This is a genomic window from Actinoplanes sp. NPDC051411, assembly GCF_040682075.1.
Taxonomy (GTDB): domain Bacteria; phylum Actinomycetota; class Actinomycetes; order Mycobacteriales; family Micromonosporaceae; genus Actinoplanes.
On record NZ_JBFBAD010000059.1, the window covers coordinates 1 to 56,447 of the forward strand.

Consider the following 56,447-nt stretch of genomic DNA (forward strand, 5'->3'; position numbering starts at 1 on the left):
ACGGGGCCGCGACAAACCCCCCCCGCCCCTCCCCCTGCGGGTCTTCTCAGCTGAACGCGTCGCGGACGTCCTGACCGGCGTCCTTCACGTGCTCGCCGGCCTTCTTCGCCTGGGCGGCGGTCTCCTGGGCCTCGCCCTTGGCGACCAGGCTCTCGTTGTCGGTGGCGCGGCCGACGGCCTGCTTCGCCTTGCCGGTCAGCTCTTCCGCCTCGTTCTTGACCTTGTCGGTGAAGCTCATCGCTATCCTCCGCGTTTGGTGTCGCTTGGTGCTTATCGGATTCCCGCGGCCGCGGTAACCCAAACCGCAACGCGCACAGCGTCCTAGGATGTTGCCGGTTAAGATCGCCGGTGTGACCGATCACGCCGCGCACGCGAACTCCTTCGGGCCCGTCGCCGACCTCTACGACCGCGCGCGGCCCACCTACCCCGCGGTGGCGCTGGACTGGCTGCTGGAGTGGCCGGCTCCCGGCTCTTCGTCGGCCGGTGTCCTTCCGCGGGTGATCGACCTGGGCGCCGGGACCGGAAAGCTCACGCGGCTGATCCGCGATCGCGGGCTGCCGGTGACCGCGGTCGAGCCCTCCCCCGGCATGCGCGCCCAGCTGGCGGCGTCGGTGCCGGGCGTGCCGGTCGTGGACGGGTCGGCCGAGTCGATGCCGCTGCCGTCCGGATCGGCCGACGTCGTGCTGGTCGCGCAAGCCTGGCACTGGATGGATCCGGCACGGGCGGTCCCCGAGGTCGCCCGGGTGCTCGCACCGGGCGGCCGGCTCGGGCTGCTGTGGAACGTCCGCGACGACCGGGCCGACTGGGTGCGCCGGCTCGACGAGATCATCGGGAACCGCGACTGCGCGTCGGACGAGGCGGCGGTGATCGGAGCGCCGTTCGAGCCGGTCGAGCGCAGGTCGTTCCCCTGGGTCCACACGATCGGGCCGTCGCTGCTGCAGGACCTGGTCGCGTCGCGCAGCGCGGTGATCCTGCTCCCGGCGGACGAGCGGGCGGCACTGCTGCGCGAGGTGCGGCAGCTGGTGGCCACCCACCCGGACCTGGTCGGGCGGACCGACTTCTCGCTGCCCTACGTCACCTATTGCACCCGGGCGAGCTTGCCGAGCAACTCCCGCAGCTGATCCCCTTCCGCGGGCGAGAAAGCGGACGTCAGGCGCTGGTTGGCGGCCCGCCCCAGCTCCTCGGTGCGCGTCAGCTTGTCGCGACCCGCCGGCGAGAGGGTGACGGCGTTGCGGCGGCGGTCGCGGGAGTCGCGGACACGGTCGATCAGGCCGTCGCGGAGAAGGCCGGCGGTGCGGGCGACGATCTCCTTCGGGTCGACGTTCAGGACACGGCCCAGTTCGGCCTGCGAGATCGGGCCCAGCTCGGCGACCGCGGCCAGCACGGTTCACACGCGCTGGTGCCCGCTGCCCTGGCCTCGCGAGTGCCGTCGTGGGCGCCGGACACCCTCGCGGTCGCCCTCCTGCGCAGCGGGCAGGTCGCGTCGGGAGTGCCCGGGGCGGCCGGGACGGGGACGTCGGTGCTGATCACCGGGGCGGCCGGCGGGGTCGGCCACCTGCTCGTGCAGCTGGCGCGGCAGGCCGGCTTCGCGACCGTGATCGGGGCGGTCGGGTCGGCCGGCAAGACCGGGTTCGTGCGCTCGCTCGGGGCGTCCTCGGCCGTGACCTACGCGTCGCTCCCGGGCGTCGCCCGAGGCCTACGCCGCGCAATCCGCGCGTCTGTGGGAGCTGGCGCGGTCCGGGGCGGCGCGGGCGGTGGTGGATTCGACGTTCCCGCTGGCCCGGGCGGCCGACGCGCACCGGCACATCGAGGCTCGCCGGAACCGCGGAAAGGTCGTGCTGCTGCCGTGAGGGTTGTGCCGCGCTCAAGATCCGGCCCGCACACCCGCTATGTCATCCTAGGAAGCTAGGCTGACAGCTGGATGCCGGCCGCGCAAGGCTGCGCTACTGCTCCGCTTCGGCCGCCACGGGGGCCGACGGCGCGATGCGGGGCGGGCGGTTCTCGTACGGCGTGGACAGCACCACCGTCGTCCGGGTGGTCACGTTGGCCGCCGTGCGGATCTCCTGCAGGAGGCGCTCGAGGTCGGCCGGGCTGGCGACCCGGACCAGGAGCATGTAGAAGTCCTCGCCCGCGACCGAATAGCACGAGTCGATCTCGGACAGGTGGGCCAGTCGCTCGGGGGCGTCGTCCGGCTGCGACGGGTCGAACGGGCGGATCGCCACGAACGCGGTCAGCGGCAGGTCGAGGGCCTCGTAGGAGACCCTCGCCGCGTACCCCGAGATCACGCCCCGCTGCTCGAGCCGGCGCACCCGCTGGTGCACCGCCGACACGCTGAGCCCCACCCGTTCCGCGAGGTCGGTGTAGGACAGCCGGCCGTCCGCGGTGAGGGCGCCCACGATCGCCCGGTCGATCTCTTCCACGGGCGACACCCTACCCGAGGAGGTGATCAGTCCCGGGTGAGCGAGCGGCTGATGACCAGTCGCTGGATCTGGTTGGTGCCCTCCACGATCTGCAGCATCTTGGCCTCGCGGAACCAGCGCTCGACCGGGTGGTCCTGCACGTAGCCGTACCCGCCCAGCACCTGCACCGCGTCGGTCGTCACCCTCATCGCGGCGTCGGTCGCGAACAGCTTCGCCTTCGCCGCCTCGATCGAGAACGGGCGGCCGGCGTCCTTGAGCCGGGCCGCCGCGAGCAGCAGCGCCCGCGCCGCCGACACCTGGGTCGCCATGTCGGCGAGCATGAAACCCACCCCCTGGAAGGAGGCGATGGGCTTCCCGAACTGCTCACGCTCTTTGGCGTACGCGCACGCGTAGTCGACAGCCGCCTGGGCGAGCCCGACCGCACACGCGGCGATGCCGAGCCGCCCCGCGTCGAGCGCCTCCATCGCGATCGCGAAGCCGCTGCCCTCCGCGCCGACCAGCCGGTCGGACGGGACCCGGGCGCCGTCGAACACGATCTGGGCCGGGGTCGACGAGCGCAGGCCCATCGTCCGTTCCGGCTTCTGCGGGATCAGTCCGGGCGTGTCGGCGTCGGCCAGCAGGCACGAGATGCCCTTGGCGCCGTCCCCGCCCGTACGGGAGAAGATGTTGTAGAAGTCAGCGTGACCGGCGTGGGTGATCCATGCCTTGGTGCCGGTGACGACGAAGTCGTCGCCGTCGCGCACCGCGCGGGTTGCCAGGTGGGCGGCGTCGGAGCCGCCCTGCGGTTCGGAGAGGCAGTAGGCGCCGAGCAGCTCGCCGCCCAGCATGTCGGGCAGCATCTTGCGCTGGCGCTCGGTGCCGTGGCCGTAGACCGGATAGCAGGAGAGGGTGTGCACGCTGACCGCCTCGGCGATCGCCAGCCAGCGGCCGGCCAGGATCTCGAGAACCTGCAGGTAGACCTCGTAGGGCTGGCCCGCTCCCCCGTCGGCCTCGGGGTAGGGCAGGCCCAGCAGGCCGGAGCGGCCGAGCGTGCGGATCACGTCGCGCGGGAACTCGCCGCGTCCTTCGAAATCGGCCACCTTGGGGTCGAGTTCGCGCGTGGCGATCTCACGGGTGAGATCGAGGAGGTCGTACGCCTCGTCATTGGGGAGTAAGCGATCCACTACCCCAGCTTAACGTTCGTTAGGGCGAGATTGTCAGACCCGGCCGCTAAGGTTTGCCGCGTGTCCGGACAACCACTGCTCGCCGTCGACTCGGCCAGCCTCTACTTCCGCGCCTTCCACGGCATCCCGGAGAAGGCCGCGCAGACGTCCGCGGGCGAGCCCGTCAACGCCGTGCGCGGCTTCCTCGACATGCTGGCCCAGCTCATCCGCACCCGGCACCCCGACCGGGTGGTGTGCGCGCTCGACAACAGCTGGCGGCCGGCGTGGCGGGTCGCGCTCGTCCCGTCGTACAAGGCGCACCGCGTCGCCCACGGCGACGTCGAGATAGTCCCGCCGGCCCTGGAAAAACAGGTCCCGCTGCTGCTCGAGGTGCTGCGCGCGATCGGCATCCCGGCGTTCGGCGCCGACGGTTACGAGGCCGACGACGTGCTCGGCACCCTGGCCGCGACCCAGCCCGGCCCGGTCGAGGTGGTCTCCGGCGACCGCGACCTGTTCCAGCTGGTCGACGACTCGCGCGGCACCCGGCTGCTCTATTGCGGGCGCGGCGTCGCCAAGCTGGAGGACGCCGACGACGCGCTGGTTCTCGCCAAGTACGGCGTGCCCGCCCGGTGGTATGCGGACTTCGCCGCCATGCGGGGCGACCCGAGCGACGGGCTGCCGGGCGTCGCCGGGGTCGGTGACAAGACGGCGGCCCGGCTGGTGTCGCGCTACGGCGGCATCTCCTCGATCCTGGCCGCGCTCGACGACCCTGACTCCGGCTTCGCGCCCGGGGTGCGGGCGAAACTCGACGCGGCGCGCGACTACCTGGCGGCGGCGCTGCCGGTGTGCCAGGTGGCGCTCGACGTGACGCTGCCCGACTTCGACCCGGCGATGCCCCGCTCGCCCCGCGATCCGGACGCACTGCTGGCCCTGGCCGAGAGGTGGAACCTGGCCGGCTCGGCCCGCCGCCTGGTCGACGCGCTGGCCGCGGGCTGATGGCGCCGCCGGTCCACCCGGTCGACGTGTTCCTCGTGCTCCACGACGGCCCGTCGGTGCTGCTGGCCCTGCGGCAGAACACGGGCTATCACGACGGCCGGTGGAACCTGCCGTCCGGCAAGCTGGAACACGGTGAGGACGCGCTGAGCGGCATGATCCGCGAGGCCCGCGAAGAGATCGGCATCCGCTTGTCCCGGTCCTCGGTCCGCCTGGCCGCCACCGTGCACCACCGCGTCTCCGCCGAACACGCGCGGATCGGGCTGGTCTTCGCGGCCGGCTCCGCCCCGTCGTCGCAGGGCACGCCGGTCAACGCCGAGCCGCACAAGTGCGGTGGCCTCGGCTGGTTCCCGGCCGGGTCGCTGCCGGCCGAGATGTCTTCCTACAGCGCCGACTGCATCCAGGCCTATCTGTCCGGTGCGGCGTTCACGCTGAGCGGCTGGGACGCCTAGCGGTGCACGTCGACCACGCCCCGGCCGCGGCGACCTTCCTCGAGGAACTCGACCTGTTCGCCTCGACGGTCACCGGCCTCGACGACGATTCGCTCGTGGCGGCCAGTCACTGCCGGGGCTGGACGGTCGGCGACGTCGTCGTGCACGTCCATCTCGGACTGCAGGAGATGCTGCTCGGGCTGGTCAGCGTGGTCGAGTCGGCGCCCGACACCGACGCCGGCTCCTACTGGCGCGCCTCGCTGCCGACCAACGACGAGGCGGCCGACCGGCTCGACAACGTGCGGTTCGTGCGCCTGCTCGCCGCGGCCTACCGCCGGCCGTCCGGGCTCGTACGCCACCTGCTGCCCACCGTCGACGGCGTCCGGTCGGCGGTGCGGGCGCTTCCGTCCGGCGCCGTGCGCTTCCAGGGGCACGTGCTGTCGACCGGCGATTTCCTGGCGACATGGGCGGTCGAGCTGGCGATCCACCAGCTCGACCTGGCCCGCGAGCTGACGCCGGCGCCGCCGACGGCCGGATCGCTGCGCCTCACGCGGGCGACCGTGGAGGCGCTGGCCGGTTTCGCGCTCCCGGCCTCGTGGGACGACCGCACGGTCGCGTTGCTGGGCGCCGGGCGCATCCGGCCCGACGCCGCCCAGAGCGAGCTGATCGAGGCGCGCCTGCCCGTCCTGGGTTGAGCGCGACACTCGCCGGCCTCGGGGTGAGCCGGCGGCGCTCGGCGATTTCGGGGTAAATCGAGTGCCGCCGAGCTCGGCGACCGAAATGCGGCGGGCAGCGGGACGGTGGTACTCAGGAATGGTGCCGTCGCCGCCCGAGGGCATCGGACGTTCCCGCGGCGGGCTGAACGGACGGCCGCGGCCGGTCCCTGGGACAGGCCGCGGAGACCCCTCAGCTGATACCGCTGCTGGATCGGTCCGGATCGCCACGCCCGGACCCGGGCGGCCACGGCACGTCCGAACCACGCGTATTCGTCACGGGCCGACCCGTGAGGCCCTGCGGGACAAACACATCACCGCCACGCCGTCCGCCTTCGACCCGGACGCCGGCAAACGGCGCCGGCACCGGCGCGGGCGACGTGCGGACGGCGCCCGCGGAGACGACGTTGACGCGGACGGCCAGGTCGCGGGCCAGGCCTTGCTGGAGGTGGTCACCACCCCGCCACCCGCGTCGAGTCTGGGAGGCAGGAGGGCGCCGTCCAGGCGTACGGCCGCAAGCAGGTTGAAAGCAACCTCGCCCTGCCGATGGTTCTCCGTGGCGGCACGCGGCCGGCTCCGGTGATGGTGACGTCTCTGCGACGACCGCCGGCCCTTCCGCCGGGCGAGGATCAACCCTGCTTCGACGGTTGTCTTGTTCCGAAACCGATGCGCCGGTCTTGACACCCGGAGGCGCCGGGCGAAGCCTGACTGGGAGAGCGCTCTCCCCCGCTTCTGGCCCGGTATCCCCCATCCCCGAATCCCCCAAGAACCGAGGCACAAGCCGTGACTACGAGTCGCATCGCGCTGCCGCGCGCCCGGATCACCCGCCGGCTCCTGCTCGCCGCCGCGCTGGCCGTCATGCTCGCCGGCTGGATCGCGGTGGTCGTCCTCCCCGCCGACGCCGCCACCACGCTCCTGTCCCAGGGCCGGCCGGCGACCGCCTCGTCGAGCGAGAACGCCGCCTTCTCCGCGTCGTCGGCCTTCGACGGAGACGGCGGGACCCGCTGGTCGAGCGTGTTCTCCGATCCGCAGTGGATCCAGGTGGATCTCGGCTCGACCGCGACCGTCAGTCAGGTCGTGCTGCAGTGGGAGGCCGCCTACGCGACCGCGTTCCAGATCCAGACGTCGGCGGACGGGCTGAGCTGGACCAACATCTACTCGACCGCGGCCGGGACCGGTGGAGTTCAGACGCTCAACGTCAGCGGATCCGGGCGATATGTCCGGATGAACGGAACCGCGCGGGCGACCGGCTACGGCTACTCGCTGTGGGAATTCCAGGTCTTCGGAACGGCGGGCGGGAGCACCACGCCGCCGACGACGGGCGGGAGCACGCCGCCGACGACGGGCACCTGCGGCACCACCAACGTCGCGCTCCTCGGGACGGCCACCGCCTCGAGCGCGGAGAACGGGAACGACGACGCGTTCGCCGCGATCGACGACAACCCGACGACGCGCTGGTCGAGCGCGGTCGGTGATCCGCAGTGGATCCAGGTCGACCTGGGCGGCCCGTTGCCGATCTGCCAGGTCAAGCTGCAGTGGGAGGCGGCCTACGCGACCGCGTTCCAGATCCAGATCTCGTCCAACGGGTCGAGCTGGACGAACCTGTACTCGACCACGGCCGGCACCGGCGGCACGCAGACCCTCGGCGTGAGCGGCACCGGGCGCTACGTCCGCATGTACGGCACGGCCCGCGCGACCGGCTACGGCTACTCCCTGTGGGAATTCGGGATCTACTCGGCCGGCGGCGCGACGGTCCCGCCGACCACGCCGCCGACCCAGCCCGCTCCCGGCAACTGCCCGTGGGTCAACTCGGGCGCCTCGGTGCCGAGCAAGGTCGCCCAGCTGATGGGCCAGATGTCACTCCAGCAGAAGACGCTGATGCTGCACGGGACCACGCCGACCCGGACGTACATCGGTGAGGTGCCGGGAATCCCGGCGCTCTGTATCCCGACGATCAACTACGAGGACGGGCCGTCGGGCGTGGGCGACGGGCTCGGTGGGGTGACGCAGATGCCGGACGGGGACGCGCTCGCGGCCACCTTCGACCAGGACTACGCCAACCTGTACGGCCAGACGGTCGGCGCCGAGTTCGCCGGCAAGGGCGTGAACGTGGCGCTCGGCCCGACGGTCAACATGGTCCGCGACCCTCGGTGGGGCCGGGCGTACGAGACGTTCGGCGAGGACCCCTACCTGTCCGGGCAGATCGCGGCCGGCGACGTCACCGGCATCCAGAGCAAGGGCGTGATGGCCGAGGTCAAGCACGCCGCCGCGTACAACATCGAGCAGCCGGCCGGCCCGATCGTGGTCGACCAGCGCACCCTGCAGGAAATCTACCTGCCGGCGTTCCAGACCGCCATCACCCAGGGCAACGCCGCCGCGGTCATGTGCGCGTACAGCAACGTGAACAACATTCCGTCCTGTCAGAACCCGTCGATCCTCAACAACGGCCTGTACCAGCAGGCCAAGTTCACCGGGTTCACCGGCTCGGACTGGGGCGGCATCCACTCGACGGTCGAGTCGGCCAACGCCGGCCTGACCCAGGAGATGCCGGGCGGCTACTACTACGCCGACTTCCTGCAGCAGGCGGTCGCGAACGGCACCGTCACCCAGGCCACTGTCGACACGATGGTGTCCCGGGTGCTGACCAAGATGTTCGAGTTCGGCATGTTCAACCACGCGCCGAGCGGATCGGCCACCGCGGCGGTCACCTCGGCCGCGCACCAGCAGGTCGCGACCCGCGGCGCCACCGAGGGCACCGTTCTGCTCAAGGACAACGGGCTGCTCCCGCTGCCGGTGACCAGCGGAAACTCGGTCGCCGTGATCGGTGTCGACGCCGGCGCCGGCACCCAGACCATCGGCGGCGGCAGCGGCACCGTCACCAGCTCGGGCACGATCACCCCGTTCGCCGGCATCCAGAACCGCCTCAACGGCACCGGCGTGACCGCGACCTACAACGAGGGCACCGACCAGGCCGCCGCGGCCGCGCTGGCCCGGAGCTCGACCTACGCGATCGTGTTCGCCAGCGACAACTACGGCCACGAGGAGGCCGACAACACCAGCCTCAACCTGCCGGACGACCAGGACGCGCTGATCGCCGCGGTCGCCGCCGCCAACCCGCGCACGATCGTCGTCCTCAACGACAACTCGGCCATCCTGATGCCGTGGCTCAACCAGGTCGCCGGCGTCTTCGAGGGCTTCTACGACGGCCAGGGCTGGGGCCGCGCGATCGCCGCGCTCCTCTACGGCGACGCCAACCCGTCCGGCAAGCTCCCGGTCACCTTCCCGCAGTCCCTCGCCGACGTGCCGGCCTCGACCGCCGCGCAGTGGCCCGGCGTCAACGGCCAGGTGCAGTACTCCGAGGGCCTGAACATCGGCTACCGCTGGTACGACGCCAGGAACAAGACACCGCTGTTTCCCTTCGGCTACGGCCTGTCCTACACCAACTTCACGTTCAGCAACCTCCACATCGGCGCCATCACCAACGGCACTGCCACCGTGACCGCGACCGTCACCAACTCCGGCGCCCGGGCCGGCGCCGAGGTCGCCCAGCTCTACATCGGCCAGCCGGCCGCCAACGGCGAACCGCCCCACCAGCTCCAGGGCTTCCAGCGCCTGACCCTCAACCCGGGCGCCTCCGCGACCGCCACCTTCACCCTGCCGATGCGGGCGTTCGCCCACTGGGACACCGGCTGGGTCGCCACCGCCGGCACCTACCAGATCCTGGTCGGCGACTCCTCCCGCAACCTCCCCCTGACCGGCACCGAAACCGTCCCCGCGACGGTCACCGTCCCGATCGCCTGAAAACCCGTGGGCCGGGGCCCTCTCGAAGGGCTCCGGCCTTTTTTCCGTACGGCGTCCGGGCCCACGAAAGCACGAACCCACTCCCGCTTCGACAACGCGGCCCTCGGCCGGGCCAAGGCCGCAGCGCGCCTTTCGCGCTACGCCGGACCCCTAGGATGAGCCGTGTCGCACACCCCGGGGGGCTAGTTGATCGACGGCGCTGAGCACCTTCGCCGGTTCCTTCGAGACCGGCAACACCGCAACGCCGCCGCGAAACGCCCCGGCCTGTCCCCCTCGGACCAGGCCGAGGCGCGCGGCCTGGTGAACGGACTCGTCGCGGCGGGAACCGTCAGCGAGGCAGTCGCCAGGTCCATCCTGGACGAGGTCTTGGCGGCCGCACGCGGGCCACACGGAGCCGAGATCAGCAAGCGGACCGGGCACTCGCTTCCGGTGCCACGTCCCCCGGTCCTGGTTCAGGTCATCCCCGTAGCGGCTCCAGCCCCGGACACCCGAGACGTTTTTGCCCTAAGCGCCGACGTGTGGAGCGCATCGGTCTCCGTGCGATTCGGCTTTCCCCCGAACATCGACGCCGCCCGGCTCTTTCGCCATGAGCGGCGCTGCACCGCGATCGACGACCTCGGCACCACGTACAAAGAGTTCTCCCGCGCGACCACCGACGCCGGCGGACTGGTGATCAGCACGCGATTCCTACGCCCCGCTCCCAGCGAGCAAGCCACGACGTTGACGGTCAGACTGGACGACAACACCACCGTGGTCGTCCACCTTCAATTACTATGCCTGGTGACGACGGACGCGTGTCGCACCTCTTCGACCGCGGGAACACCAGCACCAACCGCGGGTCGCAAGCCCACCCGCCCGTCGCGTTCTGCCATCTGTCCGGCGGCCGGGTGCTGCTCGCCCGACCAGCGCGTTCTCACCGCTGGTGGCGCCGAAGGCACCAACCGCGTCACCAGACCTTTGCCTAGACCGTGTTTCGTAGGCGTCGGCTTTTCCGGCGTGTTGGTGATCGATAACAGAAGAGGTCTCCGGTAGTTGGTTCAGCGACCAAGCTAGAACTTCACACCGCAGACCTCGTGCCGAGCGTAGCGGCAGCGAGGCGACACGACTTGACCGACATGCAATGGGCGGTGCTCGAACCGCTGGTGCCTGCGGCGACGGGCCGTGATCGGCGCGCAAATGGACCATGAGACTGATCATCGACGGGATCCGGTGGCGGGTCCGTACCGGCTCACCGTGGCGTGACGTGCCCGAGGTGTATCCGCCGTGGCAGACCCTATATCGATGGTTGCGCCGCTGGCAGCGTGACGGCGTCTGGGCTCAAATCCTGGCCTCATTGCAGGCCCGAGCGGACAAGGCCGGGCTGATCGACTGGGGACGATCAGCGTCGACTCGACCATCAGCCGCGCCCACCAGCACGCGGCCGGAGCCCGCCGAAACGGCCAAACGCAGAAAGAGCCGCCCGGTGGCGTGCAGATCGAGCCGGCCGATCACGGGCTCGGCCGGTCTCGGGGCGGCCGGACCACCAAAACCGATCTGGCCTGCGAACAGGGCCGCAAACTGATCGCCGTGCTGGTCACCGCCGGTCAGCGTGGCGGCAGCCCCCAGTTCCTCAGAGTGCTGGCCGACCTGCGGGTCGCCCGAACCGGCGGCGGCCGGCCACGGACCCGACCCGACACGGTGCTTGCCGACAAGGCGTACACGTCCAGGGCCAACCGCGCCCACCTGCGCACGCGAGGCATCAGAGCATGCATCCCGAGCAAGAGCGACCAAGACACGCACCGTAAGGCCAAAGGGCCCAAGGACGGCCGCCCGCCTTCAACCCCGAGCTCTACCGCCTGCGCCACGCCGTCGAGTGCGGCATCAACCAACTCAAACAACACCGCGCCATGGCCACCAGGTACGACAAACTCGCCGTCCGCTACGAAGCCACCCTCACCATCGCCGCCATCAACCAATGGCTACGCGCCCTACGAAACACGCCCTACGGCGCCCGAAGCCGGAAACCCGTGTCTACGAACCCACCCGCAATCACGACGCCGCCGCGGATACCTCGACGCCGCTCAAACTTCGACGAGCCACCATGGCGGCGACGTCCCCGCAGCCCTCTGCTGAGCCCTCCGGGTCGAGGCGGCCGATGAGCGGGCTGACCGTCACCGCCGGTCGCCGGCCGACATCGACACCATCCGGGACCAGCTGGTCCCGCGCTGAAATTCGGCGGCCGGCTTCAGACCGGGAAGACACTGGTGCGGGTGAACTCGACGGCGCCCAGCCGGTCGTAGAAGCGCTGGGCCCCGTCGTTGCCGGCGATCACCGAGACCGTGGCGAACTCGATGCCGGCGTCGCGCCAGCCGGCGCGGACCGCGTCGAGCAGGGCGGTGCCCAGGCCCCGGCCGCGGGCGGACGGGAGCACGGCCAGGGTTTCGAGGCGGCCGACGTGGGCGCCGAAGTTCCAGGCACTCGACGACGGGGTGACGCGGGCGGCGGCATAGCCACTGACGGTGCCGTTGTCGTCGGCGACCAGGAGTTGCCAACCCGGCTCCCGCGACCACGACGCGTATTGGCCGCGGCGGGCCGGCCAGCTTTCGGCCGCGCCGACCGGCGCCGCCATCGAGGCGAGGGCCGCACCGGCCTCATAGTGATGCGAGGCCAGCGCGATCCACAGGTCGGCCACCTCGTCGAGGCCGGAGGCGGCCCGGACAGTCGTCATGGCTGTCAGTTTCCGGTACCGAGCGACGACATCAAAGCCGACGGGTAGCGGTCGCCGCGGGCCGAGCCGGGCGGGACCGCCTTCTCGATCTCGGCGAGGTCGGCGCCGGTCAGCGTGATGTCGAGGGCGGGCAGGGCCTCGGCCAGGCGTTCCCGGCTGCGGGCGCCGACCAGCGGGACGATGTCGTCGCCCTGGGCGGCGACCCACGCGATGGCCAGCTGGGCGACCGTGCAGCCTTTCGCGTCGGCGACCGCGCGCAGGGCGGAGACCAGCGCCAGGTTGTGCTCGACGTTGCCGGCCGTGAACCGGGGGCTCATTCCGCGGAAGTCGCCGGGCGCCGCGACGTGGCCGGGGCTCCAGTGGCCCGAGAGCAGGCCGCGGCCGAGCACGCCGTACGCCGTCATCCCGATCCCGAGCTCCCGCAGCGTGGGCCGGATGTCGGTCTCGACGCCCCGGGACAGCAGCGAGTATTCGATCTGCAGGTCGGCGATCGGGTGCACGGCGTGGGCCCGGCGGACCGTCGCCGCGTCGACCTCGGACAGCCCGATGTGGCGTACGTATCCGGCCTCGACCATCTCCTTGATGGCGCCGATCGTGTCTTCGATCGGCACCGACGGGTCGAGCCGCGCCGGCCGGTAGATGTCGACGTAGTCGACTCCGAGACGCACCAGCGAGTAGCCGAGGAAGTTCCGGACCGCCGACGGCCGGCCGTCCGGGCCGCCGAAAACGTTGCCGGGTCCGCGCATCTGGCCGAACTTGACGCTCAACTGGTAACTGTCGCGGGAAAGGCCGTGCAACGCCGACGCCAGCAGCAGCTCGTTGTGGCCCATGCCGTAGAAGTCGCCGGTGTCGACCAGCGTGACTCCCGCGTCGAGGGCGGCGTGCACGGTGGCGACCGCCTCGGCGCGGTCGGTCTCGCCGTAGGCACCGGACATGCCCATCGCCCCGAGGCCGAGGGCGGAGACGCACGGGCCGGTGGTTCCCAGGGTTCGTTTCTGCATGTCGCCAGTCTGCGGCCGCCCCGGCGGTCCCGGGAGCGGAGCGCTCATCGTAGGAGCGCGACTCCCTGGATCGGACGGCCGGTAGGGCGGCACCATGGGGTGATGCAGCGTGACCAGCTCGCCGACTTCCTGCGCCGCCGCCGCGAGGCGATCCGCCCGGCCGAGGTGGGCCTGTCCGACGGCCCGCGCCGCCGCACGGCCGGCCTGCGCCGGGAGGAGGTGGCGATGCTGGCCGGCATGTCGGTCGACTACGTCGTACGCCTGGAGCAGGGCCGCAGCAGCCAGCCGTCGGCCCAGTTGCTCGGCGCGCTGGCCCGGGCGCTGCGCCTGTCCGACGACGAGCGCGACCACCTGTTCCACCTGGCCGGGCACCGTCCGCCGCCGGCCGACGGGGTGGCCCGCCAGGCCCGGGCCGGGCTGGTGCGGATGCTCGACCTGCTCGAGAACACGCCGGCGCTGGTGCGGTCCGACCTGGGCGAGACGCTGGCCCAGAACCGGATGTCGTTCCTGCTGCACGGCGACTTCGGCCGCTTCACCGGCGACCGGCGCTACCTGATCTACCGGTGGTTCACCGACGAGGCGGCCCGGGTCGTGCACGTGCCGTCCGAGCGGGAGCGCCTGGCCCGGCTGCTGGTCGCCGACCTGCGGGCGGCGGCCGGGCGGCGGGCCGGCGACCCGGTGGTCGAGGGTCTGGTGGCCCGGCTGCGGGAGGCGAGCCCCGAGTTCCGGCGGCGGTGGGAGGACCACGAGGTGGGGGTCCGGCGGGCCGACCGCAAGACGCTGGTGCATCCGCGGGTCGGCCCGATCCGGCTGGACTGCGAGACGCTGGTCACCCCCGACCTCGGCCAGGAGCTGCTGGTGCTCACCCCGGTCGACGCCGAGGCCCGGGAGCGTCTCGATCTGCTGCGGGTGCTCGGCACCGAGGAGTTCGCGCCTACTCCCCGGTAGAGACACCGGCGAGTTCGGCGACGATGTCGAGGTGGCCCAGGTGCCGGGCGTACTCCTGGGTCAGGTGGAACAGGACCCGTTCCAGGGTGGCCGGCGGCCGGCCGTCCCAGCGCGGACCGGGCGCGCCGACGGCGTCGAGATCGCCGGCCGCGACCACGTCAGCGGTGTGCTTTCCCTGATCGCGCAGGGCGGCGACGAGGCCGTCACGGGTCTCGTCCGGCGCGACGTGCCAGCGGTCGTCCCGCTCGTCGCCCCACGGGTCGCCGACGTCGCGGCCCTGGAAGCCCCACGAGATCCACCGCAGCTCGACGAACCGCAGGTGCTTGACCAGTTCGAGCGGCGTCCACCCGGACGGCAGCCGGCTGCGCCGCAACTCCTGGTCGGGCAGCTCGGCCACCTTGGCGATCAGGCTCTCGCGGAAGTAGTCGAGGTAGCGTACGAAAACCTCGGCCCGGCCGGCGGCCGGAATCGTCGGTGACGGAAAAGGCAGGCTCATCCCGCCATTCTCCGGGCGGACCCCTTTCCCCGTACGCCCCGGGAAGGCGTCAAGCGCCGATCGGGTACGCGTTCTGAAACGCCAGCCGGGCGTCGGCGCCCGCGGCGAGGGCCGTCAGCTCGTCGTCCAGCGCGAGGAACGCCTCCCAGGGCGCCTGCCCGTTCAGCAGCCCGAGCCGCTCGACGACCAGTTGCTCGAGGTCCTCCTGCCGCTTCCCCTTCCAGATCTTGTCGGCCAGGCTCACCAGGTGGTCCTCGAAGCCGGCCCGCTCCGAGCCCCAGCTCCCGTGCGTGCCCGCGAACCGCGCGAGCCGGGGCTCGACCCCGGCCTCGAGCAGGAGCCGCTCGCCGGCCGCCTCGTGCCGGGTGCCCGGCTCCGACAGCTCGCCCAGGTGCAGAACCTTGCCGATGTCGTGGGTGGCCGCTCCGAACCGGACGGCCTCCCGGTCGAACGGCGCCGCCGGGCACGCCACCTCGGCCCAGTCGACCAGCGAGACCACCACGTCGTGCACCGCCCGCAGGTGAGCCCCCAGGCGCGCGGGCGCCCCGGCCTCCCGCAGCAGCGCCGAGGCGGCCGGCGGCAGCGGCCGGAACGGCGGGTCGGTCAGCGCCATCTCCAGCACACCAACCAGGCTACCGGCGTTTCTCGGGGAGCCCGCCGGGACGATTCCGCCGACGCCCGCGATGCGGCCGGTCTGCCACGGTGGCCGGTCAGCTACGGCGGGCGGTGACGAGCCAGGCGCGGGAGTCGAGCCGGACACCGTCGTCCGTCAGCCGCTCGGCGAACGGGCCGGCCAGCCGGAGCAGGACGTCTGACGCCGCAGCGGGCGGGAGCTGCTTCATGAAGGCGAAGCTCCGGACCCAGTCGAGTGCGGCCGCGACGGACGGGCCGTAGTAGACCGGCTCGTGGATGTCGTCGCAGGCGATCGCGGCGAAGCCCGCCTTCTTCAGGATCTGCTCCACGGTCGCCCGGTCGGACAGGGAGAAGGGATCCGGGCCCCCGAGCGGACCGCCGACGGCCTGCCGGAGGAGTTTGTCCCACTCGTTGCGGTCGGCGGCCTGCCAGACGAGCATCACCAGCCGGCCGCCCGGCGTGAGGGCCCGGCCGATGTTGGTGAGGGCGGCGACCGGGTCGTCGAAGAACATCGTGCCGAAGCGGCTGACCGCGACGTCGAACGAGGCCGGCTCGAAGGCGTACGTCTGGGCGTCGGCCCGCTCGTAGGTGACGGTGTCCGAAGTCGGCGAAGCCGCGATGGCCGGGTCGACGCCGAGCACCGCCGACGCGATGAGCGCGGCGTCGCGGGTCGTCTGCCCGGCGCCGCAGCCGATGTCGAGGACCCGGTCGCCCGGCCGCAGGGACCAGGCCCGGCGCAGCACCGCGTGGTAGCGGACGAGCTCGGCGTCGTAGTTCATGACGCCGCCAGGCTACCGCCGGCGGGCGCGGGCCAGCTTCAGCACGGCGAAGGCGGTCAGGGCCAGGCCGGCCGCCGAGAGGTAGGCCGCGCGGTAGCCGACGTGCTGGGCCACGCCGAGGATCGGGCCGGCCATCATCTGACCGGCCGGGAAGGCGTTGGTGAACAGGGTCGACGCCCGGCCCGGCTGGCGCGGCAGCATCTCCTGCACGTAGCTCACGCCCAGCCCCTGCACGACCGAGACCGTGCAGGCGGCGAACAGCTGGGCGGCCGCGACCTGCCAGACGTGGGTCGACGCGGCGACCGACAGGGTGTAGGCGATGCTGAACAGCGGCCCGCACAGGACCAGCCGCCGCAGCGGGACGCGGGTCGTGAGGAAGCCGAAGCCCAGCATCAGCGGGATCTCCAGGCCGGCGCAGACGCCCAGGATCACGCCGGCCGAGCCGATCCCGCCGTGCAGGTCGGTGATCACGAACAGCGACATCGCCTGCACGCCGAGGCCGGTGGCGCACTGCATCAGGGCGAACGCCGCCACGGTCAGGAAGATCACGCGACGGGGTGCATCCGGGGCCGGTGCCGCCGGCGGCGGCTCCGGCGGGACGTACGGGACGGGGCCCGATCCGGCCGACACCGACTCGGCCGCCGGTTCGGGCGGGACGTGGACCGGGGGCGCCGCCGGCAGGAGTCGCCACGCGATCAGGGCCGCGAGCAGGTACATCGCCGACGAGACCGAGTAGGACAGCCGGAAGCCGCCCAGCCCGACCAGGACGGTCGCGACGAACGGGCCGGCGACCCACGACACCGAGAACAGGGTCCGCAGGGAGCTCGTCGTCATGGCGGCCCGGTCGCTTCCGGCGACGGTCGTCCGGACGTACGCGAACAGCTGCGGAACCAGCGACCCGGCCGCCGCCGTCGCGGTGACCGTGAGGGCCAGCAGAGCCCAGTAGTTCCTGATCATCGAGGTCGCGAGCGTGCCCGACGCGCCGGCGAGCGCCGCCGCGATGATCAGCTGGCGGCGGATCGGGTAGCGGTCGGAGAGGCGCCCGAGGACGGTCGAGACCGTGACCGACGAGAGCGGCGCGATGATCAGGAACGCCGTGACCTGCAGCGACACGGCGTGGACGGCCTGGGTGAGGAAGAGCGTGAGGAACGGGCCGACCATGGCCGTCGAGGTGCCGACGGCGAGGAAGATCAGGGCCATGGGCAGCAGGCGGCGGGCCGTGCGGCTGGTTGCGGCCGCCGGCTGGAGGACTGAGGTCATCGATCAGCCTCGTTGCGGGCCAGAGCCACCGCCCCGAGCAGGTCGGCGTGTTCGCCGGTCTCGCCGGCCAGCACGGTGACGGCCTCGCCGGCGGGCGGGGAGGCGTACCGGTTGACCGTCTCCCGGATGCCGTCGACGATGATCCGCCCGCCGGCGCCGGTGGCGCCGCCGACGATGATCGCCTCCGGGTTGAGCATCGTCGTGGTGTCGGCGAGGGGGCGCCCGACGGCCCGGCCGAAGTCGCCGAGCAGCCGGCGCAGGCCGGGGTCGCCGGCATCGGCCAGCGCCAGGATCCGCGGATAGGTGAGCGGCTCGTCGTACGCCGACTGGGCACTGCGCAGCAGCGACGCCCCGGCGTGGATGAGGCAGCCGCGCCCGCCGCAGGAGCAGAGCGGCCCGTCGTCCTGGATCTGGATGTGCGCGAGCTCGCCCGCGAAACCGGTGGCGCCCCGGTGCAGGCCGCCGTTGATGATCAGCCCGGCGCCGACGCTGTGCTCGCCGAGCATCACGTAGACCAGGCTCTGGCGGCCCCGGCCGGCGCCGAACCGGTGTTCGCCGAGCGCGCCGAGGTTGGCGTCGTTCTCGACCAGCACCCGGGTGCCGGTCAGCGAGGCGAGTTCGGCCGCCGGGTCGACGAGCGCCCACGCCGCGTACGAGTTGCCGTGCCGGGCCAGCGAGCCGACGCCGCGCTGGTAGGGCGCCGGGATGCTGAGCACGACCCGGTTCATCTCCTCGAGCGCGTAGCCGGCGCGGGTGGCGACGGCCGCCAGCAGGCCGGTGGCGGTGTCGACCCGGAAGTCGGCCTTGCTGATCGGGTGGGTCTCCGAGGCCAGGATGCGGCCGCTGACCGTGACCACGGCGACCCGCAGGCCGTCGGCGGCCGGGCTGAGCACGCCGACGACGGTGGCCGGCCCGGCCAGCGCCAGGATCTCGGCCGGCCGCCCGCGGCGGCCGGTGCCCGCGGTCTCCCGGGTGACGACCAGGCCGCGGGCGATGAGGTCGCGGACCAGGCTGGTGACGGTGGCGCGGGGAAGTTCGAGCTGGGCGGTGAGGTCGTTGCGGCTGATCTCATCTCGGATGGCTATCTCGGCCAGCACGCGCCGGTGCGGCGGCCGGAGGTCGGCCGGGTATCCCATTTTCAGCTCAGTCCGCCCTAATTCGCAGGTCTCCCCTACTGGTCTAACAGAGCGCACGGGCCCTTACAACGTGACGTACATCCGCTCGATCGGGCCGAAATCCCGTGACGAGACCCACATTCGATACGAGACAGTTCCGTTTTTCAAAGGACGCTCCTAGTCTGGCTCCAGATACGGAACCGTTCCGTATCGATTTTGGGGGAAGCACCACATGGAAGCCACCACCGCAACACCCCAGACCGGGCACCCCCGGCGCTGGCTCATCCTGGGTGTGCTGGTCATCAGCCTGTTGGTCGTCGTGCTCGACAACACGGTGCTCAACGTGGCTCTCCGCACGATCTCCGATCCACAGCGCGGCCTCGGTGCGACCCAGAGCCAGCTCGAGTGGGCGATCAACTCCTACACGCTGGTCTTCGCCGGACTGCTGTTCACCGCCGGCATCCTGGCCGACCGGCTCGGCCGGCGGATCACGCTGATCACCGGGCTCGCGCTGTTCGGCATCGCCTCGCTCATCTCGGCGTACGCGCAGAGCGCCGACCAGCTGATCGCCGCCCGCGCCCTGATGGGCCTCGGCGCCGCCGCCGTCATGCCGGCCACCCTCTCGATCATCGCGAACGTCTTCGACCCCCGCGAGCGCGGCCGGGCGATCGGCATCTGGGCCGGCGCGGTCGGCCTCGGCGTGGCGATCGGCCCGATCGTCGGCGGCCTGCTGCTCGAGCACTTCTGGTGGGGCTCGGTCTTCCTGATCAACGTCCCGATCGCCCTCGCCGGCGCGATCCTGGTCGGCATCATCGTCCCGGAGTCGCGTGACCCGCGCCCCGGCCGCATCGACGTCTTCGGCGTGCTGCTCTCGATCGTCGGCCTGACCCTGCTCACCTACGGCGTGATCGAGGGCGGCGACAAGGGCTTCGGCAGCACCCAGGCGTGGGGCTCGCTGGGCGCCGCCGTCGTCGTGCTCGCCGGGTTCGTGGTTCTCGAGCTGCGCCTGAAGTACCCGTCGCTCGACGTCCGGCTCTTCTCCAACCGCAGGTTCGCCGCCTCCACCGGCATGATCGGCCTGGTCTTCTTCGCCGCCATGGGCGCGATGTTCTTCGGCGCGTTCTACCTGCAGCTGGTCCGCGGCTACGGTCCGCTCGCGTCCGGCGCGCTGTTCGTGCCGTTCGCGGTCGGTCAGATGATCTTCGCCCCGCGCAGCGCGGCCATGGTCAAGCGGTTCGGCCCCAAGGCGGTCAGCGCGGTCGGCCTGCTGCTGGTCGCGATCGGCCTGGCGTCCTGGCTGTTCATCGGCGCGACCACGCCGATCTGGGTCGTCGGCGCGGCGTTCGGCATCATGGGCGTCGGCATGGCCAACGTGATGCCGTCGGCCACCGAGACCATCATGTCGGCGGTGCCCCGCGAGAAGGCGGGCGTCGGCTCGGCGGTCAGCAACACGATCCGGCAGCTCGGCGGCGCGCTCGGCGTGGCGGCGCTCGGCGCGGTCATCTCGTCGGTCTACCGCGGCCGGCTCGGCGACGCGACCGACGGCCTGCCGTCTGCCGCGGCCTCGGCCGCGAAGGAGTCCATCTCCGGGGCGTACGGCGTGGCCGAGCACGCGGGCCCGGGCGCCGGAGCTCTCGTCCAGCACGCCAACGACGCGTTCATCACCGCCGTGCACTACGCCTCGATCGGCTCGGTCGTGGTCGCCCTGCTCGGCGCGCTGGTCGCGCTGATCTGGCTGCCCGGCAAGCGCCCGGCCACCGCTCCCGCGCCGACCAGCTCCGAGGCACTCGCCGAGGAGCAGGGCGTGGAACTGGTCGAAGCGTGACACGCCGGTAACATGAGTGACATGCGAACGGGTGGCACCGACCTCGAGACCGGCCAGGACCGTAAGGCTCCTGGCCGGCCCCGCGATTCCAAGGCCGACGAAGCCATCATCGAGGCGGCGATCGCGCTGCTGGCCGGCGGGCTGAGCGCGGGCGCACTGTCCATGGAGGCGGTCGCGGCGAAGGCCGGCGTCGGCAAGGCGACGATCTATCGCCGCTGGCCCAACAAGGAAGCACTGCTCATCGACGCGGTCGCCACGATGAAGGGCCCGCTCCCCGAGCTCACCGGCGAGTCGGTGCGCGACGACCTGGTCGCGCTGGTCGCGGCCAACTGGACCAACCGGGCCAAGCGCTACGGCAAGGTGACCGCGTGTCTCCTGCCGCAGTACACCCGCGACGACGAGATGCGCCGCGTCTACCAGGCCATCACCGAGCCCCGCCGTGAGGCGATGCGTAACGTGCTGCGGCGCGGCATCCAGACCGGCGAGCTGCGCGCCGACCTCGACGTCGAGCTGAGCCTGCTGATGATCAGCGGCCCGTCGGTCGCGCAGAACATGTTGCATTTCAACCCGAACGTGCCCGAGGAGGGCTTCCCCGAGGCGCTGGTCGACGCGTTCCTGAGAGGTGCCGGCGCCCAGGACGGGCTCTAGCGTTCGGTGGCCGCCCCGATGAGGCGGGCGAGGGCCTCCGGGACCTGGCCGCCCATCGACGCCGGCGGCATGCGGCGCGGCCGGTCCTGGCCGCGGGTCCGCACGAGGATGTGACGGTCGCCCCGCAGGTCGACGGCGACCGTCATGCGTTGGTGGGTGTCGCCCCACACCTCGGAGACGAAGACGAACGCGACCGGCACCCGGCCGTTCCGGTTCATCGCGGTCCGGAAGCGCCCGGCCGCGTCCCGGCCGGTCCAGCTCCGGGCCACCCTCGTGAGGATCGCCGCCGGGTGCTCGGAGCCCCAGATGTCCTCGCGGTCCAGCATCTGCCGCCACACCAGGACGCGGGTGTCCGCGTCGCCGGCCGGCCGGTCGAAGATTCCGTAGAGAGCGGGCGGCTGGTTCCAGCCGCGCTCCTCGAACTCGGCCTCCAGCTCCCGCAGGGCCGCGTCGAACGCCGTCCACATGTCGTCCGCGGCCATTCCGCTCCCCCGTCCTCCGGTCGGCCGGAGACATTAGCCGATCTTGCGTGGCCGGGGCGGCGCCGGACCGCTGAATAGACGAGGATCAAGGCTGTGATTCTCGGGGACCGACCGTTCGCCGAGGTCGGTGCGCCGGCCCTCGCGGTCCGCGGCGCCGGCCTGCTCGCCGTGGCCGGGAGCTACGACCACGACCACGGCACCGCGCCCGTGGCGGTTTACGACATGGGCACGCTGAAGTGCCGGGCGCTGCTCCGCGCGCGTCACCCCGTGTGCGCGATGGCCTTCCACCCCGGGCTGCCGCTGCTCGCGGTCGGCGGCGGCCGCTACGACGGCGGCTACTTCTTCGAGGGCGAGCTGCGGCTGCTCGACCTGCGGACCGGCGAGGCGGCGTCCCTGTTCGAGCACCCGCTCGGGCGCCAGGTTCTGTCGCTGGAGTGGCCGGACGCGCAGCATCTGCGGCTCGTGCTGGCGCCCCAGGACGACTGGGAGGACGAGGCCGCCTGGACCGAGGGCCACGTCGCGACGGTGTTCCGGCCCGACTGGCGCTCCATGCCGCCGGAGCCGGTCGACGGGGAGGTGGACGGTCCGCGAGTGGCCGCGCCCCGCGTCGACGGCCGGGCGTGCGCGCGCCATGAGCTCGACCGGCTGAGCACGGCCTGGGACCGGCGCCGCAACGTCCGGGCGATCGAAGTGCTGCCGGACGGAAACATCGTCGCCACGCTCGACCGGGTTCAGAAGGAATGCTGGTCGCCCGGCGGGGAGAAACTGTGGACTGCCCCGGGCGGCGGGAGCGCCGGCCCCCGCGGGGAACGGTCCCGGTTGCGCATCCGGCGCGGCCGGAGGATCTACCGGCGGGAGGCCGGCGCCGACGAGCCGAGAGGCAGCTGGCTGGCCGCCGCCGAGCTGGACGAGGAGCCGTCGCGGTTCCGGCGGATCCTGCCGTACTCCTGGGACGCGGGAGAGGCCCACTTCGGCGGACCGGGTGTCGAGACCGACGACGGCGACCTGGTCTACGCGGGAACGGTCTACCACGGTCGCGGCCCGCAGCCCGGCGGCTCGTTCGTGGTGCGGCGCGACCTCGCCACCGGGCGGCCGCGCTGGGTCTTCCGGACCGACCGCCCGGCGACCGACCTCGACGCCGGCTGCGGCACGGTCTTCGTCGGTTACGACGACGGCGAGATCGTCGCGCTCGGGCTGGGCGACGGAACTGTCAGCTGGCGACGGGGCCTCGTGGTCGCCGGGATCCCCGCCGTCCCGACCGCGCTGACCGTGACGGGACACGGCCGGCTGCTGGTCGGGACGAGCGACGGGCGGATCCTCGACTACGAGGCCCCGGGGAGCGGGACTACTTCAGGCGTACGGTGAAAAGCGGATTCGCCGCCAGCCGGCGGAAAGCCGACAGGCTCGCGGCCGAACTGTCGATGCTGATGTCACGGTCACCGAAGGCGTCCCGCTTGGTGTCGAAGTAGACGATCGCCTTGATCGCCGGGCGCTTGGCCAGCTCGGGCAGCACGCTGTCGAACTGGGGCGCCTTCGACACGACCCGGCCGACGCGGTGGTAGGCGCCCCACTCGGCGACCATCATCGGCTTCGACGGGTGCCTGGTGGTGGCCCACTTGTAGAAGCCGTCGCCGCCCGGCGCGCGGCGGTCGAGCAGGTCGGCGAACAGGCCATGGTGGTAGTAGTTCCGCTCGGCGCTGACGTACGAGTCGAGGCCGATCCAGTCGACGACGTCGTCGCCCGGGTACAGGTCCTTCCACCAGCTCTCGGCCATCCACTTCTCGTTGCCCATGTAGGCGACGACCGACACCGCGTTGCTGACGCCCTTGGCCCGCAGGCGGGTGATCACGTGGCGGAACGACGCCCGGAAGTCGGCGGCGGTCATGCCCGAACCGTGGCGGGGCTTGACGTCGTCCTCCGGCTCGTGGTTCAGGACCAGGAAGAACTTCTGACCGTACGCCTTGGCCCGCGCCGCGAACGTGTCGATCCGCCGGTCGAGCCGGCCCGCCGCCACGGCCGACCAGTTCGAGCCGTACTCGACGCGCCAGTTGAGCAGCAGCACCCGCGGGTGGGCCGGGTCGCGGGTCATCGCGATCTCGGCCGGGGTCGGGAAGACCTCGTCACCCTTGTGATAGGTGTGGAAGATCGTGGCCGTACGCCCGCTCTTCCGCTCCCAGGTCTTCAACTCGGCGTCGCGCGGCGCCCCCGTGAAACCGCCCGCGGCCGCACCCCAGAGCACCCCGCACGACGGCACCAGCTTCGCTCCGGTGACGCAGCCCGCCGCCGACGGGCCGGTGGCCGGCTTCGCCTCGTGGCCGGAGGCGAACGCCGCGGCCGGCGAGATGACGACAGCCAGAGCCGCCGCCACCGACAGGATGAGCTTGCGTACGGTCACTTTCTCTCCCCCGCGTTGTCCGGCCGTTGTCGGCCGGGCATGGGAAAGAGATTCCGGGGCGGCGGGTGCGCGCCCGGTCCCCGGCCGGGTGCCCGCCGGTTGCGTTCGGCGGGAGGGCGGAGCTCGCCGGAAGTGATCGGCAGCCGGCGGCCCGGGTTGCGGAAACCTCAGCGTTTTCTCATCCGGAAGCGGGGAAGCTGGACGTGGCGACTCGGGTTTCCGCACACCTTCCCCGGGTCGCCACCTATCGGGGTGTTGATTCGACGTCGGTACAAACACCCCAAATCCCGCGGCCCTGATGAACCGCTGAGCCTTTCGGCCCGTACCTCTGGGAGCGCGAAGGTTCCGAACGCCGTCGCGCAAGCACCATGCCGAAGGACGAAGGAACCCACCTTGTCGATCATCAGCCGGGCCCGCCCCGAGCCGGAGACCCCACCGACCGACTCCGCCCCGGACGAGCCCACCGGGAACAAGCGCGGCCCCGCCCGCCGCGCGCTCGGGATCACCCTGACCGTGCTCGCCGCCGCGCTGGTCTACCTCGCGCTGGTGGTGCCCGATTCGGTCACCCACGCCAAGGAGGGCACGAACGTCGCGACCGGCTTCCTGCGCCTGCCGATCGAGGCGATCCTCGGCGGCGCGCTCCTGATCGTCGCGCCGCGGCGCGGGCGCCGCTGGATCGCCGGCGCGCTCGGGCTGGGCCTGGGCGTGCTCGCCGTGCTCAAGATCTTCAACGCGGGCTTCCTGATGGTGCTCGGCCGCCGGTTCAACCCGGTGCTCGACCCGCCGCTGTTCCGCGACGGCTTCAACGCGCTCACCGAGACCAACGGCCGGCCCACCGCCATCGCGGCGGCGATCGGCGCGGTCCTGCTCACGGTCGCGGTGCTCGCGCTGGTCACGCTTTCGGTCGTACGCCTGGGCACCGTGACCGCCCGCCACGCCGCACCGACCCGCCGGGCCCTGCTCGTGCTGAGCGTGGCCTGGCTCGCGCTCGCCCTGACCGGGGTCGCGCTCTACCCGAACAACCCGGTCGCGTCGGACAGCGCGGTCGCCCTGGCCAAGACGACCGCCGCGTCGATCCCGGCCGCGATCCGCGACCAGAAGGCGTTCGAGGAGGCGACCCGGAACGACCCGTTCCACAACGTGCCGGCCAACCAGCTGGTGGCCGGCCTCAACGGGCACGACTTCGTGATCGGCGTGGTCGAGAGCTACGGCCGCTCGGCGCTCACCGACCCGAAGATGAAGGCGGTCGTCGAGCCGGTGCTGACCGACGGCACCAAGTCCCTCGCGGCGAAGGGCTACTACGCCAAGAGCGGCTGGCTCAACTCCTCGACCTATGGCGGCGGCTCGTGGCTGGCCCACGGCTCGTTCCAGTCCGGGCTCTGGATCGACAACCAGCAGCGCTACCGCCAGCTCATCGCCAGCGACCGCCTGACGCTCACCAGCGCGTTCCACAACGCGGGCTGGCAGACGTACGGCCTGGAACCGGGCAACACGACCGCCTGGCCGGAGGCCAAGTTCTACGGCTACGACACCGTGTACGACTCCCGCAACCTGGGCTACGCGGGCCCGAAGTTCGGCTGGTCGAGCATGCCCGACCAGTACACGCTGGCCCAGTTCCAGAAGGACGTGTACGGCAAGGCCCACGCGCCGCTGATGGCCGAGATCACGATGACCTCGAGTCACGAGCCGTGGACCCCGGTCCCCTCGATGGTCGACTGGGACCAGCTCGGCGACGGCAAGCTCTTCAACGCCCAGGTGCAGGGCGCGACCGACCGGCACAAGCTGTGGAAGAGCTCGGCCGACACCCAGGCCCAGTACGCCAAGTCGATCGCCTACTCGGTGCAGACCCTGATCAGCTGGGTCGAGAAGTACGGCGACGACAACCTGGTGCTGGTCTTCTTCGGCGACCACCAGCCGATGTCACTGGTCAGCGGCAACGGCGCCGACCACAACATCCCGATCACGGTGGTCGCGCACGACAAGGCGGTCCTCGACAAGATCGCGAACTGGAACTGGACGGACGGCATCGAACCCGGCACCACCGCGCCGGTGTGGCAGATGTCGGACTTCCGGAACAAGTTCTTCACCGCGTACGGCACCGAGCCGACCCCGCCCGGGCCGGCCCGTTAGTCAGTTCTCGTCAGTCATTCGACACCGTCGCGGGACATCGCCGGCCCGCGACGGCGACGCCGGCATCGGGCGATCCCGGTGTCAGCAGGATCGCTGGAAGGTGTACGCCTTGACGAAGGCCGCGGCCTGATAGACGACCTGGACCGGCCAGTGGTACCAGGGCAGGTGCGCGGTCGCGACGTAGACGCTCCCGTCGAAGCAGCGGCCCACCCGCAGTTCGGCCCGGGTGGCCTGGTCGGTCGAGGTCACCAGAATCACCGAGTGCCAGCCGTACCGCTGGGCCATCTCGGCGATCGAGCGGGCCTCGCCGCGGGTGGTGAACGGCTCGGAGTGGAAGCAGATGACCGGCTGACCGCGGAAACTGCCCTGGCCGCACCAGTCGGCCACGCTCAGCTCCTCGTCGGAGACCGAGATCGCCACCACCGGCGCCCGGCCCTCCCGGCCCAGTTCCAGCGCGGTCAGGCGCCGGTTGCCGGGGCCGCCCAGCTGGACGATGGCGTCGGCCCTGGCCGGAAGCGGGGGCAGGTCGGGCCGCACGATCGGGCGCACGGCCAGCGCCGCCGCACCGGCGAGAATCGCGGCCACGACGATCCAGATGACACGCCGGCGGCGCCGCCGGCGAACGACCGGGGACGGCCCGTTCACCACCCCGGCGCTGCTCACGAGCCCGAGGCTACCTCGCGCCGGCGACCACGCCGGCCCGGTGTGATCAAGTCCGGTCGACGGTCCCGGACGATGCACAGGATTCGATCAGCTGGTTCCTAGCTTCGCGACGTACATATGTGGTGGATGTGGTCGGGCTTGCCCGGAAGGGAGGAATCAGATGACGATTCCCGAGCAGTACACGTATCATCCCGCGCCGGGTGGCTGGCCGCCCCAGCAAGGCGGATGGCCCCCGCCGTACCAGCAGGTGCCGCCCCCGCCGCCCCGGCGGCGCCGCGGTCCCATCATCGCCGCGGTGGCCGGCGGCCTGGCCCTTCTTCTCGGTGCCGCGGGCGCGGGTTTCGCCGCCGGCTGGACGCTCCGACCGGTCGACTCGAGCTCGTCCCAGTCCTCCTACCTGCCGTTGAACCCCGACAGCGGCAGTCAGCAGGGCGGCGACCCGTTCCAGGGCCAGGGCCAGGGCCAGCAGGGTCAGGGCCAGACCACCCCGGGCGGCGCCTCGGACAGCCAGGTCCAGGCGGTCGCGCAGAAGGTCGACCCGGCCCTGGTCGACATCGACACGGTCCTCGGCGCGCAGAACGGCGAGGCCGCGGGCACCGGCATCGTGATCACGTCGGACGGCGTGATCCTCACCAACAACCACGTCGTCGCCGGCGCCACCGCGATCACGGTCACCGACATCGGCAACCAGAAGTCCTACCGGGCCGCGGTCGTCGGCTACGACCGCACCCAGGACATCGCCGTGCTGAAGCTCGACGGCGCCTCCGGCCTGACCACCGCCACGCTCTCCTCGACCCCGGCCAAGGCGGGCCAGCAGGTCGTGGCGATCGGCAACGCGGGCGGCACCGGCGGCACCCCGTCGGCGGTCGGCGGCGTGGTCGCCGCGCTCGGCCAGTCGATCACCGCGTCGGACGAGTCGAGCGGCGCGTCCGAGCAGCTCACCGGCCTGATCGAGGTGAACGCCGACATCGAGGCGGGCGACTCGGGCGGCCCGCTGCTGAGCACCGACGGTCAGGTCCTCGGCGTCGACACGGCCGCCTCGGCCGGCTTCCAGTACCAGTCCCAGGGCGGCGACGGCTTCGCGATCCCGATCGACTCGGCGACGACGATCGCCAACCAGATCCGCGGCGGCCAGGCCTCCAACAAGATCCACATCGGCGAGACGGCCTACCTCGGCGTCGAACTCGCCGGCGCGGCCCGCGGCCAGACCCAGCAGGACGGCCCGCAGGTCGTCGGCGTGGTCCAGAACTCCCCGGCCGACCAGGCCGGCCTCACCCGCGGCGACGTCATCCGCTCGGTCGGCGGCACCACGGTCGACTCGGCGACCGCCCTGACCAACCAGATGGACCAGTTCCACCCCGGTGACAAGGTCAAGCTCACCTGGGACGACGTCAACGGCCAGTCCCATTCGAGCACACTCAAGCTGACCACCGGACCGGTCGGCTGACGGGGGGATGCTCCGGCCGGGCCCGACCCTGAACCGGGCCCGGCCGGCCCTCCCAGCGCGAACCCGCGGGCCACTCTCGGCGCGAACCCGCGGGTCACTCTCAGCGCGAACCTGCGGGCCGCTCTCGGCGCGAACGGGCTGGCGACTCTCAGCGCGAACCTGCGGGCCGCTCTCGCCGCGAACGGGCGGGCCACTCTCAGCGCGAACCCGCGTGTCGCTGTCTGCTCGGACGGGCGTGTCGCTGTCGGCTCGGACGGGCGTACCTCTGAAGGCGCGAGCGGCGCCGGCGCCGCGACCACCCGGGCATCTCCTCGGCCGTCCCGGCGGCCGGGCGGGCGGCGTTGCGGGCCGGTGAGCATCGGCCCGGGCCGGTGACAACGGCTCAAGAGCCCGGCCGCCGGGCCGATTAGGCGGGGCGTGGAGAGTGCGCGCGGGGCCGGGGTGGCCCGATTCCTGGCTTCGTGGCGCGCGCTCGCCGTCGTAGCGGTGGTCATTACCGCCCTGGCGTTGTCCGGGGTGCGGGTGATGCACCAGCAGATCGCACTGCGCGCGTTCGACAGCGCCACCACCGCCGCGCGCACCGTGCAGGTGCTGGTCGTGGCCCGCGAGCTCACCGTCCAGGACATGCTGCTGACCGTCGACCGCGGCAAACGCCAGGCGATGGACGCCGACGTGATCCTGCTGCAGGGCGAGGGCGCGATCCTCGGGCTGCGGGTCTGGTCGATGGTCGACGGGCGCCTGGTCTACAGCGACGCGGCCCACCGAAACTCCCCCGAACCCGAGGCCGCGGCGATCGCCGCGGTGCGCGCCAGCAAGACGTACGCGATGGACGTGGCCGGTGGGGTCGCGGTCTACCTGCCGTACGACGTGACCGGCGACCAGAAGCCGGACGCGGCGATCGAGGTGCTGATCCCGCGCACCCGGATCGACCTGAGCGTGAATCGCGCCAGCCGCTGGCTGTACGGGATGGCGGCGTTCGTGCTGCTCGCCCTGCTCCTGATCCTGTTCATGATCCGCCGGCACCAGAACAGCCAGGACTTCGCGGCCACCCACGACGGGCTGACCGGGCTCGGCAACCGGGCGCTGCTGCACCGCCGCGCCCGCGGGCTGCTCGGCCGGGCCAGCGCCGAGGAGCCGGCCGGGCTGCTGCTCATCGACCTCGACGGGTTCAAGGGCGTCAACGACACGCTCGGCCACCACGCCGGCGACGAGCTGCTGGTGGTGGTCGCTCAGCGGCTGGCCGCGGCGGCCGGCGCGCAGGTGCTGCCGATCCGGCTCGGCGGCGACGAGTTCGCCGTGCTGACCGGCGGGCCGGACGCGCTCGCGCTGGCCACCGAGCTCTACGCCTCGCTGCGCGAGCCGATGCTGGTCGCCGGGGTTCCGGTCGAGATCGACGCGAGCATCGGGGTGGCGTTCGCCCCCGAGCACGCCACCGAGGTGGTGGCGCTGCTGCGCCACGCCGACCTCGCGATGTACGAGGCGAAGCGCAACGGCGCCGGCGTGATCGTCTTCCGCCCGGGCACCCAGCACGCCGAGGAACAGCACGTCACCCTGGTGCCGGAGCTGCGGCGGGCGCTCAGCGAGAACGAGCTGGAGCTGTTCTACCAGCCGGTGTGCGCACCGGACGGCGACGTCGACACGGTCGAGGCCCTGCTGCGCTGGCGGCACCCGTCCCGCGGGCTGCTGACGGCCGACGAGTTCGTGCCCCAGGTCGCGAAGACGTCGCTGATCAAGGAGCTGAGCGCCTGGGTGATCGGGACCGCCCTCACCGACGGTGCCGGATGGCGGGCGCAGGGACGGAGCGTACGGCTGGCCGTCAATGTCTCCCTGCAGGAGCTGACCGATCCGGCCCTGCCGCAGCGGTTGCGGAGCACCGCGGAGGCGACGGGTTTCCCGCTGACCGAACTGCAGCTGGAGGTCGCCGAGGCGGCGCTCGCGTCGCGCGGCGCCGACGAGGTCGCGGACGCGATCGACGAACTGCACCGGCTGGGCGTGCAGGTGACGATCGACGACGTGGGCAGCGCCTATCACGCTCTGTTCGCGCTGGAGCGGTTGTCGGTCGACGCGGTGAAGATCCATCCGCGGTTCACCCGGAGCATGGCCGCCAGCCCGCACGCCGCCTCGGTGGTGCGCCATCTGGTCCAGTTGACGCATGATTCCGACGCGCGCTGCATCGCCGCGGGCGTCGAGGGGGCGGCCGACTGGGCGCTGCTCACGCTGGCCGGATGCGACGGCGTTCAGGGGTACGTGGCGAGCGAGCCGCTGCCGGCCGCCCTGCTGTGGGCGACCGTCGACGAGTGGAACGGTGGCCGTCCCCGCGAAGCCGAGCGGGTCGATCTAAAGTAAGCGATGATCTTCGGTGTCTCCACGCTCGGTTGCCCGGGACTGCCACTGCCTGAGGTCGGCGCCCTCCTGCGGCGACATCGGGTGAGCGCGGTGCAGTTGCGCTGCGCCGCCGACGAGCCCGTGCACGTCGGGCTGTCACCCTCCGCGCGGCGCCGGGCCCGCGAACAGCTCGAATCGGCCGGGCTCACGCTGCTCGGCCTGGCGACCTATGTGCAGCTCAGTTCCGGGGCCGACGGGCGGCGCCGGACCGGCGTACCCCCTTGGTGCCGGGACGCGGCAGCGTGCCGTGCCCCGAGGTTCTGACCTTGGCGCGGGCCGCCGGTTTCGACGGGCCGGTCGTGCTGGAGCACGAGGCGCGCTGGTATCCCGATGCCGCCCCCATCGACGACGCGATCGACGGCGCATTGCAATTGACATCGGTCTATCCATAGGGCAGGGTGGCGGCATTCGCCGGGGTCACGCGGCGCGCGGAGGCACAGGGCAACCTCCGCCGATCCCCCATGACCGCCGGCCCGATCTCCTGGGCCGCCACTTTGCGGAGCCCTTCATGAGAAAACGATCCCGCCTTCTGGTCAGCGCCGTCGTCGGCGCATTGGTCGCCGCCATTGCCTTCGTCGGCCTGCCCGCCACGCCCGCGTCGGCCCACGGAAACGTCATCAGTCCCGCCTCCCGCAACTACGGCTGCTTCACCCGCTGGGGCGACCGCTTCCAGGATCCGGCCATGGCCACCGAAGACCCGATGTGCTACCAGGCCTGGCAGGCCGACCCGAACGCCATGTGGAACTGGAACGGCCTCTACCGCGAACAGGTCGCCGGCAATCACCAGGCCGCCATTCCGGACGGCGAGTTGTGCAGCGCCGGGCACACCCAGAGCGGGCGTTACAACGCGATGGACACCATCGGCGACTGGAAGGCGACCACGGTCGGCAACAGCTTCACTGTGCAGCTGTTCGACCAGGCGCTGCACGGCGCCGATTACGTCTGGGTCTATGTGTCGAATCCGGGCTTCAACCCGCGCACCCAGGCGCTGAAATGGTCGGACCTGACCCGGGTCGCGGAGGTCGGAAAAACCCCGGCGTCCCAGTGGATCCCGGTCGACGGCGGGGTGCGGATCGACCTTCCGGTCGCGCTTTCCGGGCGTACGGGACGGGCCATGGTCTACACGATCTGGCAGGCCAGTCACATGGATCAGTCGTACTACTTCTGCAGTGACATCGACTTCGGTGGCAGCACCAATGGTGGTGGCACTACTCCGCCGCCGACACCGACCACTTCCCCCACGACCCCGCCGGCCTCCGGTGGCGCGTGCTCGGCGGCATACTCGTTGACCGGCCAGTGGCAGGGCGGCTTCCAGGGCGACGTGAAGGTGACCGCCGGCGCGGCCGCCATCAAGGGCTGGACCGTCAGGCTGACGTTCTCGGGCGCCGTCACCGTGACCCAGTCCTGGAACGCGACCACCACCGCGTCCGGCACCACGGTCACCGCGTCGAACGCGTCCTACAACGGCGCCCTCGCCGCAGCCGGCAGCACGACGTTCGGCTTGATCGGCACCGGCACCGCCAGCACGCCGACCGTCACCTGCACGGCCACTTGATTCGACCCTTCTCAATTCAAACGGGGGCCTCTAGAGTGCTTTGGGAGCGCTCCCAGCCGGTTGAGGAAGGGAGGTCGCCGGAGCAACACCACCGCGTGACACCGGCTCCATCTCGCACCACGCCGGGGCGGGCGCCCTCCCGCCCCGGCACCGGACCATCCGCCTCCTTGCACGGCCGCCGAGGGGGCCGCCGCGCAGGGGCCGCCGCGCAGGGGCCGCCGCGCAGAGGCCGCCGCGCAGAGGCCGCCGCGCAGAGGCCGCCGCGCAGAGGCCGCCGCGCAGAGGCCGCCGCGCAGAGGCCGCCGCGCAGAGGCCGCCGCCGATAGTCGCTGCCCGAGGCCGCGGAAGGGCTATCTCTGCGGGGCAACTGGCAGCGGGAGTGCCCAACTCCAGGACAAGCGGCCTCACCGCGCGGCCGGCGCCCGGGGCCTCCACCAGACGGACGCCGAGAGCGCGACCGTCGGGCGGACGCCAGGAGGACAGTCACCGGACCGAGCGCCCAACCCCCACCGCCGGACACACGCCAAGAAGACAGCCACCGGACCGAACACGCAGGGGTTGCCGAAGGCCGTGCGCCGAAAGGGGCGGCCGCCGAGGAAGAACCGGGCGAGCCAGCTCGGAAGAGCCAACTGACCGGCCGGCCGCCAACGGTGAGCGCACCCGGAACTGCCAGTGAGCGGCCGCCGCCGCGCAGGCGCCGTCCGGTCGGCGCCAACCGGACGGCGCCGAACGAGCGGGCAAGGCGCCGAAGGGAAGCCACGAGAGCGTCGGCTGGAAACGCCCGCCTTGCCGCGCGGCCGTTGAGGGTTTGTGCCGCGGGCTGCCACCGGGCGGACGTCCAGAGGGAGGGCGCCTGAGACCGCAGCCGGGCGGCCGCGAGGGGCGGCCGTTACTGGACGGCCATCGAGCCGCAGCGCCCGCCGGCCGCGAGCCGCGAGCCGCGAGCCGCGGGCCGCCTACAGCCGGCTGACGCTGGCGATGGCGTTGTCGACGACTCATGTTGACTAAATCAACATTGACGGTCAACCTTGCGCGTTCCATCTTGACGGCAGTCTTGGCGCGGGGCAGGCCGTCAACATGGGCCGCGCGCGGACAAGCTGGCTCCGCTGGCGTCTGCCGACCGGCCGTCCGCGCCCCGGCCGACCAAGAGCCGGGACACGGGCAGCCGATGACGCGGTACGGATCAGGCGGTGGCCAGGCGGCGAGCTGGTCGTCGGTGAGTTTGACGTCCAGGGCGGGCAGCGACGCCTCGAACTGTTCCGGCGTGCGCGGGCCGATCAGCGGGATGACGCGGGGCGACGTCTGGTGGAGCAGCCACGCGACGACCAGCTGGTTCGGGGTCACGCCGCACTCCTCGGCCACCTCGCCCAGCACGGCGAGGCGGGCGTCGGCGTCCGGGCCGCTGTAGGGGCCCATCATGTTGTGGCCGTCGCGCTTCACCGCCGAGTCGTAGATGCCCTTGAGGATCGGTGAGTAGGCGACGAGGGTCTGGTCGGTGTTCTCGCGCAGGTAGTCGAGCTGCTCGGCGGAGACGATCGAGACGCTGTCCGTGCCGGGGCGGGGCTGGAGGTAGCTGTGCTGCTGTTGGACGGCGACCGGCAACGGCCAGCCGTTGGCGGTGCACAGGCCGCGGATCCGTTCCAGCCGCCAGGTCGCGACGTTGGACCAGCCCAGGTGCCGGACCTTGCCTTCGGCGACGAACGAGGCGAGCACGGCCAGGGTCTCCTCGAGCGGCGTCGACCGGTCGTCGACGTGGACGTAGTACAGGTCGACGTGGTCGGTGCCGAGCCGGCGCAGGCTGCCCTCGAGGGCGGAGCGCAGGTGGGCGGCGCCGGCTCCGGAGAAGGTGCGGCGGGCGAGGTCCCAGTTGGCGGTGCCGTCGGGCGCCCACAGGTCGGGTGAGTAGACGGGCAGGCCGCTGCCCTTGGTCGCCAGGAAGATCTCGTCGCGGCAGTTGCGGGACTGCATCCAGCGGCCCAGCAGCGCCTCGCTTTCGCCGCCGGTGCCGCCCGGCCGGGCCCACCACTCGTAGCAGTCGGCGGTGTCGATGAACGAGCCGCCGATCGAGCGGTACCGGTCGAGTATCCGGGTCGAGTCCTCCTCCCCGGTCGCGTTGCCCATCTGCATGGCGCCGAGGGCGAGCGCGCTGACCGTCCGGCCGGTGTTGCCGAGTTGTGTCGTCTGCATGAATTCGACGCTATGACCTAGAGCGCGCTCCAGGTCAAGAAGAAGGGACTACCGGCCGGGACACGCCGACACTAACCTGAGCTGCATTCACATTCCCCGAAGTAACGCCACGAAGGAAACCCAGAGGGAGCCCGAACATGGTGGATTCGCTGCCCCCGTTCCCGCCCGGCTTCCAGTTCGGAGTCTCGACCGCCGGCTACCAGATCGAAGGCGCCGTCGACGAGGACGGACGCGGCCCGTCGATCTGGGACACCTTCTCGCACACCCCGGGCCGGACCCGCGACGGCGACACCGGGGACGTCGCCTGCGACCACTACCACCGCTACGCCGGGGACGTCGCGTTGATGGCGGAGCTCGGCGTCGACGCGTACCGGTTCTCGGTGGCCTGGCCCCGCATCCAGCCCGACGGTTCCGGCCCGGCGAACGCCAAGGGTCTTGATTTCTACGACCGCCTGGTCGATGCCCTCGGCGAGCGCGGCATCGCCGCGCTGCCGACGCTCTTCCACTGGGATCTGCCGCAGGCTCTGGAGGACGGCGGCGGCTGGCTCAACCGCGAGACCGCCTTGCGCTTCGGCGATTACGTCGCGCTGGTCGCGGACCGGCTGGGTGACCGCGTACGCCGGTGGATCACGCTGAACGAGCCGGTGGTGCACATGGCCCAGGGGTACGCGTTCGGCGGTCACGCCCCGGGCCGGACGCTGGGACTGGCCGCGCTGCCGGTGGCCCACCACCAGTTGCTCGGGCACGGTCTCGCGGTGCGGGCGTTGCACGACGCCGGCGAAGTGATGATCACGAACAATCTGACGGCGGTGATCGCCGACGATCCGGCGGCCGGGATGGCGTACGACGCGTTCCACAACCGGCTGTTCACTGATCCCGTGCTGCTGGGCGAATACCCCGGTTTTCTGGCCGACGCGCTCGGCGACGTCGTGCGGGACGGCGACCTCGACATCATCTCGACGCCGATGGGCGCGCTCGGCGTCAACTACTACAACCCGACCCGGGTCGGGGCTCCGGCGGCGGCCGGCGCGCCGCTGCCGTTCGAGATCCGGCCGATCGACGGGGTGCCGACCACCGCGTTCGGCTGGCCGGTGGTGCCGTCCGGGCTGTACGAACTGCTCACCGGCCTGCGCGACACCTACGGCGACCGTCTGCCCCCGGTCTACGTCACCGAGAACGGGTGCTCGACCGACGACGTGCTCGACGACCGGTTCCGGGTCGACTATCTGGACGGGCATCTGCGGGCGGTCCACCGGGCGATCACCGACGGCGTCGACGTGCGGGGCTACTTCGTGTGGTCGCTGCTCGACAACTTCGAGTGGGCCGAGGGGTACAGCCAGCGGTTCGGCCTGGTGCGGGTCGACTTCGAGACCCAGGAGCGGACGCCCCGGTCGTCCTACCGGTGGCTGCGGGGCGTGCTGGCCGGCCGCTCATGACGGCCGTCGCCGCGCAGCCGCACACCCCCGTCCGCACCGGGTGGATAGCCCTGCTGTCGCTGGCCAATCTGGGCCTCTGGATGGGCTATTTCGGTCCGCTGCAGGTCCTGCTGCCCGACCAGGTCGAGGACATCGCCGGCGACGGCAAGGCCACCGCGCTCGGCGTCGTCACCGGGCTCGGCGCGCTGGTCGCGGTGCTGGCCGGGCCGATCGCCGGCGCGCTCTCCGACTCGACCCGGCTGCGCACCGGCCGCCGGCACACGTGGATCGTGGCCGGGGCGGTGCTCGGCCTGACCGGCCTCGCGATCCTGCCGTCCCGGCACACGGTGACCGGCCTGGCCGTCTGGTGGTGTGTCGCCCAGGCCGGGCTCAACACGATGCAGGCCGGGCTGACCGCGGTGGTGCCCGACCGCACCCCGGTGCGCCAGCGGGGCCTGGTGTCCGGCTGGGTCGGGCTCACCCAGTCGATCGGCGTGGTCGCGGGCGTCCTGCTGGTCACCGCCGTCGTGACGGGGCTGACGTCGGGCTACGTGCTCATCGGCGTACTCGTTCTGCTGACCGCCCTGCCGTTCGTTCTCGCGACGCCGGACCCACCGGCCGATCAAACCCCGCGGTTCACCGCGGCTTCGTTGTGGTCGTCCTTCCGTTTTTCCGTACGCCGTAACCCGGACTTCGCGTGGGCGTGGGCGACCCGGTTCCTCGTGCAACTGGGGAACGCCATGGCCACCCTCTATCTGCTGTACTTCCTGCGCGACCGGGTGCACTACGCCGACGCCGAGGACGGCCTGGCCATCCTGATCGTCGTCTACACCGTGGCGACCGTGCTGACGGTGGTCGCCGGCGGCGTACTCTCCGACCGCAGCGGACGGCGCAAGCCGTCGGTGATCGTCTCGGGTTATGTGATGGCCCTGGCCTGTCTGATCCTGGCCGTCTGGCCGACCTGGACCGGCGCCCTGGTCGCGGCGGTCGTGCTGGGCCTCGGGTTCGGCGTCTACCTCTCGGTCGACCAGGCCCTGATCACCCAGGTCCTGCCGGCCGAGCAGGACCGCGCCCGCGACCTCGGCATCATCAACATCGCCAACTCGGCCCCGCAGGTGCTGGGCCCGGCGCTGGCCTTCCCGATCGTCGCCTACCTCGGCGGATATTCGGTGCTGTACGTGATCGTGGCCGCGGTGACCGTGCTCGGCTCGGTGCTGGTGACCCGCATCCGCACGATCGACTAGGTGTTCTGTCCTGCCCGCGACGGCGCTACGACTTGGCGTAGTGGGCGACGGCGAGCAGCAGGCCGACCGTTCCGGCGAACGCGGCCCCGCCGGTCAGCACGGCCCCGGGCACGTTGTTGCCGGCCGCGTGCGAGAGGACGCCGGCCAGAACGCTGACGAGTCCCGCCGTGAGCGCCATGACGGGGAGCCAGCCCCACCGGGACGCGGGTGGCGCCAGGGTCCGAGTTCGGCTGGGTTTTTCGGTCATCGTTACCGCCAGATAACAGAGCCGGAGTGAGGTTGGCTCCAGAATGAGTCAATGAATATGACTCACGCACCGGTTTTCACCGACCGGCAAAGGATCAGGGCATTTGCTGGAGTACGGGCCGTTTTCTGACACCTGGCACCGTGCGGGCTGTCATATCAGTCACCAGCTTTGACCGGATTTGTCGGGGTCGCCCCGTCCACCCTTTGAACAGGATATGTTCCCTGCGGATTCAGTCAACGCGGTTCATGCAGAGGAGTGACTAGAATGTCGGAGTTGACGACGGGGTCGACCACCAACGCGGCACGGCTTCGTCCGATCGCCAACCTGTGCACGGCGAGTTCGTGCCCGACCGTCTATGTCGACGCCGACTCCGGCACCCTGGTCGTCCAAGGATTCGACGTGTCCCCGAGCCAGGAGGGTGTCGAGGTGCCCGCCGGCGAGAGTCTGGTCCGCGTTCCCGTCGAGCTCCTGATCGAAGCGGTGCGCAACCTGAGCTGAGCCGCGGCCGCGACGAGGAAGGGAGTGCCGAGGTGACGACAGATCCGGGCACTCCCTCGAGCCACGACGAGCCGATCAGCGACGAGCCGATCGGGGTCGTCCTGAGGCGGATGCGGAAGGCGCGCCGGATGTCCGGCCGGGCCCTCGCCGACCTGGTCGGCCTGAGCCAGTCGACCATCTCCCGGCTGGAACGCGGCATCGGATCGCCCGACCTCGGCGAGATCAGCAGGATCGCCCGGGCCCTCGGCGCGGATGACCACCAGGCGCGCGAGCTGACACGCCAGGCCGAGCGGTCGCACGACCGGATGACCGACTGGCGTCCGACATCCGACTCCCTGGCCGGCCGGCAGAGGAGCGTGGCCGACTGGGAGTCCGCGGCCCGGGTCATCCATGATTTCCAGCCGACGGTCCTGCCCGGCCTGCTCCAGATCTCGCCGTACGCGAAGGCCGTCCTGCGGCTCTTCCAACCACTCGCGCGGCTGCCGGCCGAAGCGCTGACCGAGGCCGCGGTGCTCGCCGCCGTCTCGGCCCGGGTTCAGCGGCAGTTGGTCCTCGCCGACCGGTCCAAGTCGTTCTCGTTCGTCATCACCGAGGGAGTTCTCAAGGACGCGCCCTGCACGCCGGCCGAGATGCTGGCGCAGATCGGTCACCTCCGGGAGGTGGCGGCCGGCTACGGGAACGTCAGTCTGGCCGTCATTCCCGACGGCGCGCCGATGACCATCCCGGCGCTGCACGGATTCACCCTTTTCGACGAGGAGATGGTCATCGTCGACATCTACAACACCGGGCTCATCTCCCGGGGCCGGCGGGACGTCGCGATCTACCACCAGGTCTTCGGGCTGAACCTCGACCGTGCCGTGCCGATCGGGCCCGTCCTCGACAAATACCAGGCGCTGTACATCGAGGCCCTGACCGGCACCCGGGACACCTGACCGTGGGATCGTGCGGTGCGGGCTCGCCCGTGATACGAGAAGACGGTGGCGCGGATCGGGTGGTGAAACCAGGGTGATCGTGGAGTTTCGGGCCGAGCTGTGGGTGTGGGACGCCCGGCCGGACGAGGGGTGGACCTTCGTCACGCTGCCGGAGGACGAGTCGGAGGAGATCCGGGAGATGACCGGCGGGCTGGGGCGGCGCGGGTTCGGCGCGGTGCGGGTCGAGGCGCGCATCGGGGCGACGGTCTGGCGGACGTCGATCTTTCCGGACGCGAAGAGCGGGTGTTACGTGCTGCCGGTGAAGAAGGCCGTGCGGAAGGCGCAGAAGGTCGAGGCGGGCGACGCGGCCGACGTGACGGTCGAGGTGCTGTGAACGGCATCGGGATCGCCGAGCGGCACTACCGGGACGAGATCGCGCCGGCGCTCAAGGACCGGCGGCACGCGGCGGCGCTTCTCGGCCCCGGGTCCGAGGTTCTCGGGTACGACGACGAGGTGTCCCCCGATCACGACTTCGGGAAGCGGGTCCAGATCTTCTATCCGGACCGCGACACGGTCGGGCAGTTCTTCGCGGCGCACCTCGGATTCGATCCCGGCGCCGCCCTGGGAACCGCGGACTGGCTGCTCACTCCGACCCAGATCCTCGCGAGTCTGACCCGCGGCGCGGTTTTCCACGACCCCGACGGCCACCTGGCGAGCTATCGGGAAAAGCTCGCCTGGTACCCGGACGACGTCTGGCGCTACGCCCTGGCCGCCGGCTGGCTCCGGGTCGGGCAGGAGGAGGCGTTCGTCGGGCGCACCGGCGCGACCGGCGACGACCTCGGCTCGCGCATCCTGACCGCGCGCCTCGTACGCGAGCTGATGCGGCTGGCCTTCCTGGTGGAACGCCGCTGGGCGCCGTACGGGAAGTGGTTCGGCCGGGCCTTCGGCGAGCTGGCGGTGGCCGCCGACCTGAAGCCCCGGTTGGAGGGCGCGCTCGCCGCGCCGAACTGGCGCGAACGCGAGCGGCTGATCACCGAGGCGGCCTCCGGCCTCGCCGAGAGGACCAACGCTCTGCTGCTCGGCGATCCGGTCGACCCGGCTCCCCGGCAGTTCTACGAGCGCGACATCCGGGTGATCGGCGCCGACCGGTTCACCGTCGCGCTGGCCCGGGAGATCACCGATCCGCTGCTGCACGGCCTGATCGACCGGCTCGGGCTGCGCCACGGGCACATCCCGCGGCTGCCGGGCACGATCGACCAGGCCGTCGATTCCACCGATGTCCTGTCCAGCCCGGAGCGGTTCCGGGCGGCGGCGCCCCTACTGGGAATAGATCTCCACCTCGTAGGCCGAGAAGCCGTATGAGGTGCCGCGCGTGAGGCAGTACAGGCGTACGTAACGGGCCGAGGTCGCCGGGAAGGCGACCGTCTCCCGGCCGCCGTGCCCCGAGGGCACCGCGGCGGCGGTGGTCCAGGTGGTGCCGTCGGCCGAGGTTTCGATCCGGTACGAGGACGCGTACGCGGCCTCCCATCGCACCGATACCCGCGCTACCGGACGGGCCGAGCCGAGGTCGACGCGCAGCCACTGGTTGTCGTCCCACGAGCTGGCCCAGCGGCTGTTGAGGTTGCCGTCGACCGCGTTGCCGGCCGGGTTGCCGGACTGGGTGCTGGACGCGGTGACGGTCTTGCCGAGCGCCAGGTTGGACACGTCGTCGCCGCGCTTGGCCGGGAACGAGACGACCTGCTGGTACGTGGGCCGGTTCTGCCATCCGATCAGGTCGTGCTCGATGCCGCCGAGCGGGGACTGCAGGATCGCGTCGGCGCACCACTGGTCGCCGGCCGGGCAGTTGGCGTCGCCCGGGTAGGTGGTCGACGCGGGTTCGGCCAGCGCGGCCGACAGGCTGGTCAGCAGGGCGCCGCGGCAGGCCGGGACCGTGCCGCAGTAGGTGTGCGACCAGCCGGGAACCGTGTCGCCCATGGTCGCGCGCAGGTCCTTGTCGACGTAGCCCCACCAGCCGTACTGGAACGACGACCCCTTGTGGGCCTGGGATTCGTTGGCCGAGCTGGGCAGATCGGAGACCGGCCCGGTCTGGCCGCCGGACGGCGATTCGTTGATCTGCAGGGCGTCGACCAGCGCGCCGAACAGGTCGTCGCCGAGTCCGGAGCCGAACTGGGCCTGCACCAGCCTGGGCCACCAGGCGTCGAAGATCCGGATCGCGTCGGCGTCCTGGTAGACCTTGCTCCCGGCCGAGGTCTCGGCGCGCCTGGCACCGTTCTGCAGCCAGGTGCGGAGTTTGGCCAGGGCGGCCGCCTGCAACGGGTCGGTGACCGTGGCGCTGTCGATGACCCGGAGCAGGTCGGGCAGCACCTCCTGGCCGCGCAGGTCGGTCAGGCCCGCGTTCTCGACGACCTTGAGCAGCGACGCCCGGTCGTACTTGGTGCCGGCGGCGACGCCGGCCTTGAGCGGCTTGTCGAGCAGGTCGACGCGCTGGACCGGGCCCCAGCTGAAGTTGCCGTCGGCGGCCGAGAATCCGTTGGCCTGCTTGTTGTTCCAGCTGACGAAGTAGTCCTGGTCGACCGCCTGGGGATGGGCGGAGGCGGGCTCGTCGAGAGCCGTGTTCGTCGCCGGGTTCCAGCCGCTCCACTCGTTGGCCGCGTCGCCCCACGTGGGCAAGTTGGGGTCGGCGGTGGCCGGGCGCACCGGTTCGGCGCCGGAGGTGAAGTACGCCGAGTCGGCCGAGTTCACGTAGAACCAGTTGAAGGCGAACGAGATCCGCGCGGCCGAGTTGGTGAAGGCGGCCGGCGTGCCCATCTCCGAGGGGTCGTTGAACATCTGGAAGCCGATCGCCGATTCGGCCTCGTGGCGGTAGGTGGAGCGGAGGCTGGTGAACGCGACCGGCACCCCGCCGACCGTGCCGCGCCACTGGACCAGGCCGTAGTTGGTGCGTTCGACGGTCAGGCGGTAGGACCCGGCGGCGGTGGAGTCGGCCGTGGTCGGCTTCCACGAGTCGGTCTGGGTCAGGTTCTCCATCGCCAGGCACTGGCCGTGGAACAGGTAGTGGGTCGCGGCGGTGGTGGGTGCGCTGCCGTCGGTGGTGCACAGGCGTACGGCGTACGTGTCGGTGATGTCCTGGGTCGCCGAGGTGGCGCTCCAGGCGTAGTCCTGCCCGCGGCCGATCAGCGTGTAGAGGTTGAGGCCGCTGAACGCGATGCCGCGGCTGCTGATGCCGGGCCCCTGCAGCTCCTGGATCATCAACAGTTGCGGGGCGAAGTAGCCGGTCTGCGGGCCGAAGACGGCGACCGGGTGCCCGGTGGCCGAGTGGGCGGCCGAGACGACGGCCGCGTTGGACATGCCCCGGTGGGCGCTGTCGATCGTGAGGCTGCCCAACGAGATCTTGCTGGTGCCCGAAGCCCCCGAGGCCGCCGAACCGGTCTGGTCGAACACGATCGGCTGCGGTGCGGTGGAACCCGCGTCGGGCATCGCGACGCCGGAGGCCGACGGGTTGGACGCCGCGTACGGGAAGCTCTGCCCGCTGTGAAGCGTGACCGTCGCGGAGGGGTCGTTCTGCTCCCGGAACTGTTGCCAGACCTGGTCGCCGATCGTGGCGCCGTATTTCGCGCGCGCCGCGACGCGGACCAGCGCCGACTGCATCTCGGTGCCGCCGCCCCCGCCGAACAGGCCGCCGATGACCCCGGCGATCGCGATGAGGTCGGTCATGGTGAAGTTCTGCGGGCCGCCGGCGTTGGTGACCGCGTCGAGGTGGCCGGTCAGCACGTATTCGCCCGGGCAGTCGCGCCCCGCCATGCAGTCGGCGATGTACTTGTTGATGCCGGCGATGTAGCTCTGCACGTCGTCGTAGAGCTGGGCGCCGCGCGTGCCGTCGGTCCGCAGCGCGTCGATCTGGGCCTGGAGGTCGGCCTCGGTGTAGGGCGAGTTGCGCCAGACGCTCTGTTCGAGCTCGCGGTTGCCGGCCGCCCCGCCGGCGAACGACGTCAGCTGGCCGCGCGCGACGTGGCGCATCAGGTCCATCAGGAAGAGGCGGTCCTGGGCCCCGGCGTAACCGGCGCCGAACATCGTCCCGGCCCGGGTGGTGCCGGTGACGTGCGGGATGCCGAGCTTCTTGTCGCGCACGATCGTCACGTCGGCGCGGGGCGTGGCCGTGCTGGCCACGTCGGAGGCGGCCACCCCGTACGAGCTGTCGTTGAAGAACGAGTTGATCTGCTGCGGGGTCAGGCCGGTGTAGTTGTAGGCCAGGTTCGCGTACGGGGCGAGCTGGTCGTCGGAGTGCGCGGGCTTCGTGCCGAGGGCCTTCGACGCGAGGATGTCGACGAGCGTGGCGTTGCCGTTCTGGCCGGGCGGCAGGATGTCGGAGCACTCACCGAGGCAGTAGTCGTTGCCCGCGAACGCGGCCTGGGCGGGGGCGGCCTGGAACGGAACCACCGCGAACGATGTCACCACGATGGCGGTCAGGAAGGTGCTGAGGCGTCGGCGCATGGGGAACCCTCCAGGGAACGCTCAAACGCGAAAAGATTTCATAGATGTTAAAACGTCGATGTCTTCGAGCGCCAGATTTCCGGCCGGAACTGCTCATGCGCACCCCGCCGGCCACCGAACCGGGCGCGCGCCCCGACGGCACGACCGTCAGCCGCCCCGCCCACCCCGAGGTGGTCCAGCGGCATCCGGACCGCGGATCCTCCGCGAGAAGTGAAAAGTGGTGGCGGTCACGAAAGTTTGCTACGCGAAACATCGGTGGTGCCCCGGGAGTTCGCACCGGCATGACGACAGTGGGATTCATCGGAAGCGGCAACATCGGTGGCACCGTGGCCAAGCTGGCGGCCGACGCCGGCTACGACGTGGTGCTGAGCAACTCGCGCGGGCCGGAGACGCTGGCCGCTCTGGTCGCGTCGCTCGGCTCCAAGGTCCGGGCCGCGACGGCGGCCGAGGCGGCCGCGGCCGGTGACATCGTGGTGGTCAGCGTGCCGTTCAAGGCGTTCCGGGACCTGCCGGTGGCCGAACTGGCGGGCAAGGTCGTGCTCGACACCAACAACTACTACCCGCAGCGCGACGGGCAGTTCGCGGAGATCGACGAGGGCAAGCGGACCAGCGCGTCGCTGGAGCAGGAACTGCTGGCCGGCGCCCAGGTCGTCAAGGTCTTCAACAACATCTTCTTCAAGCACCTGGCCTCGCTGGCCCGCCCGGCCGGCAGCGCCGACCGTTCGGCCCTGCCGATCGCCGGCGACGACCCGGCGGCGCTGCTCGCGGCCACCGAGTTCCTCGACCGGATCGGCTACGACGCGGTCGAGGCCGGGACGCTCGCCGACAGCTGGCGGTTCCAGCCCGACACCCCGGTCTACGGCGCGCCCTACGGCTCGTTCGAGGACCCGGCCGGCACGCCCGCCGGCTCGGCGACCATCCGGAAGGCCCTCGCGGCCGCGACACGCTGATCAGTCGGTGGTGAAGTCGCGGCGCAGCAGGAGCGCCGCGACCGCCAGCGTCCCGAGCGCCCACACCAGGAACACCTCCACGCCGTACGGGTTGCCGCCGGCCGCGTCGAGGTAGGACGAGATCGGCAGCGGCCACTTCATCTGGCCCAGCAGTCCCTCGACCACCACGAACCACACCGCGAAGCCGTACAGCAGCCAGGACGCCCGGCGCACCACCGCCGCCGCGGCGGCCCCGAAGACCGCCATGACCGGGACGACGGTGAGCGTGTGCCGGTAGACCGTGCCGTTGCCGTCGCGCAGCAGCGCCGTGATGCCGGTGACCGCGGTGAACACCCAGGCGATGAGCACCGTCGTGATGACCTGGGCGAGCAGCACCCGCAGCCGCTTCGGCTGGGCCAGATAGAGCAGCGCGGCCGTCCGGTGCTGGAAGTGGCGGGCCACGGTGAAGACCGCGATGCCGAAGGCGCCGATGCCGGCGAACAGCGCCCAGCCGTACGGGTTCAGCACCCCGAACGACGCCGCCAGCGCCCCGAACAGCGCGATCGAGATCCAGCTCGACCGGATCGTCACCGTCCGGTACAGCTCGGCGCGGATCAGGGCGGTCACCGGGCCACCGCCAGGTCGAGGAAGACCAGTTCGAGGTTCGGCGCGTCGGGGATCAGCTCGTAGACCGGGACGCCCGCGGCGAACGCGGCCTCGCCCGCTTCATCGGCCGACAACCCGTCGACGACCAGAAACCGGTCATCGACCGCGACGGAGGCGCCGGCCGCCTCGAACACCTTGAACAGCCGTTCCGGGTCGCGCCCGCGCACCCGCAGGCGCTGTCCCGTCCCGTACAGCTCGGAAAGCGGCGCCGCGAGGCGCACCCGGCCGTCAGCGACGATGACCACATCGTCGATGAGCTGGGCGAGTTCGGCCAGCAGGTGGCTGGAGACCAGCACGGTGCCGCCCGCGCCCGCGTGCTCGCGCAGCAGCCGCCGCAGCCAGGCGATGCCCTCCGGGTCGAGGCCGTTGCCCGGCTCGTCGAGAATCAGGATCGGCGGCTCGCCCAGCAGCGCGGTCGCCACCGCGAGACGCTGGCGCATCCCGAGCGAGTAGTCACCGGTGCGGCGATGCCCGTCGTCGGCCAGCCCGACCTGCTCGAGCAGCACGTCGACCCGGGCCCGGCCCGCGCCGGCCAGCATCGCCTGGGCGATCAGATGCGCCCGGCCGCTCTGCCCCGGATGGCTGATGCCCTGCTCCAGGACCGCCCCGACCCGTCGGACCGGCCGGTCGAGCTCGGCGTACGGCCGCCCGTCGAGCAACGCCTCGCCGGAGCTCGGCCGGGTCAGGCCGAGCAGCATCCGCAGCGTGGTCGTCTTGCCGGAGCCGTTGAGGCCGAGGAAACCGGTGACCCGGCCCGGACGGGCGGTCAGCGTCAGGCCTTCGACCGCGCGGACCTTCCCATAGACCTTGGTGAGCTCGATGGTCTCGATCATCGCGCGCCACTATCCCACGTTAGAGTCGTCGGGTGCTTCTGGGCCGCCGACGCGAGTGTGACCAGCTGGAAATGCTCCTCGACGAGGTCCGGGGCGGCACCAGCCGGGCGCTGGTGCTGCGCGGCGAGCCCGGGGCCGGCAAGACCGCGCTGCTCGACCACGCCTCGTCGGCCGCGGCCGGCTTCCGCACGCTGCGGGCGGCCGGCGTGGAACCGGAGACCGAACTCGCCTACGCCGGGCTCCAGCAGCTCTGCGCGCCGCTGCTGGAACACACCGGCCGCCTGCCCGCACCGCAGCGCACGGCCGTCGAGGTCGCGTTCGGCCTGGCCGCCGGCGAGCCGCCGGACGCCCTGCTGATCGGCCTGGGCCTGCTCGGGCTGCTCGGCGAGGCGGCCCGCGAGCGCCCGCTGCTGGTGCTCGTCGACGACCTGCAGTGGTTCGACGTGATGTCGCAGGTCATCGTGCTCTTCGCGGCCCGCCGCCTGGGCCGCGAGTCGGTGGCGCTGATCCTGGCCGGCCGCCCCGGCGACGAACTGCCCGGCCTCCCGGAACTGCCGGTCGAGGGCCTGCCCGACGCCGCCGCCCGCGAACTGCTGGCCACCGTGCTCACCGGCCCGGTCGACGACCGGGTCCGCGACCGCATCCTGGCCGAGACCCGGGGCAACCCGCTCGCCCTGCTGGAACTCCCGCACGGCCTCGACGCGGCCGAACTCTCGTTCGGTCTGGGCGTGCCGCCGGCCGGCGCGCCGGTCGGCAACCGGGTCGCCGCCGCCTTCCGGCGCCGCATCGACGAACTGCCGCCGGACACGCGGACCCTGCTGGCGGCGGCCGCGGTCGAGCCCACCGGCGATCCCACGTTGCTCTGGCAGGCCCTCGCCCGGCTGGCGGTCGCCGGCTCGGCGGCCGCGCCGGCCGAGGCGGCGGGCCTGATCGACATCGGCTCCCGGGTCCGGTTCCGGCACCCTCTCGTACGCTCGGAGGCCTGGCGCGCCGTCCCGCTCCCCCGCCTCCGCGCGATCCACCAGGCCCTGGCCGAAGTCACCGACCCGCTCGCGGCGGCCGACCGCCGGGCCTGGCACCGGGCCCACGCGACCAGCGGCCCCGACGAGGAGGTCGCGGCCGAACTGGAACGGGCGGCGTCGGCGGCCCTCGCCCGGGGCGGCCGGGCCGCGGCGGCGGTCTTCCTGGAGCGGGCGACCGAGCTGAGCCCCGACCCGGCCCGGCACGCGGCCCGTGCGCTGGCGGCCGCCCAGGCCCGGGCCGCGGCGGGCCAGCTCGCCCAGGTCCCGTCCCTGCTCGACGCGGCCGAACTGGGGCCGCTCGACGCCCTCGCCCGGGCGTCGGTGGCCCGCCTGCGCGCCCGGCTGGCGCCGACGGCCGCCCGGTCGGTCCCGCTCCTGGTCGAAGCGGCCCGGGAGCTGGCGCCGCTCGATCCGGAGGCGGCGCGCGAGGCCGCGCTGGACGCGATCGCCGCCGGGCTGGAGGCCGGGCGCCGGGGCGGCGACGAGCTGCGGGCGGCCGCCCAGGCGGCCCGCGAACTGTCATCACCCGACCCGCTGCTCGACGCGCTCGTCGCGCGGGTGCTCGACGGGCGCGCCTCGTTCCGGGCGGCCCTCGACGGGCTGCCCCCGGGGCGGGCGCTGCAGCGGCTGCCGCTCGCCGTCGCGGCCGCCCTCGACGCGGGCGACGACGAGGCCTGGCACCGCGTCACCGGCCAGGCGCTCGCGCACGCCCGGGAGACCGGGGCGGTCGGGCTGCTGCCGACCGCCCTCGCCCACCGGGCGGTCGCGCTGCTCGTCGCCGGTGAGACGGCCGAGGCGCGGGCGCTCGCCGAAGCCGCCTCCGCGGCCGGTGGGCCGGCCGCCGCCGCGATGCTGCTGGCCGCCGTCCAGGGGCGGGAGGCCGACGCGATGGCGATGCTCGACGCGGCGGTCAAAGAGGGCGGCGCGACCGGAAGAGGCCGGTTGCTGGGGCACGCCGCGTACGCGAAAGCGCTCCTGGACAACGGCCTGGGCCGGTATCCGTCGGCCGCCGACGCGGCCCGGATGGCCGCGGCCCACGACGACGTCGGATGGTTGCCGGCGGTGCTGAGCGAACTGGTCGAGGCGAGCGCGCGCGGAGGGCTGCCGTGCGAGGCCGACGTGGCCCGGCTGACCGCCTGGGCCGAGGCCGCCGGCACGCCGTGGGCGCTCGGGCGCGCCGCGCTGGCCGCCGCCGTCACCAGCAGCGGAAAAGCGGCCGAGGACGGCTACCGGGAGGCGGTGGACCGGCTCGGGACCGGACGCCTCGGCCTCCCGCTCGCCCGGGCCCGGCTGCTGTACGGCGAGTGGCTGCGCCGCGAGAACCGCCGGGCCGAAGCCCGCACCCTGCTACGCGACGCCCACGAGTCGCTCGACGCGATGGGCGCCGGCGGTTTCGCCCAGCGGGCGCGGCGCGAACTGGCGGCGACCGGCGAAACCGTACGCCGCCGCTCCGACCCGGCCCGCTGGGACCTGACCGCCCAGGAGGAGCAGATCGCCCGCCTGGCCGCCGCCGGCCACACCAACCCCGAGATCGGCGCCGAACTGTTCCTGAGCCCCCGGACCGTCGAATGGCACCTGCGCAAGGTCTTCGGCAAGCTGGGCGTCACCAGCCGCCGCGAGCTGCGCGGCCTCTGATCCCTTTTAACCGGGCTGCAACCGGCCGGCCCTCAACCGCGGGCCCCTCGGTGCCGACACGGAAGGAGCATCTCCGCTTCCAGCCCAGAGGGATTTGATGACCACCGACACCGCACTACCGCCCCCCGCGGCGGCGACCCAGGACCGGACCGACCAGCCCGCGCCGAAAACCGCCGACTCCGGGAAGTGGCTGTCGCTGGTCGTCCTGGCGATGGCCCAGCTGATGGTCGTGCTCGACGCCACCATCGTGAACATCGCGCTGCCCACCGCCCAGCGCGACCTCGGCTTCTCCGACTCCGGCCGGCAGTGGGTGGTCACCGGCTACGCGCTGGCGTTCGGCTCGCTGCTGCTGCTCGGCGGTCGGCTGTCCGACTTCATCGGCCGCAAGCGCATGTTCCTGATCGGCCTGATCGGGTTCGCGGTCGCGTCGGCGCTCGGCGGGTTCGCGCCCAACCTCGAGATGCTCATCGTCGCCCGCGCGCTGCAGGGCGCGTTCGGTGCGGCGCTGGCCCCGGCCGCGCTGTCGCTGCTGTCGACCACGTTCACGACCCCGCGCGACCGGGCCAAGGCGTTCGGTGTCTTCGGCGCCATCTCGGGCGCCGGCGGCGCGGTCGGCCTGCTGCTCGGCGGCGTGCTCACCGAGTACGCCTCGTGGCGCTGGTGCCTCTACGTCAACCTGATCATCGCGGCGGTCGCGGTGGCCGGCGCGCTCACCCGCCTCAAGGACGACCCGATCACCTCCCGCGCCCGGCTCGACGTGCCCGGCGTCATCACCGCGGTCGGCGGCCTGGTCGGCCTGGTCTACGGCCTCGGCAAGGTCGAGACCGACGGCTGGGGCTCGGCCGCCGCCCTGGTTCCGATGATCCTGGGCGCCGTCGTGCTGGTCGCGTTCGTGCTGATCGAGACGCGCGTCGCCAACCCGCTGCTGCCGCTGCGCGTCGTGCTCGACCGCAACCGCGGCGGTGCCTACGCGGCGATCGGCATCTCCGGCGCGGGCATGTTCGGCATCTTCCTGTTCCTGACCTACTACCTGGTCAACGTCCAGCACTTCACCCCGATCCGGACCGGCGTCGGCTTCCTGCCCCTGCTCGCGGCGATCATGCTGTCGGCGACCACGGCCGGCTCGATCCTGGTGCCGCGGGTCGGCCCGCGCCCGCTCGTCCCGGTCGGCGCGCTGGTCGCGGCCGGCGGCATGGCCTACCTGACCCGGCTCGACCTGCACTCCACGTACGCCGGCGGCGTCCTCCCCGGCCTGATCGTCATCGGCCTGGGCCTGGGCCTGGTCTTCGCCCCGGTCCAGAACGCCGCCACCAGCGGCGTCGAGCACCGCGACGCGGGCGTCGCCTCGGCGATGATCAACACGGTGCAGCAGATCGGCGGGTCGATCGGCACGGCGCTGCTGAGCTCGTTCGCGGCTTCGGCCGGGGAGAACTACGCGCACAGCCACAAGCCGACGGCTTCGCTGGCGGTTGAGGCGGCGTTGCACAGCTATCACACGGTGTTCTGGTGGTCGGTCGGGTTCTTCCTGCTGGCCTCGCTGATCGGTGCTGTCGTGTTCCGGAGCGGGCCGTTGGCTGTCGATCCGGATGCGCCGAAGGCCATGGCTCACTGACGCTGTTTTTTTCCGATCCCGGTCGCCCCTGTCGGTGGCCGGGATCGTGGCGTTTGTTGCGGTCGGACGGAATTCGGGGCGAGGGTGACCAAGGTCGAGGTGGAGCATCTATTTCGATCTTGGTCACCCTCGCCCCGAATTCCTTGCCTGCTCCAGGTCAGCAGGTTCGGCCTTTCGATCTGGTATTTGCGGGCCAGGAACCGGGCTGGAATTTGCGGTCCCGCTGGGCTCGGTGCGGGGTTGCGGTCAGTTGGTCGCGGTGGGTGGGGTCGGGCGGGCCCGGGTGGGTGCGGGGTTGCGCGGAGTTACTCGCCGCTTGCGCGGGATCGGTTTTCGGGGGTACGGGCGGGGGTCGGCGGTCTACCGGGCCGGGACCTGCTTCAGTCGGGGACAATGACCAGGCGGCGGCCGCATAGGTCAGTGCGGGTCCAGGCCTCGGTGATATGGCTCAGGGGCATCGTGGTGGTCGGGATGGTGAGGGAGCCGGCGCGTAGCCAGTCGACGACCTGTTCGTAGGCGGCGGCCATGGTGGTGGCGGCGTTGCGGGCGGCGCCGTAGACCTCGAGGCCGGAGGTGCGCAGGGCGTCTGCCGTGAGTTTGAGGTCGGGACCGGCGGACTCGCCGATCGGGACCGGGCGGGTGGGCCTGGGCAGCGTGAAAGTGCCGGGGACCAGGGCACGGGTGAGCAGTTCGGTCGGGCGGCCCCACAGGTGGTCGACGACGACGTCGTAGCGGTCGCCGGCGTTCTCGCGGAAGGCCTTTACCAGCTGTTCGTCGTCGACGGCGGTGTTGATGACGGCGTCGGCGGACTGGACGCGCTTACGCTGCGCGTCCTCGCCGCCCGGCTGGGCGTCCAGGCGCCGACGCTGTATTGGCACGTCAAGAACAAGGCCGCGCTCCTCGATGGGCTCGCCGACGCGTTCATGGACGAGGCGATCGCCGCCCTCCCGGCGCCGCCCTCCGAGGGCGACGGCCGGGAGTGGCTGCTCGCCGCCCTCGGCCAGTTGCGGGCGGCGATGCTGCGCCACCGCGACGGCGCCCGCATCGTGTCCGGCGCCCGCTACTCGATGCGCCGCGGCGACTTCTCCGAACGGGCGATGGCCACCCTCGTCGACCACGGCGTCGACCTGCGCCGCGCCCGGCTGCTCGTCCTGGCCGGCGAGCGCTACACCGTCGGATGGATCCTCGAGGAGCAGAGCCCGGCCCCGGCGATCCCGACGTCGACGTCGAGGCGCTGCGGGCCCGCTTCCCGGTGGTGACCCGCGGGATTGTCGAATACTTCACCGCCGGCTGCACCGCTGACGACCTCTACCGCGACATCGCCCGCCTCGTCCCGCGCCTGCCGGACGAGACGCCGTAGCACTCGCCGGGGTTGTCATTCGCCGCGCGACGCGGCATCACGCCGGAGCTCGTCGAACGCGAGGCCGTCCGCCGCGGCGAACCGGGACCGGAGCGATGAACGCGCTGCTCGACGAGCCCGCTGCCCGCGCAACAGCCCGCACGCCCGTCACCGCCGCCCGGCCGGGCGCCCCGGTGGCCGGCGACTCGCGGTCCTGCCGGGCCAGCGCACTGTCCGAAGAGGAACGTTTCGATCGCGAGCCGGCTCCGCCCCCATCGGCGAAGCCGCGGTGGACACGCGCTGTTCGTGCGCGCGGTCCGGGCCACCATCGATCCGGCCCTGCGCGGCGGCACGGTCAACCCCGCCGAGGCTCAAGCGATGCTGACCGGAGCGGTTGAGCCTGCCGGACCCACGCCCACGACCGGCTCACCGCAATCGGCGTGCCGCCCCGGCCCCGCGCCCGGCCTTGGGCGGCCTCCGGGCTAGTAGTCTGCGCGCATGTCAGATCTGGGACCGGTGGCCTGGCCGCCTGCGCCGATCAGGACCGAGCGGCTCGTGCTCCGGGGGTCCGAGGGGCGGGACCGGGCGGCGTTCGTCGAGCTGCTGGCCTCGCCGGAGGTGCACATCTACCTCGGCGGTCCCCGCCCGCGGGACGAGCTCGAGCGTGAAGTGCCCGAGGTGCCGGAACCGTGGCCCGGGAGTTTCGTCGTTGAGCTCGACGGGGCGATGATCGGCCAGATTCTGCTCCGGCGGCCGGCCCGGCACCGGCCGGCCGCCGTGGGGAAGGTCGATCTCGGCTATCTTTTCCTGCCGCGGGCGTGGGGCTGCGGGTACGCCACCGAGGCGTGCGCGGCCGCGCTCGACTGGTTCGACGGCGTGCTTCCCGGCGAGCCGGTGGTGCTCGCCACCCAGACCGCCAACGCCGGCTCGATGCGGCTCGCGGCGAAGCTCGGGTTCGCCGAGGTCGAGCGGTTCCACGCCTGGGACGCCGACCAGTGGCTCGGGATGCGGCCGCCGGTCACGCCGTCCGCCTGAGGGCGGAGCCGCAGTGGTGCAGCGCCTCGTAGATGCGGTCGCGGAGGTTGTTGGCGACCGGCACGGGGATCGAGCCGTTCAGGTCGCGCAGCACCACCCGCAGCAGCACGTTGACTTCGCCGGGCCGGATGGCCAGGCGTTCGCGGGCCGCGGCCGGTAGGGCCGACGCCGGGGTCGTCGACCGGACGGACACCTCCTCGACCAGGTGGGAGTCCTCGCCGAGGGCGTCGCGGACCCGGTCGCCCAGGTCCTCCGGGGTGGTGGCGGCCGGGACGGCGATCGAGACGTCGCGGCGGGCCGGCGGATGGGCCGAGACCGGGCGGTAGGGCGACAGGTCGAGCATCTGCGCGGCCACCCGCGGGTCGGTGGAGCGGAGCAGGCGGATGTCGGGGATGCCCTTGCGGAGCATGACCAGGCGGTCCAGGCCCAGCCCCAGTGCCAGGCCGGAGACGTTCGGCGGCAGGCCCGCGGCCTCGAGCACCGGGCGGGCGGCGTGGCCGCCTTCGCCGATCTCGACCCGGTCGCCGCCGACGTGGGCTTCGAGTTCCAGGCCGCCGGTGGTGTAGGGGTGGGAGGCCGGGTTGGCGCGCCACTCGACGCCGGGAAGGGCCGCCTCGACGGCGGTGGCGATCCAGGCGCGGAGGTCTTCGCGGGCCGGGGACAGCAGCCAGAGGTCGAGCTGGTGGGGTGTTCCGGTGTGGAGGCGGTCGATGACGTCACGGCGGTAGACCAGGCCGGGGCAGGCGATCAGCGCCGAGTGGCGCCCCTCCGCGGCCAGCCGGCGCAGGACCGGTGGGATCAGGGCCGAGGTCTGGGAGCGGAGCATCCTGGTGTCGGACACGTAGCGGGTGTAGCGGCTGTCGCGGGTGCGGGCGGCGGCGGAGTAGCCCAGATGGTCGTAGTTGTCGGCCACGTCGACTATCCGGGTGCCGCGGTCCAGCACCAGGCCGGCCGGGTGGCGGGCGGTGAGCGCGGCGAGGATCTGCGCGGTCATCTCCTGCAGGGCGTGCGGGCCCGCGTACGGGTCGGTCAGATCGCGCAGCGCGAGGTCCCCGGTGAGGGTGCGGGAAGGCATGGTTCTGCTCCTGTCCGGACGAAGAAGGAGCCGACTCCGGACGGGAAAGAAAAATGGCCGCCCGAAGGCGGCCGTGGAAAAGCCGGCCCCCTACGAGGGGCCGGTGAAGGTGGCGGCGAGGCCGGTCATGGCTCCAGATTGCCACACCGTGAGGCAAACGAGCATCCCGGTTAATGTGCGCGTCACTTGGCGGACGGCCACCCTTCCTACGATCCGGGATGGAGACACAACCGGGGGTAGTCATCGAGTTCTGGTGGAGCGTGGCGCTCGCGACGCTCGGCGTCGTGGTGCCGGGGATCGCGGCGCTCTACGAGTTCGTGGTCAAGGGGCGCAAGCGGATCGGCTACCGCGTCCAGATGGACACCACGGCGACCGACGTGGCCGAGACCGCCGAGCCGGGTGCGCTGGCCGAGCTGCGGCGCGACGGGGTGAAGCTGACCGATCCGACGCTGGTGCTGCTGCGGATCGAGAACAACGGCGCCACCCACATCGACACGCAGGACTACGCGGTGCCGGACAACGATCCGGTCGGCATCCGCGTCCGGTTCCCGGGGCGCCGCGTCGTCGGCATGGTGGTGACCGAACTCAGCCAGGACTACCTGCGCCCGAGCTTCTCCCCCGGCAACGGCCTGGCCGGCCGGGACGACGTCATCGAGCTGCCGCGGGTGCCGCTGAACCGGGGCTCGCACTACAAGGTCCTGGCCGCGCTCGATCAGGCCGCCGGCTTCACCCACAAGAACGGCGAGGAGTACCCCGAGCCGGTGGTCTCCGGCGGCATCAAGGGCGGCGTCGGCGGGGGCGGCATCCAGCGGACGCGCAACCGCATCGGTACGCCGAAACGGGTCATCGCGCTGATCGTGTTCCTGGTCGTGCTCGTCGTGGCCCAGCTGGGCGTGTTCCTGCGCAGCAGCGGCGCCGGCCTGATCGACTGCGCCGCCGGCCGGCTGAACGTGGTCGGGTCGACCGCGTTCGAGCCGATCGTGCGCGAGGCCGCGAAGTCCTACCAGCGGCAGTGCCCGGACGCGTCGATCAGCTTCGACATGCGAGGCAGCGGCGAGGGCCTGCAGTCGCTCGACGTGTCCAGGGACGCCGGCACGCTCGCCTTCTCGGACGGCGAGAAACCGGACGGGCTGCCTTCGCTGCTCCCCCGGCCGCTCGCGTTCTTCCTGTTCACGCTGATCATCAACGACGACGCGGGCGTGCAGGACCTGACCCTCGACCAGATCCACCGGATCTATCAGGGGCAGGTGACGAACTGGTCCGACCTTGGCGGCAACGACCAGCCGGTGCGGTTGATCAGCCGGAATCCCGGTTCGGGGACGCGGGCCGCTTTCCAGCGGCGGGTGCTCGGGGGCGTACGGGAACCCGGCAGCAACTCGGACGACTGCCGCAACCGCGATCCTGGCTCGCCGCTCGGCGTGGTGCGCTGTGCGCGCGACTCGACCGACGACGTGCTGCGCGCGGTCGCCGCGACGCCGGGGGCCATCGGCTACAGCGAGCTGGGCGCGGCGGCCGGCCAGAAGGGCGTGGTGCCGGTGCGGATCGGCGGCCACCCGGCGACGGTGGCCGACGCCGATCACGGGACCTATCCGTTCTGGGAGACCGAGTACGGCTACACGTACGGCGAGCCGGACGCGTCCTCGCTGGCCGCGAGCTTCCTGCGCTACCTGACCAACCAGGTCGGGGCCGACATCATCCGCTCGCACGGCGACCGGCCGTGCGGTGATCTCGCCAACCCGCAGCTCTGCCATCCGTCCTAGTACTCTTCGCGCGTGCCCTCGAAGACCCGGCTGGCCTGGCTGGACGCTCTCCGGGCGATCGCGGCCCTGCTGGTGGTCTATGCCCATCTGAGCCACTACCTGCTGCGGTCGGTGCGCGGGGTGTCGGCCGAGTGGCTGAACGCCGGGCCGGCCGGGGTGATGCTGTTCTTCCTGGTCAGCGGATACATCATTCCGGCCTCGCTGGAGCGGCACGGCGATCTGCGGCGGTTCTGGGCCGGGCGGTTCCGGCGGTTGTTCCCGCTCTACACGGTGGTCGCGCTGCTGGTGGTGGCGCTCGGGGTCGCCGGGGTGGTGCCGCTCGACCCGCTGCTCGCCGCCCACCCGGGCCCGGCGGCGGTCGCGCACGCCACGATGCTGCCGTTCCTGCTCGGCGGCCCGCTGGTCACGCCGGTGTTCTGGACGCTGAGCTTCGAGATGGTGTTCTATCTGCTGGTGGCGGCGCTGTTCGCCGTACGGCTGCATCGCGGAAGCGGCATCGCCGCGCTGGTGCTGGCGGTCGCCGCCGTGGTGACCGCTCCCCTGACCCCGCGTCTTCTCGGTGTCTCGCCGGTCGTGGTGGCCGTGCTCCTGGTCCTCGGCCTCGCCGCCGTGGTCTCCGGCCGCCGGCTCGCGGTCGTGCCGGCCGCGGTCGGGCTCGGTGTCCTGGCCCTGACGCTGGTCGTTCTCAATCAGGATCCGGCCCACGTCTGGGACGGTGTCCTGATCCTGGCGGTCATGTTCACCGGAACCACCGTCTACCGGGCCGACCACGGGCAGGCCGGGTGGTGGCAGGCCGGTCTCGCCGGTGCCGTGGTCGCCGGCGCCCTCCTGATCAACTGGTTCGCCGAGCTCACGTCCCTCCACGCCCTCATCCCGCGGTACTGCGTCCGGTCGGTGCTCACCCTGACCGTCTTCGCGGGCGCGTTCGCTCTGGCCATGGCCTTGCGGCGGCGGCCGGTCCCGCACTGGCTGGCCGGGCTCGGGAGGATCAGCTACTCGCTCTACCTGGTGCACTACACGCTGATCCTGGTGCTCGCGCCGGTGCTGACCTGGCTCGGCGTGCACCTGCACGGCGTGGCCGAACTGCCCGCGGTCGCCGGCTACCTAGCGCTGCTCACCGGGCTTTCATGGCTCACCCACCGGTACGTCGAGCTACCGTTCTCCACCCGCCTTCCCACCCAGGGTTGGTACCGGAGAAGGGCCGCCGAGCCGACTCTCGAAGCATGACCTCGAGCACCCTCACCGACATCGTCATCGGCCTCCTCGTGATCGCCTACAGCAGCTCCCGGCAGCTCCGGTGGCGCCCGGTCGACCTCGGCCGGATGCTCAAGCTGCCGCTCATCCTCGGCGTCCTCGGCGTCGTCTCCCTGGCCCGCGAGACCACCGGCGTCAAGCCGGTCGACGCGGCCATCCTCGGCCTGTCGGCGCTGCTCGCGGTGATCTCCGGAACGATGATGGGCCGGATCGCCGTGTTCCGGCCGTCGCCCGCCGACCCGCGCCTGCTGGAGAGCCGCACCGGCTGGGCCGGCATCGCGATCTGGTTCGGCCTCATCGTGATCCGCGTGGCCCTCGACGTGGC

51 protein-coding genes and 2 pseudogenes (1 of these 53 running past the window's edge) are annotated in these 56,447 nt (G+C 72.1%); 32 read left to right on the forward strand and 21 right to left on the reverse strand.

Annotation, left to right across the window (positions count from 1 at the left end):
* Positions 1–46: 46 nt before the first annotated feature.
* Positions 47–238 (reverse strand): CsbD family protein, encoded by a 192-nt coding sequence (locus AB0M88_RS29150; RefSeq protein WP_364107756.1) that lies wholly within the window; start codon positions 236–238, stop codon positions 47–49.
* Between the two features lie 112 nt (positions 239–350).
* Between AB0M88_RS29150 and AB0M88_RS29155 the strand changes: the two genes are divergently transcribed.
* The gene (locus tag AB0M88_RS29155; RefSeq protein ID WP_364107758.1) at positions 351–1,121 is read left to right on the forward strand and encodes a class I SAM-dependent methyltransferase; all 771 of its coding nucleotides are present in this window, start codon (positions 351–353) and stop codon (positions 1,119–1,121) included.
* Here the strand turns inward: AB0M88_RS29155 and AB0M88_RS29160 are convergent.
* Positions 1,079–1,384, reverse strand: a complete 306-nt coding sequence (locus AB0M88_RS29160; RefSeq protein ID WP_364107760.1) for a MarR family winged helix-turn-helix transcriptional regulator — start codon at positions 1,382–1,384, stop codon at positions 1,079–1,081. The genes AB0M88_RS29155 and AB0M88_RS29160 overlap by 43 nt on opposite strands.
* A 328-nt stretch (positions 1,385–1,712) precedes the next feature.
* Here AB0M88_RS29160 and AB0M88_RS29165 point away from each other — a divergent pair.
* A pseudogene (locus tag AB0M88_RS29165) lies at positions 1,713–1,850 on the forward strand (zinc-binding dehydrogenase); the annotation flags it as partial.
* A 93-nt stretch (positions 1,851–1,943) separates the two neighbouring features.
* On the opposite strand, the gene AB0M88_RS29170 reads toward AB0M88_RS29165, so the two are convergent.
* Together AB0M88_RS29170 and AB0M88_RS29175 are read right to left on the reverse strand one after the other, a co-directional pair.
* The gene (locus tag AB0M88_RS29170) at positions 1,944–2,420 is read right to left on the reverse strand and encodes an Lrp/AsnC family transcriptional regulator (RefSeq protein ID WP_364107762.1); all 477 of its coding nucleotides are present in this window, start codon (positions 2,418–2,420) and stop codon (positions 1,944–1,946) included.
* Positions 2,421–2,446: 26 nt separating this feature from the next.
* Entirely contained in the window at positions 2,447–3,583 is a 1,137-nt protein-coding gene (locus AB0M88_RS29175) for an acyl-CoA dehydrogenase family protein (RefSeq protein ID WP_364107764.1), read from the reverse strand.
* Between the two features lie 60 nt (positions 3,584–3,643).
* Here AB0M88_RS29175 and AB0M88_RS29180 point away from each other — a divergent pair, with 60 nt between their 5' ends.
* The 6 genes and pseudogenes from AB0M88_RS29180 to AB0M88_RS29205 form a co-directional block, all read left to right on the forward strand.
* Positions 3,644–4,558 carry a 5'-3' exonuclease gene (locus tag AB0M88_RS29180; RefSeq protein ID WP_364107766.1) on the forward strand — a complete coding sequence of 305 codons (915 nt, stop codon included), beginning with the start codon at positions 3,644–3,646 and terminating at the stop codon, positions 4,556–4,558.
* On the forward strand, positions 4,558–5,007 hold the full coding sequence (locus AB0M88_RS29185; RefSeq protein ID WP_364107768.1) for an NUDIX domain-containing protein: 450 nt from the start codon (positions 4,558–4,560) through the stop codon (positions 5,005–5,007). The genes AB0M88_RS29180 and AB0M88_RS29185 overlap by 1 nt, the downstream gene beginning before the upstream one ends.
* A gap of 2 nt (positions 5,008–5,009) precedes the next feature.
* Positions 5,010–5,681: a maleylpyruvate isomerase N-terminal domain-containing protein gene (locus tag AB0M88_RS29190; RefSeq protein ID WP_364107770.1), complete on the forward strand. Its 672-nt coding sequence runs from the start codon at positions 5,010–5,012 to the stop codon at positions 5,679–5,681.
* Between the two features lie 801 nt (positions 5,682–6,482).
* Positions 6,483–9,500: a discoidin domain-containing protein gene (locus tag AB0M88_RS29195; protein WP_364107772.1), complete on the forward strand. Its 3,018-nt coding sequence runs from the start codon at positions 6,483–6,485 to the stop codon at positions 9,498–9,500.
* Positions 9,501–9,686: 186 nt separating this feature from the next.
* Positions 9,687–10,532 (forward strand): hypothetical protein, encoded by an 846-nt coding sequence (locus AB0M88_RS29200; RefSeq protein ID WP_364107774.1) that lies wholly within the window; start codon positions 9,687–9,689, stop codon positions 10,530–10,532.
* Between the two features lie 83 nt (positions 10,533–10,615).
* Positions 10,616–11,434 (forward strand): annotated as a pseudogene (locus tag AB0M88_RS29205) (IS5 family transposase); the annotation flags it as partial.
* A gap of 290 nt (positions 11,435–11,724) precedes the next feature.
* Here the strand turns inward: AB0M88_RS29205 and AB0M88_RS29210 are convergent.
* Together AB0M88_RS29210 and AB0M88_RS29215 are read right to left on the reverse strand one after the other, a co-directional pair.
* Positions 11,725–12,207: a GNAT family N-acetyltransferase gene (locus AB0M88_RS29210; RefSeq protein ID WP_364107776.1), complete on the reverse strand. Its 483-nt coding sequence runs from the start codon at positions 12,205–12,207 to the stop codon at positions 11,725–11,727.
* Positions 12,208–12,212: 5 nt separating this feature from the next.
* Complete coding sequence (locus AB0M88_RS29215) at positions 12,213–13,208, reverse strand: aldo/keto reductase (protein WP_364107778.1); 996 nt, start codon at positions 13,206–13,208, stop codon at positions 12,213–12,215.
* 102 nt (positions 13,209–13,310) lie between these two features.
* Between AB0M88_RS29215 and AB0M88_RS29220 the strand changes: the two genes are divergently transcribed.
* Positions 13,311–14,156, forward strand: a complete 846-nt coding sequence (locus AB0M88_RS29220) for a helix-turn-helix transcriptional regulator (protein ID WP_364107780.1) — start codon at positions 13,311–13,313, stop codon at positions 14,154–14,156.
* On the opposite strand, the gene AB0M88_RS29225 is transcribed toward AB0M88_RS29220, so the two are convergent.
* The 5 genes from AB0M88_RS29225 to AB0M88_RS29245 all read right to left on the reverse strand — a co-directional run bounded on the left by AB0M88_RS29225 (position 14,143) and on the right by AB0M88_RS29245 (position 18,460).
* A complete protein-coding gene (locus AB0M88_RS29225; RefSeq protein WP_364107782.1) occupies positions 14,143–14,652 on the reverse strand; it encodes a DinB family protein in 510 nt (169 codons plus the stop codon). The two genes, AB0M88_RS29220 and AB0M88_RS29225, sit on opposite strands and share 14 nt — an antisense overlap.
* Positions 14,653–14,701: 49 nt before the next feature.
* Positions 14,702–15,265 carry an HD domain-containing protein gene (locus tag AB0M88_RS29230; protein WP_364107875.1) on the reverse strand — a complete coding sequence of 188 codons (564 nt, stop codon included), beginning with the start codon at positions 15,263–15,265 and terminating at the stop codon, positions 14,702–14,704.
* Between the two features lie 97 nt (positions 15,266–15,362).
* The gene (locus AB0M88_RS29235) at positions 15,363–16,064 is read right to left on the reverse strand and encodes a methyltransferase domain-containing protein (protein WP_364107784.1); all 702 of its coding nucleotides are present in this window, start codon (positions 16,062–16,064) and stop codon (positions 15,363–15,365) included.
* A gap of 12 nt (positions 16,065–16,076) precedes the next feature.
* Positions 16,077–17,324, reverse strand: coding sequence for an MFS transporter (locus tag AB0M88_RS29240; RefSeq protein ID WP_364107786.1), 1,248 nt, complete (start codon positions 17,322–17,324; stop codon positions 16,077–16,079).
* Entirely contained in the window at positions 17,321–18,460 is a 1,140-nt protein-coding gene (locus AB0M88_RS29245) for an ROK family transcriptional regulator (protein WP_364107788.1), read from the reverse strand. Before AB0M88_RS29245 ends, AB0M88_RS29240 begins: the two co-directional genes overlap by 4 nt.
* 211 nt (positions 18,461–18,671) lie before the next feature.
* Here AB0M88_RS29245 and AB0M88_RS29250 point away from each other — a divergent pair, with 211 nt between their 5' ends.
* Positions 18,672–20,264 (forward strand): MFS transporter, encoded by a 1,593-nt coding sequence (locus tag AB0M88_RS29250; RefSeq protein ID WP_364107790.1) that lies wholly within the window; start codon positions 18,672–18,674, stop codon positions 20,262–20,264.
* A 21-nt stretch (positions 20,265–20,285) separates the two neighbouring features.
* On the forward strand, positions 20,286–20,912 hold the full coding sequence (locus tag AB0M88_RS29255; RefSeq protein WP_364107794.1) for a TetR/AcrR family transcriptional regulator: 627 nt from the start codon (positions 20,286–20,288) through the stop codon (positions 20,910–20,912).
* Here the strand turns inward: AB0M88_RS29255 and AB0M88_RS29260 are convergent.
* Positions 20,909–21,394, reverse strand: coding sequence for a hypothetical protein (locus AB0M88_RS29260; protein ID WP_364107795.1), 486 nt, complete (start codon positions 21,392–21,394; stop codon positions 20,909–20,911). The genes AB0M88_RS29255 and AB0M88_RS29260 overlap by 4 nt on opposite strands.
* A gap of 93 nt (positions 21,395–21,487) precedes the next feature.
* Here AB0M88_RS29260 and AB0M88_RS29265 point away from each other — a divergent pair, with 93 nt between their 5' ends.
* Entirely contained in the window at positions 21,488–22,759 is a 1,272-nt protein-coding gene (locus AB0M88_RS29265; protein WP_364107797.1) for a hypothetical protein, read from the forward strand.
* On the opposite strand, the gene AB0M88_RS29270 is transcribed toward AB0M88_RS29265, so the two are convergent.
* Complete coding sequence (locus AB0M88_RS29270) at positions 22,740–23,789, reverse strand: glycosyl hydrolase (RefSeq protein WP_364107799.1); 1,050 nt, start codon at positions 23,787–23,789, stop codon at positions 22,740–22,742. The genes AB0M88_RS29265 and AB0M88_RS29270 overlap by 20 nt on opposite strands.
* Positions 23,790–24,182: 393 nt before the next feature.
* On the opposite strand from AB0M88_RS29270, the gene AB0M88_RS29275 reads away from it, so the two are divergent.
* Positions 24,183–25,919 (forward strand): sulfatase-like hydrolase/transferase, encoded by a 1,737-nt coding sequence (locus AB0M88_RS29275; RefSeq protein WP_364107801.1) that lies wholly within the window; start codon positions 24,183–24,185, stop codon positions 25,917–25,919.
* Between the two features lie 81 nt (positions 25,920–26,000).
* On the opposite strand, the gene AB0M88_RS29280 is transcribed toward AB0M88_RS29275, so the two are convergent.
* Entirely contained in the window at positions 26,001–26,582 is a 582-nt protein-coding gene (locus AB0M88_RS29280; RefSeq protein WP_364107803.1) for a hypothetical protein, read from the reverse strand.
* A gap of 160 nt (positions 26,583–26,742) precedes the next feature.
* Between AB0M88_RS29280 and AB0M88_RS29285 the strand changes: the two genes are divergently transcribed.
* The 5 genes from AB0M88_RS29285 (at position 26,743) to AB0M88_RS29305 (ending at position 31,969) form a co-directional block, all read left to right on the forward strand.
* Entirely contained in the window at positions 26,743–28,029 is a 1,287-nt protein-coding gene (locus tag AB0M88_RS29285; protein ID WP_364107805.1) for a trypsin-like peptidase domain-containing protein, read from the forward strand.
* Positions 28,030–28,446: 417 nt separating this feature from the next.
* A complete protein-coding gene (locus tag AB0M88_RS29290; RefSeq protein ID WP_364107807.1) occupies positions 28,447–30,375 on the forward strand; it encodes an EAL domain-containing protein in 1,929 nt (642 codons plus the stop codon).
* A gap of 3 nt (positions 30,376–30,378) precedes the next feature.
* Positions 30,379–30,678 carry a hypothetical protein gene (locus AB0M88_RS29295; protein WP_364107808.1) on the forward strand — a complete coding sequence of 100 codons (300 nt, stop codon included), beginning with the start codon at positions 30,379–30,381 and terminating at the stop codon, positions 30,676–30,678.
* Positions 30,679–30,680: 2 nt separating this feature from the next.
* Positions 30,681–30,806, forward strand: a complete 126-nt coding sequence (locus AB0M88_RS29300; protein WP_364107810.1) for a hypothetical protein — start codon at positions 30,681–30,683, stop codon at positions 30,804–30,806.
* Between the two features lie 116 nt (positions 30,807–30,922).
* Positions 30,923–31,969: a lytic polysaccharide monooxygenase gene (locus AB0M88_RS29305; RefSeq protein WP_364107812.1), complete on the forward strand. Its 1,047-nt coding sequence runs from the start codon at positions 30,923–30,925 to the stop codon at positions 31,967–31,969.
* Positions 31,970–32,452: 483 nt separating this feature from the next.
* On the opposite strand, the gene AB0M88_RS29310 is transcribed toward AB0M88_RS29305, so the two are convergent.
* Positions 32,453–34,156: an aldo/keto reductase gene (locus AB0M88_RS29310; RefSeq protein WP_364107814.1), complete on the reverse strand. Its 1,704-nt coding sequence runs from the start codon at positions 34,154–34,156 to the stop codon at positions 32,453–32,455.
* 137 nt (positions 34,157–34,293) lie between these two features.
* Here AB0M88_RS29310 and AB0M88_RS29315 point away from each other — a divergent pair, with 137 nt between their 5' ends.
* Together AB0M88_RS29315 and AB0M88_RS29320 are read left to right on the forward strand one after the other, a co-directional pair.
* The gene (locus AB0M88_RS29315) at positions 34,294–35,592 is read left to right on the forward strand and encodes a GH1 family beta-glucosidase (RefSeq protein WP_364107816.1); all 1,299 of its coding nucleotides are present in this window, start codon (positions 34,294–34,296) and stop codon (positions 35,590–35,592) included.
* Positions 35,589–36,815, forward strand: a complete 1,227-nt coding sequence (locus AB0M88_RS29320; RefSeq protein WP_364107819.1) for an MFS transporter — start codon at positions 35,589–35,591, stop codon at positions 36,813–36,815. The genes AB0M88_RS29315 and AB0M88_RS29320 overlap by 4 nt, the downstream gene beginning before the upstream one ends.
* Positions 36,816–36,840: 25 nt before the next feature.
* On the opposite strand, the gene AB0M88_RS29325 is transcribed toward AB0M88_RS29320, so the two are convergent.
* Complete coding sequence (locus tag AB0M88_RS29325) at positions 36,841–36,993, reverse strand: hypothetical protein (protein WP_364107822.1); 153 nt, start codon at positions 36,991–36,993, stop codon at positions 36,841–36,843.
* Positions 36,994–37,335: 342 nt separating this feature from the next.
* On the opposite strand from AB0M88_RS29325, the gene AB0M88_RS29330 reads away from it, so the two are divergent.
* From AB0M88_RS29330 to AB0M88_RS29345, 4 genes are all read left to right on the forward strand, one after another.
* Positions 37,336–37,560 (forward strand): hypothetical protein, encoded by a 225-nt coding sequence (locus tag AB0M88_RS29330; protein WP_364107824.1) that lies wholly within the window; start codon positions 37,336–37,338, stop codon positions 37,558–37,560.
* 32 nt (positions 37,561–37,592) lie between these two features.
* On the forward strand, positions 37,593–38,492 hold the full coding sequence (locus tag AB0M88_RS29335; RefSeq protein WP_364107826.1) for a helix-turn-helix transcriptional regulator: 900 nt from the start codon (positions 37,593–37,595) through the stop codon (positions 38,490–38,492).
* 73 nt (positions 38,493–38,565) lie between these two features.
* A complete protein-coding gene (locus tag AB0M88_RS29340; RefSeq protein ID WP_364107828.1) occupies positions 38,566–38,865 on the forward strand; it encodes a DUF1905 domain-containing protein in 300 nt (99 codons plus the stop codon).
* Positions 38,862–39,833, forward strand: coding sequence for a DUF4037 domain-containing protein (locus tag AB0M88_RS29345; RefSeq protein WP_364107830.1), 972 nt, complete (start codon positions 38,862–38,864; stop codon positions 39,831–39,833). The genes AB0M88_RS29340 and AB0M88_RS29345 overlap by 4 nt, the downstream gene beginning before the upstream one ends.
* Here the strand turns inward: AB0M88_RS29345 and AB0M88_RS29350 are convergent.
* Positions 39,789–42,962 (reverse strand): penicillin acylase family protein, encoded by a 3,174-nt coding sequence (locus tag AB0M88_RS29350; RefSeq protein ID WP_364107832.1) that lies wholly within the window; start codon positions 42,960–42,962, stop codon positions 39,789–39,791. The two genes, AB0M88_RS29345 and AB0M88_RS29350, sit on opposite strands and share 45 nt — an antisense overlap.
* Before the next feature lie 95 nt (positions 42,963–43,057).
* On the opposite strand from AB0M88_RS29350, the gene AB0M88_RS29355 reads away from it, so the two are divergent.
* Positions 43,058–43,912 (forward strand): NAD(P)-binding domain-containing protein, encoded by an 855-nt coding sequence (locus AB0M88_RS29355; RefSeq protein WP_364107834.1) that lies wholly within the window; start codon positions 43,058–43,060, stop codon positions 43,910–43,912.
* Here the strand turns inward: AB0M88_RS29355 and AB0M88_RS29360 are convergent, their stop codons facing one another.
* Entirely contained in the window at positions 43,913–44,518 is a 606-nt protein-coding gene (locus tag AB0M88_RS29360) for a hypothetical protein (RefSeq protein WP_364107836.1), read from the reverse strand. It abuts the gene before it with no gap.
* Positions 44,515–45,390, reverse strand: coding sequence for an ATP-binding cassette domain-containing protein (locus AB0M88_RS29365; RefSeq protein WP_364107838.1), 876 nt, complete (start codon positions 45,388–45,390; stop codon positions 44,515–44,517). The genes AB0M88_RS29360 and AB0M88_RS29365 overlap by 4 nt, the downstream gene beginning before the upstream one ends.
* A 32-nt stretch (positions 45,391–45,422) precedes the next feature.
* Here AB0M88_RS29365 and AB0M88_RS29370 point away from each other — a divergent pair, with 32 nt between their 5' ends.
* Complete coding sequence (locus tag AB0M88_RS29370; protein ID WP_364107840.1) at positions 45,423–48,047, forward strand: AAA family ATPase; 2,625 nt, start codon at positions 45,423–45,425, stop codon at positions 48,045–48,047.
* 97 nt (positions 48,048–48,144) lie between these two features.
* Positions 48,145–49,659 carry an MFS transporter gene (locus tag AB0M88_RS29375; protein ID WP_364107842.1) on the forward strand — a complete coding sequence of 505 codons (1,515 nt, stop codon included), beginning with the start codon at positions 48,145–48,147 and terminating at the stop codon, positions 49,657–49,659.
* A 380-nt stretch (positions 49,660–50,039) separates the two neighbouring features.
* On the opposite strand, the gene AB0M88_RS29380 is transcribed toward AB0M88_RS29375, so the two are convergent.
* Positions 50,040–50,537, reverse strand: coding sequence for a zinc-binding dehydrogenase (locus AB0M88_RS29380; protein WP_364107880.1), 498 nt, complete (start codon positions 50,535–50,537; stop codon positions 50,040–50,042).
* On the opposite strand from AB0M88_RS29380, the gene AB0M88_RS29385 reads away from it, so the two are divergent.
* Both AB0M88_RS29385 and AB0M88_RS29390 read left to right on the forward strand, forming a co-directional pair.
* A complete protein-coding gene (locus AB0M88_RS29385) occupies positions 50,505–50,918 on the forward strand; it encodes a TetR/AcrR family transcriptional regulator C-terminal domain-containing protein (protein ID WP_364107878.1) in 414 nt (137 codons plus the stop codon). The two genes, AB0M88_RS29380 and AB0M88_RS29385, sit on opposite strands and share 33 nt — an antisense overlap.
* A 578-nt stretch (positions 50,919–51,496) precedes the next feature.
* Positions 51,497–52,033 carry a GNAT family N-acetyltransferase gene (locus AB0M88_RS29390; protein ID WP_364107844.1) on the forward strand — a complete coding sequence of 179 codons (537 nt, stop codon included), beginning with the start codon at positions 51,497–51,499 and terminating at the stop codon, positions 52,031–52,033.
* Here AB0M88_RS29390 and AB0M88_RS29395 read toward each other — a convergent pair.
* Positions 52,017–53,108, reverse strand: coding sequence for a hypothetical protein (locus AB0M88_RS29395; protein ID WP_364107846.1), 1,092 nt, complete (start codon positions 53,106–53,108; stop codon positions 52,017–52,019). The two genes, AB0M88_RS29390 and AB0M88_RS29395, sit on opposite strands and share 17 nt — an antisense overlap.
* A gap of 218 nt (positions 53,109–53,326) precedes the next feature.
* Here AB0M88_RS29395 and AB0M88_RS29400 point away from each other — a divergent pair, with 218 nt between their 5' ends.
* The 3 genes in view from AB0M88_RS29400 to AB0M88_RS29410 are tightly spaced (at most 12 nt apart) and all read left to right on the forward strand, a layout consistent with a single transcriptional unit that may run on beyond the window.
* Positions 53,327–54,868, forward strand: coding sequence for a substrate-binding domain-containing protein (locus tag AB0M88_RS29400; RefSeq protein WP_364107848.1), 1,542 nt, complete (start codon positions 53,327–53,329; stop codon positions 54,866–54,868).
* Positions 54,869–54,880: 12 nt separating this feature from the next.
* Complete coding sequence (locus AB0M88_RS29405; protein WP_364107850.1) at positions 54,881–56,095, forward strand: acyltransferase; 1,215 nt, start codon at positions 54,881–54,883, stop codon at positions 56,093–56,095.
* On the forward strand, positions 56,092–56,447 hold the 5' portion of the coding sequence (locus AB0M88_RS29410; protein WP_364107852.1) for a hypothetical protein. 136 nt of this gene lie beyond the right edge of the window; the window shows 356 of its 492 coding nt (coding positions 1–356); it begins with the start codon at positions 56,092–56,094; the stop codon falls past the right edge of the window. The genes AB0M88_RS29405 and AB0M88_RS29410 overlap by 4 nt, the downstream gene beginning before the upstream one ends.

What these genes read in the sequence shown, in the direction of transcription:
- AB0M88_RS29350 (WP_364107832.1), bottom strand. Translation starts at nt 42,962, where the DNA reads ATGCGCCGACGCCTCAGCACCTTCCTGACCGCCATCGTGGTGACATCG.
- AB0M88_RS29235 (WP_364107784.1), bottom strand. Translation starts at nt 16,064, where the DNA reads ATGAACTACGACGCCGAGCTCGTCCGCTACCACGCGGTGCTGCGCCGG.
- AB0M88_RS29150 (WP_364107756.1), bottom strand. Translation starts at nt 238, where the DNA reads ATGAGCTTCACCGACAAGGTCAAGAACGAGGCGGAAGAGCTGACCGGC.
- AB0M88_RS29225 (WP_364107782.1), bottom strand. Translation starts at nt 14,652, where the DNA reads ATGAGCCTGCCTTTTCCGTCACCGACGATTCCGGCCGCCGGCCGGGCC.
- AB0M88_RS29365 (WP_364107838.1), bottom strand. Translation starts at nt 45,390, where the DNA reads ATGATCGAGACCATCGAGCTCACCAAGGTCTATGGGAAGGTCCGCGCG.
- AB0M88_RS29305 (WP_364107812.1), top strand. Translation starts at nt 30,923, where the DNA reads ATGAGAAAACGATCCCGCCTTCTGGTCAGCGCCGTCGTCGGCGCATTG.
- AB0M88_RS29220 (WP_364107780.1), top strand. Translation starts at nt 13,311, where the DNA reads ATGCAGCGTGACCAGCTCGCCGACTTCCTGCGCCGCCGCCGCGAGGCG.
- AB0M88_RS29310 (WP_364107814.1), bottom strand. Translation starts at nt 34,156, where the DNA reads ATGCAGACGACACAACTCGGCAACACCGGCCGGACGGTCAGCGCGCTC.
- AB0M88_RS29245 (WP_364107788.1), bottom strand. Translation starts at nt 18,460, where the DNA reads ATGGGATACCCGGCCGACCTCCGGCCGCCGCACCGGCGCGTGCTGGCC.
- AB0M88_RS29355 (WP_364107834.1), top strand. Translation starts at nt 43,058, where the DNA reads ATGCGCACCCCGCCGGCCACCGAACCGGGCGCGCGCCCCGACGGCACG.
- AB0M88_RS29390 (WP_364107844.1), top strand. Translation starts at nt 51,497, where the DNA reads ATGTCAGATCTGGGACCGGTGGCCTGGCCGCCTGCGCCGATCAGGACC.
- AB0M88_RS29325 (WP_364107822.1), bottom strand. Translation starts at nt 36,993, where the DNA reads ATGGCGCTCACGGCGGGACTCGTCAGCGTTCTGGCCGGCGTCCTCTCG.
- AB0M88_RS29315 (WP_364107816.1), top strand. Translation starts at nt 34,294, where the DNA reads ATGGTGGATTCGCTGCCCCCGTTCCCGCCCGGCTTCCAGTTCGGAGTC.
- AB0M88_RS29250 (WP_364107790.1), top strand. Translation starts at nt 18,672, where the DNA reads ATGGAAGCCACCACCGCAACACCCCAGACCGGGCACCCCCGGCGCTGG.
- AB0M88_RS29295 (WP_364107808.1), top strand. Translation starts at nt 30,379, where the DNA reads ATGATCTTCGGTGTCTCCACGCTCGGTTGCCCGGGACTGCCACTGCCT.
- AB0M88_RS29395 (WP_364107846.1), bottom strand. Translation starts at nt 53,108, where the DNA reads ATGCCTTCCCGCACCCTCACCGGGGACCTCGCGCTGCGCGATCTGACC.
- AB0M88_RS29230 (WP_364107875.1), bottom strand. Translation starts at nt 15,265, where the DNA reads ATGGCGCTGACCGACCCGCCGTTCCGGCCGCTGCCGCCGGCCGCCTCG.
- AB0M88_RS29185 (WP_364107768.1), top strand. Translation starts at nt 4,558, where the DNA reads ATGGCGCCGCCGGTCCACCCGGTCGACGTGTTCCTCGTGCTCCACGAC.
- AB0M88_RS29260 (WP_364107795.1), bottom strand. Translation starts at nt 21,394, where the DNA reads ATGGCCGCGGACGACATGTGGACGGCGTTCGACGCGGCCCTGCGGGAG.
- AB0M88_RS29210 (WP_364107776.1), bottom strand. Translation starts at nt 12,207, where the DNA reads ATGACGACTGTCCGGGCCGCCTCCGGCCTCGACGAGGTGGCCGACCTG.
- AB0M88_RS29215 (WP_364107778.1), bottom strand. Translation starts at nt 13,208, where the DNA reads ATGCAGAAACGAACCCTGGGAACCACCGGCCCGTGCGTCTCCGCCCTC.
- AB0M88_RS29255 (WP_364107794.1), top strand. Translation starts at nt 20,286, where the DNA reads ATGCGAACGGGTGGCACCGACCTCGAGACCGGCCAGGACCGTAAGGCT.
- AB0M88_RS29285 (WP_364107805.1), top strand. Translation starts at nt 26,743, where the DNA reads ATGACGATTCCCGAGCAGTACACGTATCATCCCGCGCCGGGTGGCTGG.
- AB0M88_RS29375 (WP_364107842.1), top strand. Translation starts at nt 48,145, where the DNA reads ATGACCACCGACACCGCACTACCGCCCCCCGCGGCGGCGACCCAGGAC.
- AB0M88_RS29320 (WP_364107819.1), top strand. Translation starts at nt 35,589, where the DNA reads ATGACGGCCGTCGCCGCGCAGCCGCACACCCCCGTCCGCACCGGGTGG.
- AB0M88_RS29240 (WP_364107786.1), bottom strand. Translation starts at nt 17,324, where the DNA reads ATGACCTCAGTCCTCCAGCCGGCGGCCGCAACCAGCCGCACGGCCCGC.
- AB0M88_RS29400 (WP_364107848.1), top strand. Translation starts at nt 53,327, where the DNA reads ATGGAGACACAACCGGGGGTAGTCATCGAGTTCTGGTGGAGCGTGGCG.